Annotated in this window: 49 protein-coding genes (2 of these 49 running past the window's edge); 28 read left to right on the top strand and 21 right to left on the bottom strand. The window is 66.1% G+C overall.

Going from position 1 to position 57284, the window contains the following annotated elements; genetic code table 11:
- The 6 genes in view from LMJ30_RS13950 to LMJ30_RS13925 are tightly spaced (at most 42 nt apart) and all read left to right on the top strand, a layout consistent with a single transcriptional unit that may run on beyond the window.
- Positions 1-4361, top strand: the 3' portion of a protein-coding gene (locus tag LMJ30_RS13950) for a response regulator (protein WP_229432922.1). It extends 529 nt beyond the left edge of the window; only the last 4361 of its 4890 coding nucleotides appear in the window; the start codon falls outside the window, past its left edge; its stop codon occupies positions 4359-4361.
- Positions 4349-5200, top strand: a complete 852-nt coding sequence (locus tag LMJ30_RS13945) for a CheR family methyltransferase (protein WP_229432921.1) — start codon at positions 4349-4351, stop codon at positions 5198-5200. Before LMJ30_RS13950 ends, LMJ30_RS13945 begins: the two co-directional genes overlap by 13 nt.
- Before the next feature lie 18 nt (positions 5201-5218).
- A complete protein-coding gene (locus LMJ30_RS13940; protein WP_229432920.1) occupies positions 5219-5635 on the top strand; it encodes a secondary thiamine-phosphate synthase enzyme YjbQ in 417 nt (138 codons plus the stop codon).
- Between the two features lie 4 nt (positions 5636-5639).
- On the top strand, positions 5640-6314 hold the full coding sequence (locus LMJ30_RS13935) for an MOSC domain-containing protein (protein ID WP_229432919.1): 675 nt from the start codon (positions 5640-5642) through the stop codon (positions 6312-6314).
- Between the two features lie 42 nt (positions 6315-6356).
- A complete protein-coding gene (locus LMJ30_RS13930; protein WP_229432918.1) occupies positions 6357-6647 on the top strand; it encodes a YciI family protein in 291 nt (96 codons plus the stop codon).
- Between the two features lie 21 nt (positions 6648-6668).
- Positions 6669-7334 (top strand): YceI family protein, encoded by a 666-nt coding sequence (locus LMJ30_RS13925; protein WP_229432917.1) that lies wholly within the window; start codon positions 6669-6671, stop codon positions 7332-7334.
- Here the strand turns inward: LMJ30_RS13925 and glpD are convergent.
- Entirely contained in the window at positions 7313-8842 is a 1530-nt protein-coding gene (glpD, locus tag LMJ30_RS13920) for a glycerol-3-phosphate dehydrogenase (protein ID WP_229432916.1), read from the bottom strand. The genes LMJ30_RS13925 and glpD overlap by 22 nt on opposite strands.
- 96 nt (positions 8843-8938) lie before the next feature.
- Positions 8939-11032, bottom strand: a complete 2094-nt coding sequence (locus LMJ30_RS13915) for an NAD(P)-binding protein (RefSeq protein ID WP_229432915.1) — start codon at positions 11030-11032, stop codon at positions 8939-8941.
- A 133-nt stretch (positions 11033-11165) separates the two neighbouring features.
- Between LMJ30_RS13915 and LMJ30_RS13910 the strand changes: the two genes are divergently transcribed.
- Entirely contained in the window at positions 11166-11744 is a 579-nt protein-coding gene (locus tag LMJ30_RS13910; protein ID WP_229432914.1) for a phosphohydrolase, read from the top strand.
- 276 nt (positions 11745-12020) lie between these two features.
- Positions 12021-12899, top strand: coding sequence for a PAS domain-containing protein (locus LMJ30_RS13905; RefSeq protein WP_229432913.1), 879 nt, complete (start codon positions 12021-12023; stop codon positions 12897-12899).
- 46 nt (positions 12900-12945) lie between these two features.
- On the opposite strand, the gene LMJ30_RS13900 is transcribed toward LMJ30_RS13905, so the two are convergent.
- Together LMJ30_RS13900 and LMJ30_RS13895 are read right to left on the bottom strand one after the other, a co-directional pair.
- Positions 12946-15030, bottom strand: a complete 2085-nt coding sequence (locus tag LMJ30_RS13900; RefSeq protein ID WP_229432912.1) for an ATP-dependent helicase — start codon at positions 15028-15030, stop codon at positions 12946-12948.
- Positions 15031-15497: 467 nt separating this feature from the next.
- The gene (locus LMJ30_RS13895) at positions 15498-15710 is read right to left on the bottom strand and encodes a hypothetical protein (RefSeq protein WP_229432911.1); all 213 of its coding nucleotides are present in this window, start codon (positions 15708-15710) and stop codon (positions 15498-15500) included.
- Between the two features lie 234 nt (positions 15711-15944).
- On the opposite strand from LMJ30_RS13895, the gene LMJ30_RS13890 reads away from it, so the two are divergent.
- The 7 genes from LMJ30_RS13890 to lon all read left to right on the top strand — a co-directional run bounded on the left by LMJ30_RS13890 (position 15945) and on the right by lon (position 21800).
- Positions 15945-16121 (top strand): hypothetical protein, encoded by a 177-nt coding sequence (locus tag LMJ30_RS13890; protein WP_229432910.1) that lies wholly within the window; start codon positions 15945-15947, stop codon positions 16119-16121.
- Positions 16122-16161: 40 nt separating this feature from the next.
- Positions 16162-16737 (top strand): chromate transporter, encoded by a 576-nt coding sequence (locus LMJ30_RS13885; protein WP_229432909.1) that lies wholly within the window; start codon positions 16162-16164, stop codon positions 16735-16737.
- A complete protein-coding gene (locus LMJ30_RS13880) occupies positions 16734-17315 on the top strand; it encodes a chromate transporter (RefSeq protein ID WP_229432908.1) in 582 nt (193 codons plus the stop codon). The genes LMJ30_RS13885 and LMJ30_RS13880 overlap by 4 nt, the downstream gene beginning before the upstream one ends.
- Positions 17316-17390: 75 nt before the next feature.
- On the top strand, positions 17391-17948 hold the full coding sequence (locus LMJ30_RS13875; RefSeq protein ID WP_229432907.1) for a DUF1353 domain-containing protein: 558 nt from the start codon (positions 17391-17393) through the stop codon (positions 17946-17948).
- A gap of 67 nt (positions 17949-18015) precedes the next feature.
- Complete coding sequence (gene fghA, locus LMJ30_RS13870; protein ID WP_229432906.1) at positions 18016-18855, top strand: S-formylglutathione hydrolase; 840 nt, start codon at positions 18016-18018, stop codon at positions 18853-18855.
- 105 nt (positions 18856-18960) lie between these two features.
- Positions 18961-19377: an Hsp20/alpha crystallin family protein gene (locus tag LMJ30_RS13865; protein ID WP_229432905.1), complete on the top strand. Its 417-nt coding sequence runs from the start codon at positions 18961-18963 to the stop codon at positions 19375-19377.
- Positions 19374-21800, top strand: a complete 2427-nt coding sequence (gene lon / locus LMJ30_RS13860) for an endopeptidase La (RefSeq protein ID WP_267869633.1) — start codon at positions 19374-19376, stop codon at positions 21798-21800. The genes LMJ30_RS13865 and lon overlap by 4 nt, the downstream gene beginning before the upstream one ends.
- A gap of 759 nt (positions 21801-22559) precedes the next feature.
- On the opposite strand, the gene LMJ30_RS13855 is transcribed toward lon, so the two are convergent.
- The gene (locus LMJ30_RS13855) at positions 22560-23132 is read right to left on the bottom strand and encodes an HdeD family acid-resistance protein (RefSeq protein ID WP_229432904.1); all 573 of its coding nucleotides are present in this window, start codon (positions 23130-23132) and stop codon (positions 22560-22562) included.
- Between the two features lie 221 nt (positions 23133-23353).
- Between LMJ30_RS13855 and LMJ30_RS13850 the strand changes: the two genes are divergently transcribed.
- The 4 genes from LMJ30_RS13850 to LMJ30_RS13835 all read left to right on the top strand — a co-directional run bounded on the left by LMJ30_RS13850 (position 23354) and on the right by LMJ30_RS13835 (position 27026).
- On the top strand, positions 23354-23830 hold the full coding sequence (locus LMJ30_RS13850) for an Hsp20/alpha crystallin family protein (RefSeq protein WP_229432903.1): 477 nt from the start codon (positions 23354-23356) through the stop codon (positions 23828-23830).
- 97 nt (positions 23831-23927) lie between these two features.
- Positions 23928-24620, top strand: a complete 693-nt coding sequence (locus tag LMJ30_RS13845) for a phosphoribosyltransferase (protein ID WP_229432902.1) — start codon at positions 23928-23930, stop codon at positions 24618-24620.
- Between the two features lie 12 nt (positions 24621-24632).
- Complete coding sequence (locus LMJ30_RS13840; protein WP_229432901.1) at positions 24633-25673, top strand: SRPBCC family protein; 1041 nt, start codon at positions 24633-24635, stop codon at positions 25671-25673.
- A gap of 9 nt (positions 25674-25682) precedes the next feature.
- Positions 25683-27026 (top strand): erythromycin esterase family protein, encoded by a 1344-nt coding sequence (locus LMJ30_RS13835; RefSeq protein WP_229432900.1) that lies wholly within the window; start codon positions 25683-25685, stop codon positions 27024-27026.
- Between the two features lie 161 nt (positions 27027-27187).
- Here the strand turns inward: LMJ30_RS13835 and LMJ30_RS13830 are convergent, their stop codons facing one another.
- From LMJ30_RS13830 to LMJ30_RS13790, 9 genes are all read right to left on the bottom strand, one after another.
- Entirely contained in the window at positions 27188-30106 is a 2919-nt protein-coding gene (locus LMJ30_RS13830; RefSeq protein ID WP_229432899.1) for a putative bifunctional diguanylate cyclase/phosphodiesterase, read from the bottom strand.
- A gap of 102 nt (positions 30107-30208) precedes the next feature.
- On the bottom strand, positions 30209-30982 hold the full coding sequence (locus LMJ30_RS13825) for a hypothetical protein (protein WP_229432898.1): 774 nt from the start codon (positions 30980-30982) through the stop codon (positions 30209-30211).
- A 178-nt stretch (positions 30983-31160) separates the two neighbouring features.
- On the bottom strand, positions 31161-32261 hold the full coding sequence (locus LMJ30_RS13820) for a DUF3667 domain-containing protein (RefSeq protein WP_229432897.1): 1101 nt from the start codon (positions 32259-32261) through the stop codon (positions 31161-31163).
- A gap of 89 nt (positions 32262-32350) precedes the next feature.
- Positions 32351-35050 carry a nitrate reductase gene (locus LMJ30_RS13815; protein ID WP_229432896.1) on the bottom strand — a complete coding sequence of 900 codons (2700 nt, stop codon included), beginning with the start codon at positions 35048-35050 and terminating at the stop codon, positions 32351-32353.
- 12 nt (positions 35051-35062) lie between these two features.
- Positions 35063-36292: an NAD(P)/FAD-dependent oxidoreductase gene (locus LMJ30_RS13810; protein WP_229432895.1), complete on the bottom strand. Its 1230-nt coding sequence runs from the start codon at positions 36290-36292 to the stop codon at positions 35063-35065.
- A complete protein-coding gene (nirD, locus tag LMJ30_RS13805) occupies positions 36289-36636 on the bottom strand; it encodes a nitrite reductase small subunit NirD (RefSeq protein ID WP_229432894.1) in 348 nt (115 codons plus the stop codon). Before nirD ends, LMJ30_RS13810 begins: the two co-directional genes overlap by 4 nt.
- 13 nt (positions 36637-36649) lie before the next feature.
- A complete protein-coding gene (gene nirB, locus LMJ30_RS13800) occupies positions 36650-39184 on the bottom strand; it encodes a nitrite reductase large subunit NirB (protein ID WP_229432893.1) in 2535 nt (844 codons plus the stop codon).
- A gap of 13 nt (positions 39185-39197) precedes the next feature.
- A complete protein-coding gene (locus tag LMJ30_RS13795) occupies positions 39198-40502 on the bottom strand; it encodes an MFS transporter (RefSeq protein ID WP_229432892.1) in 1305 nt (434 codons plus the stop codon).
- A 245-nt stretch (positions 40503-40747) separates the two neighbouring features.
- Entirely contained in the window at positions 40748-41341 is a 594-nt protein-coding gene (locus LMJ30_RS13790; protein ID WP_229432891.1) for an ANTAR domain-containing response regulator, read from the bottom strand.
- A gap of 116 nt (positions 41342-41457) precedes the next feature.
- Here LMJ30_RS13790 and LMJ30_RS13785 point away from each other — a divergent pair, with 116 nt between their 5' ends.
- Complete coding sequence (locus LMJ30_RS13785; RefSeq protein ID WP_229432890.1) at positions 41458-41970, top strand: SixA phosphatase family protein; 513 nt, start codon at positions 41458-41460, stop codon at positions 41968-41970.
- Position 41971: 1 nt separating this feature from the next.
- On the opposite strand, the gene LMJ30_RS13780 is transcribed toward LMJ30_RS13785, so the two are convergent.
- Positions 41972-42811 carry a universal stress protein gene (locus tag LMJ30_RS13780; protein ID WP_229432889.1) on the bottom strand — a complete coding sequence of 280 codons (840 nt, stop codon included), beginning with the start codon at positions 42809-42811 and terminating at the stop codon, positions 41972-41974.
- Positions 42812-42983: 172 nt separating this feature from the next.
- Between LMJ30_RS13780 and LMJ30_RS13775 the strand changes: the two genes are divergently transcribed.
- The 5 genes from LMJ30_RS13775 (at position 42984) to LMJ30_RS13755 (ending at position 48780) form a co-directional block, all read left to right on the top strand.
- Entirely contained in the window at positions 42984-44051 is a 1068-nt protein-coding gene (locus LMJ30_RS13775; RefSeq protein ID WP_229432888.1) for a hypothetical protein, read from the top strand.
- A complete protein-coding gene (locus LMJ30_RS13770) occupies positions 44048-44749 on the top strand; it encodes an ABC transporter ATP-binding protein (RefSeq protein WP_229432887.1) in 702 nt (233 codons plus the stop codon). The genes LMJ30_RS13775 and LMJ30_RS13770 overlap by 4 nt, the downstream gene beginning before the upstream one ends.
- Positions 44750-44759: 10 nt before the next feature.
- A complete protein-coding gene (locus LMJ30_RS13765; RefSeq protein ID WP_267869632.1) occupies positions 44760-47126 on the top strand; it encodes an ABC transporter permease in 2367 nt (788 codons plus the stop codon).
- A 1-nt stretch (position 47127) separates the two neighbouring features.
- The gene (locus tag LMJ30_RS13760) at positions 47128-48351 is read left to right on the top strand and encodes an efflux RND transporter periplasmic adaptor subunit (RefSeq protein ID WP_229432885.1); all 1224 of its coding nucleotides are present in this window, start codon (positions 47128-47130) and stop codon (positions 48349-48351) included.
- Positions 48352-48420: 69 nt separating this feature from the next.
- Entirely contained in the window at positions 48421-48780 is a 360-nt protein-coding gene (locus LMJ30_RS13755) for a pyrimidine/purine nucleoside phosphorylase (RefSeq protein ID WP_307729302.1), read from the top strand.
- A 55-nt stretch (positions 48781-48835) separates the two neighbouring features.
- On the opposite strand, the gene LMJ30_RS13750 is transcribed toward LMJ30_RS13755, so the two are convergent.
- Together LMJ30_RS13750 and LMJ30_RS13745 are read right to left on the bottom strand one after the other, a co-directional pair.
- Positions 48836-49501, bottom strand: a complete 666-nt coding sequence (locus LMJ30_RS13750) for a dienelactone hydrolase family protein (protein WP_229432883.1) — start codon at positions 49499-49501, stop codon at positions 48836-48838.
- An 11-nt stretch (positions 49502-49512) separates the two neighbouring features.
- Positions 49513-50484, bottom strand: a complete 972-nt coding sequence (locus tag LMJ30_RS13745; protein WP_229432882.1) for a ribose-phosphate diphosphokinase — start codon at positions 50482-50484, stop codon at positions 49513-49515.
- Positions 50485-50602: 118 nt separating this feature from the next.
- On the opposite strand from LMJ30_RS13745, the gene LMJ30_RS13740 reads away from it, so the two are divergent.
- A complete protein-coding gene (locus LMJ30_RS13740) occupies positions 50603-51223 on the top strand; it encodes an isochorismatase family protein (RefSeq protein ID WP_229432881.1) in 621 nt (206 codons plus the stop codon).
- 35 nt (positions 51224-51258) lie between these two features.
- Here LMJ30_RS13740 and LMJ30_RS13735 read toward each other — a convergent pair whose 3' ends face one another.
- Complete coding sequence (locus LMJ30_RS13735; protein ID WP_229432880.1) at positions 51259-52335, bottom strand: porin; 1077 nt, start codon at positions 52333-52335, stop codon at positions 51259-51261.
- Between the two features lie 151 nt (positions 52336-52486).
- On the opposite strand from LMJ30_RS13735, the gene LMJ30_RS13730 reads away from it, so the two are divergent.
- On the top strand, positions 52487-53716 hold the full coding sequence (locus LMJ30_RS13730) for a metal-dependent hydrolase (protein WP_229432879.1): 1230 nt from the start codon (positions 52487-52489) through the stop codon (positions 53714-53716).
- A 111-nt stretch (positions 53717-53827) separates the two neighbouring features.
- Complete coding sequence (locus tag LMJ30_RS13725) at positions 53828-55009, top strand: acyltransferase family protein (RefSeq protein ID WP_229432878.1); 1182 nt, start codon at positions 53828-53830, stop codon at positions 55007-55009.
- Here LMJ30_RS13725 and LMJ30_RS13720 read toward each other — a convergent pair.
- The 3 genes in view from LMJ30_RS13720 to LMJ30_RS13710 are tightly spaced (each overlapping or abutting the next) and all read right to left on the bottom strand, a layout consistent with a single transcriptional unit that may run on beyond the window.
- Positions 54994-55365 (bottom strand): hypothetical protein, encoded by a 372-nt coding sequence (locus tag LMJ30_RS13720; protein WP_229432877.1) that lies wholly within the window; start codon positions 55363-55365, stop codon positions 54994-54996. The two genes, LMJ30_RS13725 and LMJ30_RS13720, sit on opposite strands and share 16 nt — an antisense overlap.
- The gene (locus tag LMJ30_RS13715) at positions 55352-57199 is read right to left on the bottom strand and encodes a carbamoyltransferase family protein (protein WP_229432876.1); all 1848 of its coding nucleotides are present in this window, start codon (positions 57197-57199) and stop codon (positions 55352-55354) included. Before LMJ30_RS13715 ends, LMJ30_RS13720 begins: the two co-directional genes overlap by 14 nt.
- On the bottom strand, positions 57187-57284 hold the final stretch of the coding sequence (locus tag LMJ30_RS13710) for an SGNH/GDSL hydrolase family protein (RefSeq protein WP_229432875.1). Its footprint extends 931 nt past the window's final position; only the last 98 of its 1029 coding nucleotides appear in the window; its start codon lies off the right edge, out of view; it ends in the stop codon at positions 57187-57189. Before LMJ30_RS13710 ends, LMJ30_RS13715 begins: the two co-directional genes overlap by 13 nt.

The following is a 57284-nucleotide window of genomic DNA, read 5'->3' as shown; positions in this document are numbered from 1 at the left end:
TGAAGGGCGTCGCGGGTACGTGGAAGGACTTGACCGACTCGGTGAACTCGATGGCGGGTAACCTGACATCGCAGGTGCGTAACATCGCGGAAGTGACGACGGCGGTGGCGAACGGCGACTTGTCGAAGAAGATTACGGTGGACGTGCGCGGCGAGATCCTGCAGCTGAAGGACACCATTAACGTCATGGTGGACCAGCTGCGCTCCTTCGCGTCGGAGGTAACCCGGGTGGCGCGCGAGGTGGGTACCGAAGGTAAGCTGGGCGGCCAGGCATACGTGCCGGGCGTGGGCGGCACCTGGAAGGACTTGACCGATAATGTGAACTTCATGGCGTCGAACCTGACGGGCCAGGTGCGTAACATCGCGGCGGTGACGACCGCGGTGGCGAACGGCGACTTGTCGAAAAAGATTACGGTGGACGTGAAGGGCGAGATTCTCGAACTGAAGAACACCATTAACGTCATGGTGGACCAGCTGTCCTCCTTTGCATCCGAGGTAACGCGCGTGGCGCGTGAGGTGGGTACCGAGGGTAAGCTGGGCGGCCAGGCGCAGGTGAAGGGCGTGGCGGGTACGTGGAAGGACTTGACCGACTCGGTGAACTCGATGGCGGGTAACCTGACCGGCCAGGTGCGAAACATCGCGGACGTGACGACCGCGGTGGCGAACGGCGACTTGTCGAAAAAGATTACGGTGGACGTGAAGGGCGAGATTCTCGAGCTGAAGAACACCATTAACGTCATGGTCGACCAGCTGAACTCCTTTGCATCGGAGGTGACGCGGGTTGCGCGTGAGGTGGGTACCGAAGGTAAGCTGGGCGGCCAGGCGAACGTGCCGGGTGTCGCGGGTACCTGGAAAGACTTGACCGACGGCGTGAACTCGATGGCGGGTAACCTGACCGGCCAGGTGCGTAACATTGCGGACGTGACGACCGCGGTGGCGAACGGCGACCTGTCGAAGAAGATTACCGTGGACGTGAAGGGCGAGATTCTCGAACTGAAGAACACCATTAATGTCATGGTGGACCAGTTGTCCTCGTTCGCGTCGGAGGTAACGCGCGTGGCGCGTGAGGTGGGTACCGAAGGTAAGCTGGGCGGCCAGGCATACGTGCCGGGAGTCGGCGGCACCTGGAAGGACTTGACCGACAACGTGAACTTCATGGCGTCGAACCTGACGGGCCAGGTGCGTAACATCGCGGCGGTGACGACCGCGGTGGCGCGAGGCGACTTGTCGAAAAAGATTACGGTGGACGTGAAGGGCGAGATTCTCGAACTGAAAGACACCATTAACGTCATGGTGGACCAGCTGTCCTCGTTCGCGTCCGAGGTGACGCGAGTCGCGCGTGAAGTGGGTACCGAAGGTAAGCTGGGCGGCCAGGCAAACGTGTCCGGTGTCGCGGGTACCTGGAAAGACCTGACCGAGAACGTGAACCAGCTGGCGGCAAACCTGACCAACCAGGTGCGCGCGATTGCAGAGGTGGCGACGGCGGTGACGCGAGGCGACTTGTCCCGTTCCATTCAGGTGGAGGCGCGCGGCGAGGTGTCCTACCTGAAGGACAACATCAACGAGATGATCCGAAACCTGAAAGAGACCACGCAGAAGAACGCGCAGCAGGACTGGCTGAAGACCAACCTTGCGCGATTCACGCGACTGCTGCAGGGCCAGCGCGACTTGCAGGCGGTGACCAAGCTGATCCTGTCGGAACTGGCGCCGCTGGTGTCCGCGCACCACGGCGTGTTCTACATGATGGACTCGCAGGAAATCGACGCGCGCCTGCGCATGATCGCCAGCTACGGCTACCGTTCCAGCCGCAAGCTGCCGACCTCCTTCCTGCCGGGCGAAGGCCTGGTAGGCCAGTGCGCGCTGGAGAAGAACCGCATCTGGCTGACCGACGTGCCGCGCGATTACATCGTGGTGTCGTCGGGCCTGGGCGCTGCGCCGCCGAACAACATCGTGGTGCTGCCGATCCTGTTCGAACAGCAGGTCAAGGCGGTGATTGAGATCGCATCGCTCGACCGCTTCACCGAAACCCACCTGTCCTTCCTCGACCAGCTGATGGAATCGATCGGCGTGGTGCTGAACACGATCGAGGCGAACAGCCGTACCGAATCGCTGCTGACCCAGTCGCAGTCGCTGGCGCAAGAGCTCCAGCAGACCAACCAGGAACTGGCGGAAAAGGCGCGCCTGCTGTCCGAGCAGAACATCGAGGTGGAACGGAAGAACCGCGAGGTGGAACAGGCAAAGCTGGCGCTGGAAGAAAAAGCCACCCAGCTGGCCCTGTCGTCCAAGTACAAGTCCGAGTTCCTTGCGAATATGTCGCACGAGCTGCGTACCCCGCTTAACTCGCTGCTGATCCTGGCGCAGCAGCTGTCCGACAACCCCGAGGGCAACCTGTCGGGCAAGCAGGTTGAATTCGCGAAGACCATCCACGGCTCCGGCTCCGACCTGCTGACCCTGATTAACGACATTCTTGACCTGTCGAAGATCGAATCGGGTACGGTTACCCTGGACGTGTCCGAGTACCGCTTCTCGACCCTGCGCAACTACGTCGACCGCACCTTCCGCCACATGGCCGAAGCCAAGCACCTGGGCTTCACGGTCGAACTGGCCGACGCCCTGCCTGCAGCGGTGATGACCGATACCACGCGCCTGCAGCAGGTTCTCAAGAACCTGCTGTCGAACGCGTTCAAGTTCACCCACCACGGCAAGGTTGCGCTGGAGATCTCGCTGGTCACCAGCGGCTGGACCAGCGACCACCCGAACCTGGTGCACGCCGACGCAGTGCTGGCGTTCTCGGTCAAGGATACCGGCGTCGGTATCGCGTCCGACAAGCTGCAGCTGATCTTCGAAGCGTTCCAGCAGGCCGACGGCTCCACCGCGCGCAAGTACGGCGGCACCGGCCTTGGCCTGTCGATTTCCCGCGAACTGGCGCGCCTGCTGGGCGGCGAGATCCGCGTCGAGTCGGTGGTCAACGCCGGTTCGACCTTCACGCTCTACCTGCCGTACAACCGGGCCGGCTTCATCAACTACGAGCAGACCCGCCAGCCACAGCCAGCGCGCCTCGCGCCGCCGCCGGCCAGCTACCAGGTCGCGCCGCGCTTCGAGAACGACATTGAAGTCATCGATGCGATCGACCATCCGCAACTGGTGGAATACAGCTCGGTGATGGATGACCGTTCGCTGATCGCCCCGGGCGACCCGTCGGTCCTGATCGTCGAGGACGACGAGCGCTTCGCCAACGTCGTCATCGAGTTCGCCCGCGAGAAGAACTTCAAGGTCATCGTCACCCAGCAGGGCGACTCCGCGCTGTCGCTGGCGCGCGATTACCTGCCGTCCGCGATCCTGCTCGACATCGACCTGCCTGACATCGACGGCTTCACGGTGCTGGACCGCTTGAAGCGCGACCCGAGCACCCGCCACATTCCTGTGCATGTGATGTCCAGCCTGCGCGAGCGCGAACGCGCGCTGCGCCAGGGCGCCATCTCGTACATGAACAAACCGGTCAGCCGCGAGACGCTGCAGGAGGAATTTACCCGCATCCAGAAATTCCTGTTGGGCGGCAAGCGCAGCCTGCTGGTGGTGGACGACGAAGAAGCACAGCGCGAATCGATCGTGGCGCTGATCGGCGATGGCGACATCCGCATCGTGACGGCCGACACGGGCGAAGCGGCGCTGGAAGCGCTGCGCGGCTCGCACTTCGACTGCATGGTGCTCGACCTGACCCTGCCGGACATCAGCGGCTTCGACCTGCTCGACCTGATCGGCAAGGACCCTTCCCTGCGCGACCTGCCGATCGTGATCTACACGGCCAAGGACCTGAACAAGAAGGAAGTCACCAAGCTCAAGCGCTATGCCAAGACCATCGTCATCAAGGATGCGCGTTCGCCTGAACGCCTGCTCGACGAGACGGCGCTGTTCCTGCACCGTTCGCACGCATCGCTGCCGGAACAGCAGCGCCGCATGCTCGACGAGATCCACGCGGCAGACGGCGGGCTGGCCGGACGCAAGGTACTGATCGTCGACGATGACCTGCGCAACATCTTCGCGCTGTCCTCGCTGCTGGAGCGCCAGCAGATGCAGGTCTCCTTTGCCGAGAACGGCCGTGACGGTATTGAAGTGCTGGAGAAGGACCCGACCATCGAGATCGTCCTGATGGACATCATGATGCCGGAGATGGACGGCTACGACACGATGCGCGCGATCCGCCGCATTCCGAAGTTTAAGTCGCTGCCGATCATCACCCTGACCGCGAAAGCGATGAAGGGCGACCGCGACAAGTGTATCGCCGCCGGTGCGTCGGACTACATCACCAAGCCTGTCGATGTGGCCCAGCTGCTGTCGCTGATGCGAGTGTGGCTGCATTGAGCGGCTTCCCTGCCGCCGAGACGGGACTGGCGACGGAAGAGCTGGAGATCGAGCTGCTGCTGGAAGCCTTGTTCCAGCGTTACGGCTTCGACTTCAGGGCTTACGACCGCCAGGCCATCCGTCGCCGCCTGTACGGCTTGATGCGCGAGCGCGGACTGCTGACCGTGTCGAGCCTGCAGGACCGCGTGCTGCATGAACCCGGCGCCAGCAGCGCCCTGCTGCGCGCGCTGTCGGTGCAGCCGGCGGCGCTGTTCGACGATCCCGGCCAGGCGAGCCAGCTGCGCATCGTGCTCGCTTCGTGCCTGCGCGCGTCGGCGGTGCCGAAGATCTGGCTGGCCGAATGCGGCGGCGCCGAGGAAGCCTGGTCGCTGGCGATCATGCTGGCCGAGGAGCAGCTGCACACCCGCACCGAGATCTACGCCACCGCGGCAAACGAGCAGGTGCTGGCCGAAGCCCTCCACGCCGGCATTCCGCTTGGCCGGATGGCGCAGTGCCGGGAAAACTACCGGGCCAGCGGCGGCACTGGCAACTTCGACGACTACTTCGAGGTCGATGGCGACGAGGCCGTGCTGGCGGCGCACCTGCGCAGCCGCATCAACTGGGCGCAGTACAACCTGGTGACCGATGCCTCATTCAATGAATTCCAGCTGATCGTCTGCCGGCGCGCCCTGCCCGACTTCGGGCCTGTGCTGCGCCGCCGCGTGCTCAGGCTGTTCCATGACAGCCTGTCGCGTTTTGGCGTGCTCGGGATCGACCGCGAGTTCGATGAGGGCGACCCGTTTGCAGCAAACTACCAGGCTGTGTTCTCGCACCAGGGATGGTATAAACGTGTCGCCTAGCGTTTGCGGTTTTCTCCAATGAGCCACCAATCCACACTCGGGTTTTCCACAAGCGGCCGCGGCACCGTCGACATCACGGATGCAATCGCCCGGATTGTCGCGCAATCCGGCGTTCAATGCGGCCTTGCCCATGTGTTTGTCCAGCACACCAGCTGTTCGCTGACGATCACCGAGAACGCCGACGCCGAGGTGCGGCGCGATCTCGAAACGGTCATGAAACGCCTGGCGCCCGACGGCGATCCGGCCTATCGCCATGACACCGAAGGCCCCGACGATATGGCCGCCCACGTGCGCAGCGTGCTGACCGAGTCAAGCCTGACCGTGCCGATTGGCGCCGGACGCCTGATGCTGGGCACATGGCAGGGGATCTACCTGTGGGAGCACCGCACCTCTGCCCACAGGCGCAGCGTGGTAGTGACGATCCTCGGTTCGTAAGGCCGTGGACACGCGCGACATCGGCGCCCTGAAGGCCCTCACGATCCGCAACGCGCATTCGCTCCTGGGCGTGGACAGTGTGCGCGCCGTCGCCGGGCACGGCCTCGATGGCGACGTCCACGCGGACGCCCTGTCGCCACGCCAGTTGCTGCTGGCCGGCGCCCCTGCCTACCAGGACTTCTCGCTCCCGCCCCATGCCTTGCGCGAAAACCTGCTGATCGATGTCGACACCGCGAGCCTGGTGTCAGGCACTGTCCTGCAGGTCGGCAGCGAGGTTCGGCTGCGCCTGATGTTCCAGTGCGAAGCGTGCGGGCAGCTGGACGCCGTGGCGCCCGGACTGTCGCAATCGATCGGCATTCGGCGCGGGATGCTCGCACGGGTTCTTACCGGCGGCGTCCTTCACCGTGGCGACACGGTCCGCGACCTGGGATTGCTGCACATGCCATGGTCCGACGACTGGCGAAAACGGATCGCCCGGGTCCTTGATGCGGTTCCGGCCGGCTCCGTTATCGAATACAAGCACCTGGCGCGCCTGGCCGGGGTGCAGTCAAGCTACTGCCGCGCCTTCCCGCGCTTGATCAGGACTTTGGAACCACGCTATGCAGGCAGGGCGGTCCCTGCGCAGTCGGCCTCAACGCAGCCGCGCTGGGAAGGACACGGCCTGTTCCAGCGTGCGTAAAGACAGGTTAAACTCTCTGCTCACCGTTTGGAAGAGGCCTTCATGTTCATCGTCATGCTCAACTACCTCCAGCCACTGGCCGAAGTCGACAAGCATCTCGGTGCGCACCGCGAGTACCTGCAAGAGCAATACGAGAACGGCGTCTTCCTGGCATCGGGCCCGAAAGAGCCGCGCACCGGCGGCGTGATTCTCGCCTCTGCCGGCAGCCGAGAGGCGCTGCAGGCGATCCTGGCGCGCGACCCGTTCCACGTTCACGGCGTCGCCTCATACGAGCTGGTCCAGTTCACCGCGCGCGCCGCTGCGCCCGGACTGGAACAGCTTATCGGGGCGTAAGCCCGCGCGTCCCTGCATGACATGAAACAGCGCCTCGCTTTCCTCCTGCTGCTGGCCGGATGCGCGGCGCAACGGGCGCCCACGCCGCCCCCGGCGGCCGACCCATATGCCTGGTACCGCGCTGCGGCACTGGCCGGAACGCCGGTCTACCGTATCGACCCGCAGGCATCCGTTATTCGCGCGGTCGTGCGCAGCGGCGGGCCGTTCGCCCGGATGGGACACGACCATGCGGTCGCTGCCAAAAATATCTCCGGCTTCGCCGCGCCAGGCGAGGGGCGCGCCGACTTCGGATTCCGGCTCGATGAGATGACGGTGGATGAGCCAGCCGTCCGTGCAAGCGCCGGCCTGCCCGGCACAGTGCCGGCGGACGCGGCGGCGGGCACACGTGCAAACATGCTGGGGCGGGTACTGGAGGCCGACCGCCACCCGACAGTCCACCTCAGCGCCCGCCAGGCGCGCGGCGCGGCGGGCACGATGCGCCTGGCGGTCACCCTGCACGGCGTCACCCGCAGCGTCGACGTCCCGGCTGCGCTCGACATCACCCCGGCGAGCGTCACCGCGGCAGGCAGTTTCAGCCTGCGCCAGACAGACTTCGGCATCAAGCCGATGTCGGTACTGGGCGGCGCCCTGGTAGTACGCGATGAGATGGAGCTGAGCTTCCGGATTCACGCGGCGCGCGTGCGCTGAGCGATCCATTCGTCGAGCAGCTGTTCGCTGCCTGCGCCGGCATGCAGGCCAAGCTTGGACCGGCGCCACAGGATGTCGGCGGCGCGCGTCGCCCATTCGTATTTAACCAGGTACTCAGCTTCTGCCGCGTACAGGCCGGGTACGATTTGCGGCCCCAGTTCATGCATGCCCTGGCGGCGCGCCAGCAGGACCTCGATGCGGCTGCCGTAGGCGCGCGCATAGCGTGTCGCCAGCGGCTGCGGCAGCCACGGATACCTGCGCCTGACTCCCTCCAGCCAGCTGCCAAATTCGACCACGCCCCGGTTCGAGGGGCTGCCGCCAAACAGGTCGCCGCCGGGCAGGCATGCGGCCGCGGTCCAGGCGCCGCTCCGGTTGCCGAGCATTGGAGCGATGCGGTCCACGGCTTCTTCGGCCAGCTTGCGGAAGGTGGTGATCTTGCCGCCCAGGACGGTGAGCATCGGCGCCCCGCTGGCATCCATTGCGAGGCGGAAGTCGCGCGTGGCCGCCGCCGCGCTGGCGGCGTCGTCTTCCACCAGCGGGCGCACGCCGGAGTACGTCCACACCACGTCGGCTGGCGCAATCGCGCGCTTGAAATAGCGGTTCGAGAGCTGGCACAGGTAGGCGATCTCGGGTTCGCTGATCGCCACCCGGTCAAGGTCGCCTTCGTAATCGAGGTCGGTTGTGCCGATCAGCGTGAATTCCTGCTCGTACGGCATGGCGAACACGATGCGGCCGTCCGGATGCTGGAAGATATACGCGTAGTCGTGCTCAAACAGGCGCGGGACCACGATGTGGCTTCCCTTGATCAAGCGAAGCGCGCGGCGCGGGCGGGCGCCGGACGCGCTTTGCAGCAGCTGCGCGGCCCACGGCCCCGCCGCGTTCACCAGGCAGCGCGCCCTCACCTGCGTGCTGCCGTGCGCGTGCGCCAGGGTCGCGGTCCAGTACCGGGCGTCGCGTTTCAGCGAGGTGCATGCGGTGCGCGTCAGGATGCTGGCGCCGCGCTCGCGCGCCGCGATGGCGTTCAGGACGACCAGCCGCGCATCGTCGACCCAGCCGTCCGAATAAACGAAGCCGCGCGTGAAGCTGTCCTTCAGCGCTTCGCCGGCTGCGTGCGAGCGCAGGGCGACGGCTTCGGAACCAGGCAAGAATTCGCGCCGCGCCAGCGTGTCGTACAGGTACAGGCCGGCGCGGATCAGCCACACCGGCCGCTGGCCGCTGTCGTGCGGCATGACGAAACGCAGGGGACGCATGATGTGCGGCGCGCTGCGCAGCAGCACCTCGCGTTCGGCCAGCGCTTTGCGCACCAGCCGGAATTCATAATGTTCGAGGTAGCGCAGGCCGCCGTGTATCAGCTTGCTCGACGCCGACGAGGTGTGCGCGGCCAGGTCGTCCTTCTCGCACAGGACGACGCGCAGGCCGCGGCCAGCGGCGTCGCGCGCGATGCCGGCGCCGTTGATGCCGCCGCCGACAACCAGCACGTCGGTTTCGATATGGTCAGGTCCTTCCATCCTCCGCTCCCGTATGCGCCATCAGCGGACACATGCCCCGATTGTGTACCGAAAACGCCGCCGTTACAAATGTTAGCTCCATCGCCGCCGCCCAGGTCAGGCATCGTGCTCGCCCTCGATAAATTCTGGCGAGCCGCTGATGGCGCGCGAGGCCTGCATGCCGCCCATGACCGCCGCTTCGATGCAGCCGGCGTCGAGCCCTGTTTTAAGCCAGTCGCCGGCGAGGTAGAGGTTGGCGAACCCGGCGCCGTCGGAGGCGAGCCGGTATTGGGCACTGCCGGCCACCGACAGGACGTAACGCTCCGACGGGTCGACGTTGGCGCGCCAGTACTGGGCGTCGAAACGGGCCACGCCGTCGCGCTGCTGCGGGTCGGACAGCCAGTGCCATGCGAAACTCCCGGGACGCCCGGCGGCCGGCCATAACTGGCCGATGCGCTGGCCCAGCAGCTCGATGGCGCCCTCCTTCGCCAGCGCGCGGGCACGCGCGGGAAAGCCATGATCCGATTGCGGCGGGCAGGACGGCATCGGCAGCGCGCCGCAAAAGTACGACACGTTTTCCGGCTCCTGCGCGGGCAGCCAGTCTTCGCGCGCGAGCAGGTGGTCCATCGGCGCCCAGATGTCATACGGCTCCGAAAAACCGGTCAGCACCGGCTGCTGCCCGCCCGGCTGGTGGGTCCACCCCATCTGCGCCAGGTTCCGTTCGAGCCAGACCTGGCAGGCCTGGGTGGCGACCGTGCGCAGCTGCTCCGACGCCGCCTTCAGCGGCGCGCTGCTGGCCAGCAGGCGCGGACAAAGCAGCGCCAGCGATCCAACCGGAATGCCGAACACCACTTTGTCGAAGTCGCGCCCGCGTTCGAGCAGCACTTCCGGCAAGGGCTGGCCGAACTGGCGCCGGTAAAGCTCGGGCCAGTTGCTCCACCACGATTCGAGGTCGACTTCGCGTTCCTGCAGCAGCACGGCCTGCGCCGGATCGATCTGCGCGTAGTCCGGCGCGGACGGCCAGCAATCGAGGCCGCGTACCTGGACCAGCGGGTTGTAGCGGCCCTGGCGCAGCGTCACCTGGCGCGTCATCCGGATGGCGCCGACGTCGTCGCCGTCAGGGACCAGCTCTTCGACCCGGTGGAAGAACCTGAACTGCACGCCGCGGCCAAGCAGCACCTGGTACAGCGGTGCAAAGATGGTGTCGCCCATCCCCGCCTGCATCTTGAAGATGATGCTGCCTTTGTAGCCAAGCATCAGCCGCAGCATCCCGCGCAGCATGGTGCCCGCTTCCGCCGTCGGCCTGTCGAAGTCGCCGTCCTCGTACGCGAACACGAGGTCGTACGCCGCCCTTACCGGGGTCGAGTTGATGCACAGCTCGGGGTCGCCGCCGTGCCTGGCCAGCCAGGCGCGCAGGTCGATGCCGTTGACGGTGTCGAAGCCTTTGATGAAGACCCCGTCCGCGAACAGTCCCTTGAGCACCGTGCTGACGGTTTCAAGGCTGATGCGCAGGCGCCGCAGGTCGTCGCCGCCCGGCGCCATGTCGCGGTAGCTGGCGCGAACGCGCGCGCGCATGCCTTCGAGCGCCTGCGCCACCAGCGTGTGCTGGTGCTGCTGGTGCTTGCTTGAGTCGTCCGGCATGGTGCGCGCAAGCGCCGACAGCAGCCGGTACGAGCGCGCCGCATCAACGCCCTGCGCCGCTACGCCCTGCAGGCTGGCCAGTTCATCGAGCCAGCGGCCGATCCATCCGAGCAGCGTCATGGCCATCTGCCACATCGTGACCGGCTCGCCCGATCCGGGTTCGCCTGGCAGGGTGGGAAACACCAGGTGCCACGGCCGCCAGGCGCCATCGACCGGGTCGGCCAGCGCCAGGTAGTCATGCGGGCGGAAGGCGTCGCGCCAGGTGGCCAGCGGCGCGCCTGGCGCGCGCCCCAGCCGGTCGTAGGCGGCGCGCATCATGGCGAAGGTGTTGCTGTAGAAGCCGAACAGCGTATGCAGCCCGTGTTCTTCAATGCGCTGGGCGTGCAAGGCATTGCGCCCGCTGGCGCCTTTGCCGCCCAGCCGCCATCCCTGCTGGTAGACGGTGACCTGGTAGCGCTCTTGCCATCCGGGCGCCGAGGAGAGGTGCCAGGCCGCCGCCAGCGATCCGATGCCCCCGCCGAGGATGGCGATTTTTTCGCGCTGGGTGCTTGCTGCTGGCCTGGTCGTCATCGCACTCTCCCGTCAACGTCAGCGCCCAGTGTATTTTCATCGGCGGCGTTTCATGTTCGCAAATATCAATCATGCGAGGTTGCCGCGGCCGCAGTGTGTAAGATGAGGGACCGGCTGATGATCGATGCAACAAATGATGACCACACCTTACGTTTCCACTTTTTCGGGCAACCGCTTTTATCCGCTCGAGCCGCGCATCGACCGCGTTGCGATCGAGGACATCGCGCACGGGCTGGCCTATCAGTGCCGCTTCAACGGCCAGACCTGCGAGTTCTACTCGGTGGCGCAGCACAGCCTCGTGGTGGCCTCGCTGGTGCCGCCGGCGTTGCGGATGGCGGCCCTGCTGCACGACGCCGCCGAGGCCTATCTCGGCGACATGGTCAAGCCGCTCAAGGTGCTGCTGCCGGAGTTCGCAGCCATCGAAGACAAGGTGACCATGATTATCAGCGACACCTTCGGCGTCGATTTCTCCGACTATGGACCGATCAAGCAGGCCGACCTGATCGCGCTCGCCACCGAAAAGCGCGACCTGATGCCGCACTCGGTCGAGCGCTGGGCCTACCTCGACACGGTGCGCGCGCTGCCCGAACCGATCGTCCCGATGAGCCCGCGCGATGCCAAACTGGCATTCCTCGACGAGTTCGACCGCTTGTCCACCCACTCCGCGGCAAGCGCCGCCGCAAGCGGGCTCGGCGCTAAGTGGCGGATTTGACAGGGTTTTTCCCGATATCCACAAGAACTGTGGATAACGTTGTGGATAAGGACTGCTTGACAAGCCAGAACGCCCGTATCCATGCGGTTTTCAACAAACTGCCCGTTCTGAAGGCAAAAATCTATGTCAATAAAATCAATAACTTAGCTTTCCGTGCTGCGACGCACCAAAGGCTTGATGAGGCAAATTCCTACAAAAATCGCAGACAGGGGATAACTTGCAACGGGCCCGGCAAATTGTTTTGACAATCTCCCCCTGCTGACTTACTGTTGAATCATGTTATCGAACGACCCCGACCTGATCCTCGAAGACGACGATCCCTCCGACACCCCTCCTTCAGCCCCTGAACCGGCGCCCTGGCGCATTCTGATCGTGGATGACGACGTTGACGTTCACGTGGTCACCAAGTTCGCACTCAGTTCCGCCAATTTCCAGGGCCGCCGCCTCAGCTTCCTGCATGCGTACAGCGGCAAGGAAGCGCTGGCGATCCTGCGCGATACGCCCGACGTCGCGATGATGCTGCTCGACGTGATCATGGAAACCGACGACGCCGGCCTGCGGGTGGCGCGCCAGGTGCGCGAGGAGCTGCACAATGACCTGGTGCGGATCGTGCTGCGCACCGGCCAGCCGGGACAGGCGTTCGAACACGGCGTGATTGTCGATTACGACATCAATGACTACTGGTGCAAGGCCGACCTCACGACGCGCAAGCTGTTTACGACGGTGATTTCGTCGCTGCGCGCCTATGCGGCGCTGGCGGCGGCCAAGGCGACGCGCGATCGCCTGAACGAGGAACTGGCGCGGGCACGCAATGTGCAGGCGGCCCTGAACCCGCTGGCGCTGATTTTGACCCTGGACCGCGATGGCGTGGTCACCGATGCGAACGAGCGCCTGTGCGCGGTGTTTGGCGTGACGCGCGACGCTGTCGTTGGCCGCACCGCGGCAGCGCTCCGGCCTGAAGCCGTCACTGCCGAAAGGGGGCACGAGATTGTCAGCTCGCTGGTCAGGAGCGGAGGCTGGGCCGGGGACATCGAGCTGGCCGGCGCCGGCGGCGCGCCGGTGTCGCTGCGCTGCGCCGCGCTGGCGTTCAAGGACAGCGATGGACTGCCTTACCAGTATGTCGCCGTGGCTACCGAGCGCATCGCGGCGCAATAAAACTCGCCACCGGCGAAGCGCATTTCGCCACTCATTCGCGCCCCACTCACTTCCACGCGCTGCGCGCGCGCTCGCGCACCAGCATCCGCACGCTGTCGGGCAACGGCTTCCTGCTGTGGGCCTGGTCGGCCGTCAGCCACACGCATTCCTCGAAATGCTTCAGCATCGCAGGGCTGATAAAGCGCGTGCGCGCCGCGTAGACATGGCGGTCGCCCATCTGCGCCTGCTGCTTGATGAAGAAGCGGTTCGGCACCACCAGGTGCAGGTGCTCCTTGGCGCGTGTCATCGCCACGTACAGCAGCCGCCGCTCTTCCTCGATATCGTCAGCGCTGCCGGTGCTCATGTCCGACGGGATGCAGCCGTCGACCACGTTCAGCACATGGACCGAGTTCCACTCCTGCCCCTTGGACGAGTGAATGGTCGACAGGATCACGTAGTCCTCGTCGAGGTTGGGCGGCCCGGCGCGGTCGCTGGTCGCTTCCGGCGGGTCGAGCGTGATCTCGGCCAGGAAGGTCTCGCGCGAGCCGTAGCCGCCGGCCAGCTGCGCCAGCTGCTCGACGTCAGCGGCGCGCACCTGGGCGTCGTCATGCATGCGTTCGAGCTGCGGGAGATACCAGTTCCTGACCAGGCCGATATCGGCCGGCCAGCGCAGCCCAGGCGTGCGCAGCGCGCGGTACAGCGCGACGAAGGCCTGCCATTCGCCCGCGGCCTTGGCGGGCGGCGCGAATGCTTCCAGCGCCAGCACCGGCTCGGCCGCTTCGCCGAGTGCGTCGAGCAGGCGGCTGGCGGTGGCCGGCCCGATCCCGGGGATCAGTTGCGCTACGCGGAAGCCGGCCATGCGGCCGCTCGGGTTCTGGGCGAACCGCAGCACCGCCAGCACGTCCTTGATGTGCGAGGCTTCGAGGAATTTCAGCCCGCCGAATTTGACGAAGGGGACATTGCGGCGCATGAGCTCCAGTTCCAGCGCCGCGCTGTGGCTGGCGGCGCGGAACAGCACTGCCTGCGACGTCAACGCAACGCCGGCTTCGCGCTGTTCAAGGATGCGGTTACACACCCAGCGCGCCTGTTCCGCTTCATCCGGGATCAGTACCAGCTGCGGCCGCGCGGTCGATACCTTGTCGGTCCACAGCGTTTTTGCGTGGCGCTCCAGCGCCGCCGCGATCACCGCGTTGGATGCGTCCAGGATCGGCTGGGTCGAGCGGTAATTGCGTTCGAGCGTGACCGTGCAGGCGCTCTGGCTGAACTGCTGCGGGAAGTCGAGGATGTTGCGCACGGTGGCGCCGCGGAACGAGTAGATCGACTGGGCGTCGTCGCCGACCACCATCACGCCCTTCCCGTCCGGCTTCATGCCGGTGATGATCGCCGCCTGCAGGCGGTTGGTGTCCTGGTATTCGTCGACCAGCACGTAATCGAACAGCGCGCCGATTTCCGGGCCCAGTTCGGGGTCGGACGCCATCTCGGACCAGAACAGCAGCAGGTCATCGTAATCGAGCACGTTCTGTTCCTGCTTGGCGTCGACGTAGGCGCCGAACAGGGTCTTGAGTTCCTGCTCCCACTCGCTGCACCACGGGAAGGTGGTTTGCAGGACATCGGCCAGGGGCTCGCGGCTGTTGACCACGCGCGAATAGATCGACAGGCAGGTGCCCTTGAGGGGAAAGCGCTTTTCGGTCTGGGTCAGGCCGATCTCATGGCGCACCAGGCCCATCAGGTCTTCGGAATCGCCCCGGTCATGGATGGTGAAGGAGTCGTCCAGCCCGATCCGGCCGGCGTACTCGCGCAACAGTCGCGCGCCGATACTGTGGAAGGTACCGGCCCACGGCAGTGTGCCAGGCGCCTGCGCGCTGCGCAGTCCCATCACCCGGTGCAGCACATTGCCGGCACGGTTGGTCATCTCGACCGCCGCGCGCCGCGAGAAGGTCAGCAGCAGGATGCGCTGGGGATCGGCGCCGCTCTGGATCAGCCGCGCGACCCGGTGCGCCAGGGTGCTGGTTTTGCCCGAACCGGCCCCGGCGATCACCAGCAGCGGGCGCGGATTATCCAGCCCGATATCGTGTTCGACGGCGGCCCGCTGCTCCGGATTCAGGCTGGCATAGGGATCTTCGGGGACTGTTTTTTCAGCGACGGCTTGCATCTGGACATTTCAACTTGGGAATGCTACAACTGTACATTTATCCAGTAATGCTGCGCAAGAAAAATCCCACGGTGTTGCACGAAAATTTTTGAAAATCCTTCGCGCGAGTTTGCGATATCTCAGCAATGCGTCTGGATTCCTGCGCTAAGTAGCCGTAACTAAAGCACTTTTTCAGATATCCACATTCGCTGTGTATAACTTTGTGGAAAAGCCCCTCTTGACACCCCGGAAGCCAATGCTGACGCGGGTTTCAACAAAATGCCCATTCCACAGGCAGAAGTATTTACCCTTAAAAATCAACAGCTTAAAAAGTCAACCGCATCAGTGGGAAAAAGAATTTGAAAAATTCTTTTGGGAATTTTTTGTGCATAACCCGGGCGCAGGAAGCGGCGGAATCCGCGCGCGATCGATGACTTTTTGATATGAAGTACACCCTGCTGGCAAGGTGCGGAAACACTGGGGGACAGTTAATGCCTGCGCCGGGCTGGTTCGAGCAGCACGCGCTCGATGACCTTCGGCGAGATGCCATGGGATTTGAGGTACTCAAGCGCAGCAACTGTATTGCTGGCTTCCTGGACGGAAATTGCGTGGTTCACAATATCGCGCCGCCGGGCATCTGTGCGTTCGTAGGGTGGTTCGACAAGCGCCACGTTTGCACCGGCGTATTGGTATTGATTCATCGCAACTCCCTCGCATTGTCTGACACGGATCAATTTTGCTGCTATCGGAGTATCCCCCAATAAACCTCAAAGTCAATGTCAGGTTTCCATCAAAATGGGTAATTATTAAGTTGTGCAGCAAGCATTGATGAGCGTTTGCAGCCATGCGGAAACGGAACGTGCCGCGCCCGGGCGCCGGGCTAGAATCGACGCACGAATGCAGTGCGTTTTTCCATCCGATGAAAAGGATTTGACATGGCAACCCACTTCGACCCCAAACTCAATCCTGGCGACGACGCCGAGCCCGGCACCCCCGGTAGCGGCGAGGATATCTGCGACGAATGCAGCGGCAGCGGCAAGCTGGGCGACGGCCGGCCCTGTCCCAACTGCGGAGGAACCGGCAAGGTTATCCACGGCATCGGCGGCGGCTAGCCGGCGTGGACAAGCAGCAATGCAGGCGCGATAATGGGGAATGAGCCTTCCGCAAGATGCAACGCACGCCCGTCCGCATTCCCTCACTGACCTGTTCGTTTCATTCACCCTGCTGGCCCTGCAAGGCTTCGGCGGCGTGCTCGCGGTTGTCCAGCGCGAACTGGTCGAGCGCAAACGCTGGCTGACCCAGGAAGAGTTCATCGAGGACTGGGCCGTTGCGCAGGTAATGCCGGGGCCGAATGTCGTCAACCTGTCGATGATGATCGGCGGACGCTATTTCGGCCTGCCGGGGGCGCTGTCGGCGCTGGCCGGCATGCTGGCGGTCCCGCTGGTCGTCGTCATCCTGCTGGCGATGCTGCACAGTCATTATGCCGGCCATCCCGGCGTCGACGGCGCCTTGCGCGGCATGGCGGCCGTGGCCGCCGGCATGATCGGCGCCGCCGGCCTGCGGCTGTCCACCGCGCTGGCGCGGCATCCGCTGCCACTGGCCTGGGGCGTGGCGCTGGCCGCGCTGGCCTTCGTGCTGGTGGCGCTGGTGCGCGTGCCGCTGCTGTACGTGCTGTTCGGCGTCGGCGGCCTTGGCTGCATCCTCACCTACCGCAGGCTGAAACAATGAGCGCGCCCGCCATCGTGCTTGGATGGAGCGACTGGGCCAGCCTGTTCGGCCATTACCTGATGCTGTCGCTGATGTCGTTCGGCGGCGCGATCTCGACCACGCCGGAGATGCACCGCTACCTGGTGGAACAGCACCACTGGCTCACCCAGCAGCAATTCAACCATTCGATCGCCATCGCCCAGGCCGCGCCGGGGCCGAACGTGCTGTTCGTTGCGCTGATGGGCTGGAACGTGGGCATGAATGCGGGCAGCACGACAGCGGCCGTGCTCGGCGTCGCGGTGACCATGCTGGGCATCCTGCTGCCGTCCACGGTGCTGACCTATGTCGCGGCGCGCTGGGGCCACCAGAACCGCGAACTGCGCGCGGTACGGGCGTTCAAGATGGGCATGGCGCCGGTAGTGGTGGCGCTGCTGCTGTCGACCAGCTGGATCCTTGGCAGCGCGCCCCAGGCCGCGCGCGACAACTGGCCGCTGTGGCTGCTCGCCATTGCCAGCGGCCTGCTGATCTGGCGCACCCGGCTGCACCTGCTGTGGTTCCTGGCCGCCGGCGCCGTGCTTGGCTGGCTACAACTCGTCTGATTGACCTGCTTCGGCATGCCTGCGCCGCAATGCGGCTAGCCTAGCATCTGGCATCACTACTTCTGGGAGGCAATCATGAGCACGGGCCAATTCTCGGGCAATCCGCGCACTGAATGGCTGTCGGGCGAAGGTCCGGACCGCGCGATGCGCCTGGTCGACACCTTCTCGTTCACCGATGCCAAAGGGCGCCGCTGGGACGTGCCGGCGGGCATGGAGGTGGACGGCGCCACCATCCCGCGCACCCTGTGGTCCTCGGTCGGCAGCCCTTATACGGGCAACTACCGGCGCGCCGCGATCCTGCACGACGCCGCCATCCTCGACCCGCGCAACCGGCGCATCGACGCCGATGCCATGTTTTATGAAGCCTGCCTTGCCGGCGGCTGCACGGCTAACCAGGCCAAGCTGTTGTACGCGGGCGTTTGCATCGGCAGCTGGGTGAGCCAGGCCAGGCCGGTCGAGCATGCCCTCGCCGGGCAGATCCCGGACGTAGCGCGGCTTCCCGGCGAGCACTCGCCACTCGACTTGGAGATCCGCGCCATCTACACGCTGCTGGCGGGCGAGCTTGCCCGCACGCCCGACGACTTCGATTCGGTCCGCGCCACGGTGGACCAGCGCCTCGCCGGCATACAATGAACTTAGTGCGTTGGCAACTTACGGCCGGTGCAGGCATACTGGCGCCAGTCCATCACCAGGTAATTCCATGCTCGAACTCATCAGTGAACACGCCTGCTTCGGCGGCTCGCAACGCTTTTACCGCCACCAATCGCAGTCCACCGGCTTGCCAATGCGCTTTTCGGTCTTCCTTCCAGCGGGGGCGGCGGACGGCAAATGTCCCGCCTTGTTCTACCTGGCTGGCCTGACCTGTAACGAAGAAACCTTCATGACCAAGGGCGGCGCCCAGCGTGTTGCTGCGCGCGAAGGGATGATCCTGGTCGCGCCTGACACGAGTCCGCGCGGCGCCGGCATTGCCGGCGAATCGGACGCCTGGGACTTCGGCGCCGGCGCGGGGTTTTATGTCGATGCCACCCAGGAGCCATGGCGCGGCAACTACCGCATGTACAGTTACATTCTCGAACTGCGCGCTCTGCTGGTGGCCGAGCTGCCGCTGGACGCGGCGCGGATCGGCATTTTCGGGCACTCGATGGGTGGCCACGGGGCACTGGTGCTGGCCCTGCGCAATCCGGAACTGTTCCGTTCGGTGTCGGCATTCGCGCCGATCGCCGCCCCCTCGCGCTGCCCGTGGGGCCAGAAAGCGTTCAGCGGCTACCTCGGTGCGGACGAGTCCACCTGGCGCGCCTACGACGCCAGCGAACTGATGGCGCAAGCGAGCGCGCCCTTCCCCAACGGCATCCTGGTCGACCAGGGGCTGGCCGACAAGTTCCTTGGCGACCAGCTCTACCCGGAAGCCTTTGAAGCGGCTTGCCGCCATGCCGGCCAGGCGCTGGAGCTGCGCCGCCATGCCGGCTACGACCACGGCTACTACTTCATCTCCACCTTCATGGAAGACCACATGAACTTCCATAGCGCAAACCTCGGATAGGCGGGCGGCGCCTCAACCGGCGGACCCGCAGTTCAAGCAGCCGCAAAACTGAACAAACCCCCGGCCGGTTGGTCCAACCAGTCAGCACAGCGACTGGACCCGGCTATGAAGCTACGCGACCCTACCGTGTGGATGTGGAGCGAAGCGCTCGACGTGCTCGAGCGCGCCGACCGCATGCAGCGCCAGTTCTTCCAGCTGGGCGCGCAGTGCCCGGGCGGGCCCGTGTGGGAGCCGCCGGTCGACATTTTCGAAACCGCGCAGCAATTCGTCGTTTTTGCCGCGCTGCCTGGCGTGGGCGCCGCGCAGCTGTCGATTGTGCTCGACGGCGCCGTGCTGACCGTGCGCGGCCAGCGCGCCATGCCCGATATCGGCCAGGGCGCGCACATCCGCAGCGTGGAAATACCTTACGGACGGTTCGAGCGCCGCATTGAACTGCCTGCGCCCGGTCTGCGCGTGCACGCGCGTTCGCTTGCCGACGGCTGCCTGACCCTGGTGCTGGACAAAACCGGGGAACCCGCATGAGCACCGGCCTCGAACAAGTGCTGCCATCCGGCGAGGCCGCAGGCGAGCCTGCGCCGGGCGCGGCGCCAGGCGAAGCGGCTGGCCGCATCCAGCTGCCACCCGATGGCCTGATCCTTATTCCGGTGCGTAACATGGTGCTGTTTCCCGGCCTGGTTGCCCCCATCAGCATCGGGCGCCAGCGGTCGATTGCGGCGGCGCAGGAAGCCGCGCGCAGCGAGCGCCCGGTCGGCGTGCTGCTGCAGCGCGAGGCCGCCAGCGATGCGCCGCGCCCGGACCAGCTGTATGGAATCGGCACGGTCGCCAGCATCGTGCGCTATGTCACCGCGCAGGAAAACAGCCACCACATCGTATGCCAGGGCCAGCAGCGCTTCCGGGTCATCGAATTTCTCGACGGCTACCCCTTCTATGCCGCGCGCGTGCAGCTGCTGCCCGAGGCCGATGAGTCCCGGCCGGAAATCCAGGCCATGCTGGTCCAGCTGAAGCAGCGCGCCGACGAAATCCTGGGCCTGCTGCCGCAGGTGCCGGCCGAACTCGCGCGCTCGGTCCAGGGCATGAGCTCGGCGACCGCCTTCGCCGACTTTATCGCCGGGCTGATGGATATCCCGCCGGAAGAAAAGCAGCAGGTGCTGGAAACCATCGACCTGGCGCGCCGGCTTGAAAAGGTGCTCGGCATGCTGGTGCACCGGATTGAAATCCTGCGCCTGTCGCAGCAGATCGACCAGCAAACCAAGGAAAGGATGGACGAGCGCCAGCGCGAATTCCTGCTGCGCGAACAGCTCAAGACCATCCAGGACGCGCTGGGCGACAGCACCGAAGGCCGGGGCGACCTCGACGAACTGAAGGAAGCGCTTGCAAAGGCCAGGCTGCCGCCCGACATCGACACCCATGTGCGCAAGGAGCTGCGCCGGCTTGAAAAAATGGCGGACGCGTCGATGGAATATTCGATGCTGCGCACCTATCTCGAATGGCTGGCCGAACTGCCGTGGACCGTGCAGGACACCGGGGACATCCAGATCGGCGAAGCGCGCCGCATCCTGGACGAGGACCATTTCGGCCTCGACAAAGTCAAGCGGCGCATCCTCGAATACCTTGCCGTGCGCAAGCTCAACCCGCACGGCAAAAGCCCGATCCTGTGCTTCGTCGGCCCGCCCGGCGTGGGCAAGACCTCGCTCGGCCAGAGCATCGCCCGCGCCACCGGACGCAAGTTCGTGCGGGTCAGCCTGGGCGGCACCCACGACGAAGCGGAAATCCGCGGCCACCGCCGCACCTACGTCGGCGCCCTGCCCGGCAATATCATCCAGGGCATCCGCAAGGCCGGCGCGCGCAATTGCGTGATGATGCTCGACGAAGTGGACAAGCTGGGCACAGGCTTCCATGGCGACCCGGCGGCGGCGATGCTGGAAGTGCTCGACCCCGAACAGAACAGTACCTTCCGCGACAACTATCTTGCGGTCCCGTTCGACCTGTCGACCGTGCTGTTCATCTGCACCGCGAACATGCCCGACGCCATTCCCGGCCCCTTGCGCGACCGCATGGAAGTCATCTCGCTGCCCGGCTATACCAACGAAGAAAAAGCCCAGATTGCCCAGCGCTACCTGGTGCCGCGCCAGCTCGAAGCAAACGGGCTGCGCGGCGAACAAGTGGGCATCAGCGCTGACGCCATCGGCGCCATCATCGACGGCTATACCCGCGAAGCCGGCGTGCGCAACCTCGAACGCGAAATCGGCAGCACCTTCCGCCATGCCGCGATGCGCATCGCCGAAGGCGACACGGCGCGCATCGAGATCGGCGCCGCCGACCTTGCGGCGATCCTCGGCCCGCGCAAGTTCGAAAGCGAACTGGCCATGCGCACCAGCCTTCCTGGCGTCGCGACCGGCCTGGCGTGGACAGCGGTTGGGGGCGACATCCTGTTTGTCGAAGCGAGCCGGGTGCCCGGCACAGGCAGGCTGATCCTGACCGGGCAGCTGGGCGAGGTCATGAAAGAAAGCGCGCAGGCGGCGCTCACGCTGATCAAGGCGCACAGCGCCGCGCTGGGCATTGCCAGCGACCTGTTCCGCCGCAGCGACGTGCACGTGCACGTGCCTGCCGGCGCCATACCCAAGGACGGCCCCAGCGCGGGCGTGGCCATGTACGTCGCGCTGGCCTCGCTGGCGCGCGGCACGCCGGTGCGCAGCGACCGCGCCATGACGGGCGAAATCAGCCTGCGCGGGCTGGTCCTGCCAGTGGGCGGCATCAAGGAAAAGGTGCTGGCCGCGGTCCGGGCAGGCATCAGCACGGTCATGCTACCGGCGCGCAACCAGAAGGAGCTGGACGAGATCCCGGAAGACGCGCGGGCACGGCTGCGCTTCGTCTGGCTTGAAACGGTGGACGACGCGGTTGCGGAAGCGATCGGCATACCGATTGCGGCCGCGGCAGCGGAATAAAAAAGGCGATGTCCCGTTAAAGTGCGCCTTGTCGTTCCCGCGAAAGCGGGAATCTATTCCCCGTCAGCTTAGCGGCCCCAGCCGCTGCCCGGTTGGTCGTCGCACGCATGGGTGCCCGCCTTCGCGGGCACGACGGTGATGATCTTAAGCGATCGGCATACCGATTGCAGCCGCGGCAGTGGAATAAAAAAGGCGATGTCCCGTTAAAGTGCGCCTTGTCGTTCCCGCGAAAGCGGGAATCTATTCCCCGTCAGCTTAGCGGCCCCAGCCGCTGCCCGGTTGGTCGTCGCACGCATGGGTGCCCGCCTTCGCGGGCACGACGGTGGTGATCTTAAGCGATCGGCATACCGATTGCAGCCGCGGCAGTGGAATAAAAAAGGCGATGTCCCGTTAAAGTGCGCCTTGTCGTTCCCGCGAAAGCGGGAATCTATTCCCCGTCAGCTTAGCGGCCCCAGCCGCTGCCCGGTCGGTCGTCGCACGCATGGGTGCCCGCCTTCGCGGGCACGACGGTGATGATCTTAAGCGATCGGCATACCGATTGCGGCCGCGGCAGTGGAATAAAAAAGGCGATGTCCCGTTAAAGTGCGCCTTGTCGTTCCCGCGAAAGCGGGAATCTATTCCCCGTCAGCTTAGCGGCCCCAGCCGCTGCCCGGTTGGTCGTCGCACGCATGGGTGCCCGCCTTCGCGGGCTCGACGGTGGTGGTGATGACGTCTTCACGGTGGCATCGCCCCCAGCGCACAGCTACCAGCGGCAGCAAGCTACACCGCCGCAGGCCTGCCGCCCCCTTCCCCGAGCCGCGCCCACGCGCGCACGCGCCACGCCAGCGCAAGCATCAGCGTGCCGGTGACAAGCGCATACAGGCTGATCATCCACACGATGGCCAACCCGCCGATGCCGACCGGGAACAGGAACACGATCACCCCGAACACAATCGACGCTACGCCGCTGGCAATCAGCAGCCACTCGCCCTCGATCTGCTTGCGCATGCGCACCGCGACGACAATATCGAGCACGCCAGTCACCAAAGCATTCGCGCCGATCAGCAGGATCAGCACCAGCAGCGTCAGCGCCGGATGCAGGGCCGCGACTGTACCGGCCCCGACGCTGACGAGGCCAAGCAGGAGCAGCACCCACCACTGCTCATCCGTTTTCCGGTTGCGCGCCGCGCCAAAGATCCAGATCGCGCCCGACAGCAGCGCGAAGGCGGTAAACAGGGCGACCAGCCAGCCCAGCGTCACCACCGGAAACAGGATCGCGAGCACGCCGAAGGCAATCGCGATCACGCCGCGCAGGGCCAGCATCCACCACGAGCGCATCAGGGTCTCGTTCATTGGGTCCTCCTTCAAATGATGGGTTTTGACCGCGCCAGCCCGCGCTTGACCCGGTCAATCCGGCCTTCCCTGCTCCCGGTCAAAGGCCCTGCCGATGCTGGCGATTTAAAGCGGCCCGGTTCGCTTGAATTTTGCCGCGCGCGGCCTATAAATTGAGTAGGAGCGTGGACTTCCTTGCCCACGCATTTTCATCAACTGACTAGTTACCCGGGAGTTGAACAATGAACCTCATCCGTCGTCCATCATCATTGGCAACCTATCGCCCGCGCGCGCTCGACGACCCGTTTGGCCGCATGGTCGAGAGCATGGTAGAAGACATGTTCGCGCCGTTCACAACGGGGCAGCAACTGTCCCAGTGGGCGGGCGAAGGCGTTGCCACCCCGCGCATCAACGTGCGCGAAACCGAAAAGTCCTTCGAGATCGAAGCTGAAATGCCCGGCGTGAAAAAAGAGGACGTCAAGGTATCCGTTGAAAACCAGCGCGTCACCATCGAAGCGGAAAGCAAGCGCGACACCGAACAACGCGAGGGCGAGAACGTCGTCTATTCCGAGCATAGCGCGCGCAGGTACATGCGTTCCTTCAGCCTGCCCACCGACGTCGACGAGGCAGCCGCCCAGGCCCACCTGGAAAACGGCATGCTCACCCTGTCCCTGCCGAAGAAGCAGGCCGGGGCCGCTACCCGGCTGACGGTGCAGTAAACGGCGACCGCGGCGCATGCGCAGGCAGGACCTCCTGCTTGCGCAGTGCCGTGGCGTCTTTGCGGGCGGCAGCTGCGCCGCCCGCAGGGGGAATGCGATGCACAGCACCTACGAATTCAAGGATCGTACCCATGCGGGAAAGATGCTGGCCAAGGCCCTGTCGGTGTACGCGCATGATCCGCGCGCGATCGTGCTGGCCCTGCCGCGCGGCGGGGTGCCGGTCGGCTTTGCGGTGGCCCGCCAGCTCGGCCTGGCGCTCGACATCCTGATCGTCCGCAAGCTGGGCATGCCGGGGCACGAGGAATTCGCCATCGGCGCAATCGGCGCGGGCGGCGTGCGCGTCCTGCAGGAAGACGTGGTCGATGAGTATGGCGTGCCGGCTCCCGCGATAGCAGCCATCAGCGCGCGCGAACTGAAGGAGATCGAGCGGCGCGAGCGCCAGTACCGGGGCGCGCGCGCACCATTGCAACTGCGCGGCCGCATTGCCCTGCTGGTCGACGACGGCCTGGCCACGGGTTCAACCATGCGCGCTGCAATCGAGATCGCGCATAAACTTGGTGCAGCACGCGTAGTCGTCGCCGTACCCGTCGGTGCGCCGGACACTTGCAACGCCCTGGAACGCGAAGTGGATGAGCTGGTCTGCCTGAGCAGGCCGCCTTTCTTCTCAGCAGTCAGCCAGTGGTACCGCGACTTCGGCCAGACCAGCGACGAGGAGGTCCAGGACCTGTTGGCTCTTGCCTGGCGAGAACACCCGGACACGGCTGCGCCGGCATCCATGAATAACCCATAACAGGAGAACAGCATGAGGCAACTGACTGACCAGAACATCGAGTGGGGCAAGTGGCTGGGCAGCGCCGCCGTGGGCGCATTGGTGATGTACATGCTCGACCCGGACCGCGGCGCACCGCGCCGTGCACAATCCGGCGAGAAACTTCGCGAACTGGGCAAGCAGACCGGCGACGCTTTCGAGCGCGTGGTGCGCAGCATCGGGGAAGGCCCGAGCTACGACAGCAGCCGCAGCTATGCATCGGACCTGGCCCAGCGTACCGCCGAGACCGGCCACCAGATGGCCGACCGCGCCGCCGACGCCCTGCACTCCGCCGAATCGGCGCTACGCGATTCGATGTACCGCGCCAGCGACGCGGCCAGCCACGCGATCGAACCGCTGCTGGAGGCCACCCGTGGCCCCTGGTCGACCAGCACCCGCAGCGCCGCGGTCCTGGGCGGCGGCGCGCTGGGCCTGTATGCGCTGGCCTCGCGCTCTCCCATGGCGATCCTGGCCGGCTTGGCCGGCCTCACGCTGCTGACCCGGGGCGCCAGCAACCGCCCGCTGGCCCAGCTTGTCGGCGGACGCCACCGGATGGTCGACGTCACGCGCACGATCCACATCGACGCCTCGCCCGACAAGGTGTACGAGCTGTGGAGCAACTACGAGAACTTCCCGCACTTCATGTCCAACGTCGTGGAAGTGCGCGACCTCGGCAACCGCCGCTCGCACTGGGTGGTGCGGGGCCCGGCCGGCACCGAATTCCGCTTCAACTCGGTGCTGACCGAACAGTCGCGCCCGCGCCGGCTGGCCTGGCGCAGCGAACCGGGCGCGGAAATCGAGCAATCCGGCTCGGTCGAGTTCCAGCCCTCGCGCGGCGGTACCCGCGTGACGGTGCGCATGTCCTACGTGCCGCCTGCCGGCGCCATCGGCCATGGCCTTGCGGCCATGATCGGCAGCGATCCCGAGCGCCGCATGGAAGAAGACCTGGCGCGCATGAAAGCCGTGATCGAGCGCGGCGCCATCCCGTCCGGTGCGGCGCGCGAAGGCAGCTCGCACGGCAGGTTCCTGCACTAGGAACCAGCCATGTTGCACCGGGCATCTTCCCTGGCTGCAGCGATCGCAAAAGCCGCCCACCCGCTCACCGGCGGGGCGGGCGACTACACGCCGCTGCTCGACATGGTGGGCGACGCCAACTACGTGCTGATCGGCGAAGCGACCCACGGCACCCATGAGTTCTACGAGGAACGGGCGCGCATCACCCAGCGCCTGATCCTCGAACAAGGCTTCAACGCCGTTGCCGTCGAGGCCGACTGGCCCGACGCCTACCGGGTCAACCGCTTTGTCCGCGACCAGGGCGACGACACCGACGCGGTGCAGGCGCTGCTGGGGTTCCAGCGCTTTCCCAGCTGGATGTGGCGCAATACCGACGTCGTCAATTTCGTGACCTGGCTGCGTTCATATAATGACGGGCTCGAACCGGACGACAAGGTGGGATTCTACGGCCTGGACCTGTACAGCCTGTTCACCTCCATGGATGAGGTGCTGCGCTACCTTGAACAGGTCGACCCTGCAGGCGCGGCGGCGGCCAAGGCGCGCTATGCCTGCTTCGACCACTACCAGGATGACAGCGAACGCTATGCTTACGCCGCGGGCATCGGCGTGTCCGAATCGTGCGAGAGCGCCGTGATCGCCCAGCTCCAGGCGCTGCAGCAGCGCGCGCTCGAATACATGCAGCGCGACACGGCCAATGCGCACGACGCATACTTCTACGCGCAACAGAACGCCCGGCTGGTGATCAACGCCGAGGCTTACTACCGCACCATGTTCCGCGGGCGCGTGTCCTCATGGAACCTGCGCGACCAGCACATGGCCGACACGCTCGATGCGCTGGTCCAGCATGTCGGGGCGCGGACCGGAACCCAGGCAAAGGTCGTGGTGTGGGAACACAACTCGCATATCGGCGACGCCCGCGCTACCGAAGTTGGGCGGCTTGGCGAATGGAATGTGGGCCAGCTGGCGCGTGAACGCTACGGCGACCAGACGCGGCTGGTCGGATTCTCGACCTACGACGGCACGGTGACCGCGGCATCCGAATGGGGCGGGCGCGCCGAGCGCAAGCAGGTCAGGCCGGCGCTTGCGGAGAGTTATGAGTCCCTGTTCCACGAGGTGGGCATGGAGCGCTTTTTGCTGGACCTTCGCAAGGAGGGCGAGGTGCGCAATGCTCTGATGGACCGCAGGCTGCAAAGGGCCATCGGCGTGCTTTACCTGCCGCAAACCGAGCGGCAGAGCCATTATTTCCATGCGCAACTGCCCCAGCAGTTCGATGCGATGATTCATGTCGACCGGACCTCGGCCGTGGTGCCGCTTGAGGAGGTCAGCAAGCCGACCGGCGGCGAGGCGCCTGAGACCTTCCCGGCCGGGGTTTGAGCGGGGGCGGGAGCGTTGCGCGGCGGCCGCGCTCCAGTGGCGGAGCACGGCGGATGCGGCCTTCGGCCTTATCCGCCCTACCGATGGTGGCGGGCCAGTTTCACGCATTCGGTGGATGTCGCCCTTCGGGTTCTTCCACCCTGCCGGGCCGGTTTTCGGTTTTACGCGACCATCGAGCGGGGCTTGCCGAGCGAGGCGACCAGGGTGGCGACGTCCTCGTCGACAATGAAGGCTGCCGACGAGTGGCCGGCCAGCAGCTTTTCGGGCGCCATCGAGCGCGCGATCGCGTAGCCTTGCACGTAGTCGACGCCGATGTCGGCCAGCGTCTGCACCGTGGCGCTGTCTTCCGCCCATTCCGCGATCGTCTTCATGCCAAGATTGACCGCCAGGTTGACGATCGCTTCGACGATCGCCACATTGGCCGGGTGCTCGTTGATGTTGACGATGAAGTTGCCGTCGATTTTCAGCACGTCGGCCGGCAGTTCCTTCAGGTACGAGAACGAGGTGTAGCCCGCGCCGAAGTCGTCCAGCGCCACCTTGACGCCGAAATTGCGGACCTGGTCGATGAAGCGGCGGGTGTTGTCGAGATCATGCAGGGCGACGCTTTCCGTGATCTCCATGCACAGCTTGTTGGCCACGTGGACATAGCGCGCCAGGATTTCGAACGTGTCCTGCACAAAGCTTTCGTCGTTCAGCGACGCGCCGCTCAGGTTCATGCAGACGAACTGGGTGTTCGTCAGCGATTGCGCGTTCTGCGCAATCCAGGCCAGCGTCGTGGCCAGCACCCAGCGGTCGATCACCCCGGCGCGGCCGCTTTTCTCGGCCGCCGAAATGACCGGGCCGGCCGGCATGACCTTGCCGCTGGCGTCGCGCATGCGCAGCAGCACTTCGAAGTTCAGCGAGGCAGTCGGCGTCTTCAGCGACATGATCGGCTGCATTTCGAGGAACATCCCGTCGGTCGCGTTCGGCGCAGCCAGGCGCGCCACCAGGTTCAGCTCGGCCTCGCGCTCATGGAAGGCCGAGGCATTGCGTTCATACACCACCAGGCCATCGGAATGGCCGCCCTTCGCTTCGCGGCAGGCGCGGTCGGCGGTCGAGATGGCGTCCTTCATCGGCATGCCGCGGCTCACTTCGATCAGGCCGATCGAGCCGCGCACGTGGAAGGCCTTGTCGCCGACCCGGTACGGTGTGGCGCTGATGCGGTCGACAATGCCGCGGCAGATCAGCGACGCCAGCGGGATCGTGGTGTCCGGCATGACGATCACAAACTCGTCGCCGCCCACCCGGCCGACCTGCTGGCCGCCCGCCAGCATCATCGAAATGCGTTGGCACACTTGCTTGAGCACTTCGTCGCCGGCGCTGTGGCCGAACAGGTCATTGATCAGCTTGAAGCGGTCGAGGTCGAGGTAGGCCAGGGCCAGCGGCTTGCCGCCGGCCAGCTGCACGGCGGCCGTGTCGAACATGCGCTCGATGCCGCGGCGGTTGAACACTTTGGTCAGCGGGTCGTTATTGGCCATGAACTGCAGCTGCTCGGTCGCCTTGGCCTGCTCGGTAATATCTTGCAGCACGCCTTCGATGCGGCTGCGCGCCAGGGTCGCGCGCACCAGGAAGCGGCGTGTCCCGTCGCGGTTCTGGATCTCCAGCTCGGCGTCGGCGGCGCTGTGCACCTGGTCGTGCAACTGGCGCCATACCTCTTCGGCAAAGAATTGTTTCCAGCGGGTGCGGCCCGGGACCACGTCCATCTCCAGCATCTTGTTGACTGCCGGATTGGCGCTGAGGAACTGGCCATACACGTCGAGCGTGAACAGACCGACCGGCATCGCTTCGTACGCGTGCTGCAATTCGGCCTGGGCGGCAATGCGTTTTTCCGTCTCCAGGCGCATTTGTTCGGCCACGGCCAGCGCCGCCAGCAGGCTGGACGCCAGCGCGGCGGTGACGCTGTTGACCACGCCCAGCACTTCGCGCATGCCCAGCGCAGCCGAGATCAGCTCGGCGAAGCCGGACAGGAAGGTCACCGCGAACGAGGCGGCGAACCAGAACGCCACCCGGGTGTGCGACTGGAGAATGATGCTGACCAGCCCCATCGTCATCCACAGCAGGCCAAAGCCGGTCACTGCCCACATCAGCGGCAGGAACATGCTGTACGGCATAACGAATGCGGCGATCAGCAGCGGCACGCTCATCCATTCCATTACCTGCAGCGGGCCGACAAACCGCGAGCGCGCAAGATCCTTGCGGAACAAAGTCTGGTACAAGGTCAGCGTGGCGACGGCATACAGCGCAATCGATACCGACCGGCTCAGCAACAGCCATTCAGCCGGCACGACCTGTCCCAGCCATTGAGTATCCCAGCCGGCCGACAGCGCGCCGACGCGCAGGTTCATGATCAGCCAGCCGGCGAACAGCACATACAGGCCCTGGCGGTTGATCAGCGCGGTGGTGAGCACGAACAAGGTCAGCACGATCATGCCGCCGTCGAGCAGGCCCGACTTGCGGTGATACTGCTCGACAGAACGGCTTAACTGGTCCGCGGGCCATTGCAGCACGGTCAGGCGGGCCGGGCCGACAAAGCTGCCGCGGCACAGGATCTGGGAAGGTGTATTGTCGAGCGCGAGGGCGAATCCGGATTTCACCGGCGACATCGCGCCGTCGGAACGGCTGCGGGTCGACTGGCCGAGCGGGCTCAGCGAAACCGCGTCCCAGCAAGCGAGGTCGATCGAATGGCGCGAGGGGAATTCTACGACCGGCACGTCGCCGTCGGCCGCCAGCGTGTCAAAACTGAACCAGCGCGGCTTTTCCGACAGCTTGGTGTCGCTGAAGGTGACCAGGGGTTTGTCCTTGAGCGCGGCGACGGCCTGGGCCGGGGTCAGCGGCGCGGCCGTCTCGGGCAGCACGCGCATGTGGAGTACCTTGTCGTCGCGCACGGTGTAGTGGCTGTCCCACGAAAACAGGGCAACCAGCGACAACAGCACTATCCCCAACGGCACCACATATAAGGACATGGCGCGCAGCGCCCATTCGAGCGACCGCTGGGCGCGCCTCGGAATGATGCTGCGTAGAGAGAATGACGGCATTGACATGTACTTTTATCCAACTGCAGGTTAACCGCCGCCATTCTAAACGGGGCACGGGTAATATTCCTACAAGGATACATGTTCAATCATGTACCGTCATGCAAATCTTTACGCAAAGATACTATCGGTTACCGCATGAGCTGAAGGCGCCGTAACTAACGGTCCCGACATGCGTTGGTACTGCGGGGCGGCAGGCGCGCCGATGTCGATGTCGGCATGGCGGGTGTGGCGGAAAAAGCCCAGCAGCGGGTGCTTGGCCGCGGTCCAGCGTTCTTCGCCGGTTTCGATTTCAAACGCCATCACGCGGTGCGGCATATTGCCCACATGGCGCAGCGGGATCAGTTCACGGTTCGGAAACACGTCCGAAAACAACAGCTGTTCGTACTGGCGGTCGATCGGCGTACGGCCGGTCACCACCGCCCACTCCACCTTGTTCTGTTCGCAATATTCGAAGCAGGCCTTGATCAGCGCCACTTTCACCAGGCGGCCGATGCGGCCTTCGTCGATGCCCAGGCGGGTGACTTCCGCCAGCCGGCGGGTCATCAGCCACAAGGGCAGCTCGACCGACTCTTCGACATGCAGTGGCTGGTGGAAGTTGGTCTGGATGCGCGCGCTGCCGATTGGCGAGCCGTCGAGCTTCGATTCGGCCAGCAGCACCACCGAGTCGCTGTCGAAGTCGCACTCTTCCGGCTCGGCCAGGCTGAGGGCAAACTCGGGAAGATGGCGGGCGTAGGCCGCGTGACGGATCTTGACCGCCTTCATCAGGTCTTCCTCGGTCTGTACACGCTTGATGGTGAACGGCAGGCGCTCGCTTTTCATCGCCACCGGAGCTTCGACAGCAAAGCCCAATGGGCGGGAAGAAACGGTTGGGGTGTGCTCCATGGCGATGCTCCTAATAATTCATAAATGGGAAAGGCGTTTATGAATTATCAAGCCTTGCGATGATTTCTAAACTACAAGAAGACAGGCTTTTCCCCTTCTGTTTATCGAACGTCTACTCATTTTGCAATGTTGCATTAAGGAATCAATAAAATCTGCAAGGAAATGCACTGCAAGTTGCCTACATGCTAAGGAAAATAATCAGCGCGAGGTACAACAGGAACACGGTCGCCGCCACGGTTTGCAGCACCACGGTACGCCACAGCGTGCTGCCCCATGTCAGGCCATAGGCGGCGCGCAACTGCAAGAACATGTGGACCGGCGGCACCGTGAACAGCATAAACGCCACCACGCCCGGCAAGCCCGCGAACTTGAGCACGAACAGCACCGCGAACAATAGCGACATGAATGACAGCGAGTACAGTGAAAACACGGCGTGGTCATACATCGTGAGGCCCGGCTTCCAGAAAAACATCAGCCACAGGAAAGGCAGCGAGATCGGCACCAGCAGGAAAGAGAACTTGTAGGCTGTATTCTTCAGCTTGTAGATGGTCAGTTCCGGGTTTTTGGTCGCGTGCTCGACGGCGGTATCGATAAAATCGATGTCGCTCTTGAAATCGATCGACGGGCCGGTGGCGCCAGCGCGTGTGTGCGCGCTGAGCTCCTGCGTGTCTTTGGCCAGCCCTACCGCGTTCGCAGCCATCGCCAGGGCGGCGAGGTCGTCGCGCGCCTCCTCGATGTCCGCTTCCGGGCCGCTCGTGTCGGAGCCGGCGCGCTTTGCCGCAGCCAGCGCCGCTTCCGCCTTCGCCAACGCGGCCCGCGCCTTGGCCGTATCTGCCGTCACTTCAGCACGTGCCTGCTCCACATTCTCATTGTTGCCGATGTTGACATTGCCTTTGCCGAAGTAGGAGCCAATGAAGAACAGGAAGAAGATCATGAAGAGGAACAGGGCGAGCGGCGATACGAAGCGGGTGCGCTGGCCGTCGATGTAACGCCGGGTCAGTTCGCCCGGTTTGGCCACCAGCAGCGGCAAGGTGCGCCACGCCTTGGCGTCGAAATGAAGGACGCCGTGCAGGACTTCTTCCCCCAGGTGCGCGAGTGAACGGTGCAGGTGGCTGCGCTGGCCGCAGGCATGGCAGAAACTGCCTACCAGCGGCGCCGCGCAATTGGCGCATGCGGCCCCGTGGTTTGCCGGCGCGGCCGCTGCGGCGCCGTGGTCGATCTCGTGTGCTGCCAGCCCGGCCGTTACCATGGCGCCGGCCGTTTCGATGTCTGCATTCATACTGGTCCCAGGTGGAAGGGCTCTAGCCCGTTTTTTTTAGGCTGAGATAGTAGCATTTCCACCCTGCCGGATAAACGGCTTTCAGGCCCCTACCCCGCCTGCATGAACTCGGCCACCCTGGCCTCGGCCAGCAGTGTCTTAATTTCTGGCACGCAGGAGCCGCAGTTGCCGCCCGCCTTCAGGCAGGCCGTCACCTCGCTCACTTCCGTCAGCTTGCGTGCGCGGATCGCCGCGCACAAGGTGTTGAGGCCGACACCGAAGCAGGCGCACACCGTGGGCCCCGCATCGGCCGATTTACCCAGCCAGCCGCCGGCCAGCAGGCCGGCGCGCTCATCGGATGCGATCGTGTCGAGGTCGAACAGGCCCGACAGCCATGCGCGCGATGGCAGGTCCGGCCGCTTTGACACGAACACGCACTGTTCGATCCGGTCGTCCACCAGGTGGACCGCGCGGTACACGCCGCCGGCATTGTCCTCGTACTCCAGCCAGTCCTCGCCCTCGCCGACGCCGAGCAACGCGCGCGCCCAGTCGCCGCGCGCGGCCGCCGCGTTGCGGCCCGCCAGTTCGTAGCGCGCAAACCCGCTGCCCTGCACCCGCGTCCAGTGCGCGATGCCATCGAGCGCAAGCGCGCGGCGCGTCAGCACAAAGCCGTGCCATGAGACCCCGAAGTGCTCTACCCGCACCGGCGTGTGCTTGAACTCCGGCTCGCCCGATACCGGATCGACCGCCGGGCTGACCAGGGCTCCGACCCGCGCGTCCGACGCGGTCTGCCCGTTCCAGTGGATCGGCACGAACACCGATCCGCGCGTGATGCCCCCACCATGCTGCACGCGCGCGACCAGCGAGCCCCAGGCGCTTGTCACGCGCGCCAGTTCGCCTTCGCGCACCCCATACAGCAGCGCGTCGTGCGGATGCAGGTCGACGAAGGCTTCGGCTACGTGGCCGGCCAGCCGCGGCGCCTTGCCGGTGCGCGTCATCGTATGCCACTGGTCGCGTACGCGCCCGGTATTCAAGGCCAGCGGATACTCGGCGCTGGCTGCGTGCACGGGCGCGCGCGGCGCCGTCGGCACAAACCTGCCGCCGCATTCGATGCGCCTGGTTCCCTCGGCCGCGCCAGTGGGGCCGCGCCGCACCGGCCACTGCACGGGTTCAAGCGTGTCGTACCCGTGCGCACCGAGGCCGGCAAGGCCATCGAGGTCGAACATGCGCCTGACGCAGCCCTCCCCCGTTCCGTTGCGCCAGCTGGACAGGCGCGCATGCTCGTCGAATATCTCGTGCGCCGCGCCAAAGCCGAAGCCATCGAAGCCCATGCGCTGTGCGACCTGGCAGATGATCTTCCAGTCCGCCCTCGCCTCGCCGGGCGCCGGCAAGAATGCGCGCTGGCGCGAGATGCAGCGCTCCGAATTGGTCACGGTGCCGTCCTTCTCGCCCCAGCCGAGCGCCGGCAGCAGTACATCGGCGAACGCGGTCGTGTCGGTGCTGGCCATGATGTCCGAGACCACCACCAGCGCGCACTTTTCCAGCGCACGCTGGACCTGGTTCGCGTCCGGCAGGCTGACCATCGGATTGGTCCCGATAATCCACACCGCCTTGACCTTGCCCTGTTCGACCGCGTGGAACAGGTCGACCGCTTTCAGGCCCGGCTTGTCGGCGATGCGCGGCGAATTCCAGAAGCGTTGCACCAGCTCGCGGTGCTCCTGGTTGTCGAGCTCCATGTGCGCCGCCAGCATATTGGCCAGTCCGCCCACTTCGCGCCCGCCCATCGCATTGGGCTGGCCAGTCAGCGAAAACGGTCCCATGCCAGGCTTGCCGATGCGGCCCGTGGCGAGGTGGCAGTTGATGATGCTGTTCACCTTGTCGGTGCCGGCCGACGACTGGTTGACGCCCTGCGAATAGGCGGTGACAACTTTGCCGGTGGCCGCGAACGCGCGGTAAAAGGCCAGCAGCTTGGCCGGCTCGACGCGGCAAACGCGCGCCACCTCCATCGGGTCGGCGCAATCGATGTTGGCGACCGCGAGCGCGGCGGCCATGCCGGTGGTACGGCTCCCGACATAGGCCGCGTCCATCGCGCCTTCGCGGGCGAGGTAGCTGAGCAGTCCGTTGAACAGCCACACGTCGGTGCCAGGCCTGACCGGCAGGTGCAGGTCAGCCAGCTCGCAGGTGGCGGTGCGGCGCGGGTCGACCACCACCACCATCACTTCCGGCCGGCGTTCCTTCAGCCTGGCGATACGCTGGAACAGCACCGGATGGCACCATGCCGCGTTCGAACCGGCCAGCACCACCATGTCGGCCATGTCGAAGTCCTCATAGCAGCCCGGCACCACGTCGGCGCCGAAGGCGCGCTTGTGGCCGGCCACCGACGACGACATGCACAGGCGCGAATTGGTGTCGATGTTGGCGGTCCCGATATACCCCTTCACCAGCTTGTTGGCCACGTAGTAGTCTTCGGTCAGCAGCTGGCCGGACACGTACAGCGCCACCGCGCCCGGCCCGTGCTCGGCGATGATCTCGCCAAAGCCCCGCGCGACCCGTTCCAGCGCCTCGTCCCACGATGCCTGGCGCATGCCGCCGTCGCCGCGCAGTTGCGGATGCAGCAATCGCCCCCGGAGGTCCAGCGTGTCGCCAAGCGCCGAGCCCTTGACGCACAGCTTGCCTTTATTGGCGGGATGCGAAGGATCGCCGTCGATGAGGATGCCGCCGTCGGCCTGCGGTGTCGCCTGCACGCCGCAGCCGACGCCGCAGTAGGCGCAGGTGGTGCGCACCGCAAGGGGAATGGGAGAAATCTTCATCGCTTTTCCTGGTTATGCGGTTTGCGCGCACATCGCCTCGCCAAACAGCAGGCGGCTGCGGATAGGGCCGATATCGGCGTTTGCGCGGATCAGGTCGAAATACCAAGGCCCGTCCTGCACGTCGCCGTACAGCACCGCGCCGCTCAGGCGGTTGCCGGCCAGGACCAGGCGCTTGTAGACGCCGCGGCGCGGGTCGCGCAGCACCAGGTCCTCGCTGCCCTCGCCGCCGACAAAGTCGCCCGCCGAATACAATTCGACCCCGGTCACCTTCAGGCGCGTCGCGGTAGCCTCCTGCACGTAGCGGCGGTGCCCGGCCCCGGCCAGGTGGGCGGCGCATACTTTGGCCTGTTCCCAGATCGGCGCCACCAGCCCGAAGGTAGCGCTGCGGTGCTGGACGCACTCGCCGACGGCGTACACGCGCGGGTCGTACGTCTGCAAGGTATCGTCCACCACGATGGCGCGGTCGCAATGCAGCCCGCTGTCGCGCGCCAGCGCGATATTCGGGCGCACGCCGGCCGCCATTACCACCAGGTCCGCGGGGATCTCGCTGCCGTCCCGGAAGCGCACGCCGGCGACCCGGCCGTTGCCGGTGATTTCAGCGGTATGCGCGTCGAGCATGAAGCACAGGCCCTTGTCTTCCAGCGCGCCCTTGAGCAGCAGCGAGGCGTGCTTGTCTAGCTGCTGGTTCATCAGGCTGTCGGTGACGTGCACTACCGTGACGTCCATCCCGCGCCGTTTCAGTCCGTTGGCCGCTTCCAGCCCGAGCAAGCCGCCGCCGATGACCACCGCATGGCGCCCGATGGCGGCTGCCTGCAGCATGGTGTCGACGTCTTCCAGGTCGCGGAAGCCCACCACGCCTGGCAGCTCGTGCCCCGGCACAGGCACGATGAACGGGCGCGAGCCGGTCGCCAGCAGCAGGCGGTCGTAACGCACTTCGCGGCCGGACTGCGAGTGCACGGTGCGGCGGATGCGGTCGATCCGCACCACCGGGTCGCCGGCGTGCAGCGTGATCCCGTTCGCGTCGTACCACTCGCGCGGATGCAGCACGATGTCCTCTGCGTTCTTTTCGCCGGCCAGCACAGGCGACAGCAGGATGCGGTTGTAGTTCACATGCGGCTCGGCGCCGAGCACGGTGATGTCGTACAGGTCCGGGGCGAGCTTCTGCAGTTCTTCGACCGTCCGCATGCCGGCCATGCCATTGCCGATAACGACCAGCGATGGCTTTGCCGCGCGCGCGTTCATGCGCCTACCCACACCGTTCCCGATTCGATGCGCGCCTGGTAGCGCGGCACCGAATGCTCCGGCGCTTCAAGGCACTCGCCCGTCTCCAGGTCGAAGTGGTGCTTGTAGATGGGCGAAGCGACAACGACCCGTTCGCCCACGCTGCCGACCAGCCCGCGCGCCAGCACGGCCGCGCCGCTGTTCGGGTCGAAGTTACCGATTGCGAACACCCGCTGCTCGCCGGACGCGACGCGGAACACGGCGACCTGCTCGCCGTTGACCAGCGCGCACACGCCGGTGTCCGGCACGATGTCGTCGACGGGGCAGATGGCGGTCCAGTTCTGTAGTTGGATATCACGGTGCATGGCATTCTCCTGGTCAGGCTGATTGTTTGACGGCGATTGGAATGACGCGCTTGCGTTCTTCCACGGTGGCCGGGCGGATCTGGCCGCGTTCAGGCATGAACACGACGTTCTGGTCGGGCTGGTCGCTGTTGACGAAGTGGCGGAAGCGCTTGCGGGTCTCCGGGTCGTTGACGGCGTTCTTCCATTCGCAGGCATAGGTATCGACCACGTGCTGCATGTCCGCTTCCAGTTCCGCGGCGATATGGAGCTTGTCGTTCACCACCACGTCCTGCAGGTATTCGAGCCCGCCCTCGAGGTTGTCGCGCCAGACACTGGTGCGCTGCAGGCGGTCGGCGGTGCGCACGTAGAACATCAGGAAGCGGTCGACATAGCGCACCACGGTTGCTTCATCGAGGCCGGTGGCGATCAGTTCGGCGTGGCGCGGCTTCATGCCGCCGTTGCCGCACACGTACAGGTTCCAGCCTGCTTCGGTGGCGATCAGGCCGACGTCCTTGCCCTGCGCCTCGGCGCACTCGCGGGTGCAGCCGGACACCCCGAACTTGATCTTGTGCGGCGTGCGCAAGCCCTTGTAGCGGTTCTCCAGGCGGATCGCGAAGCCCAGGCTGTCGTCCACCCCGTAGCGGCACCAGGTCGAGCCGACGCAGGACTTCACCGTGCGCAGCGACTTGCCGTACGCGTGGCCGGACTCGAACCCGGCGGCGATCAGCTCTTCCCAGATCAGCGGCAGCTGGTCGACCCGCGCGCCGAACAGGTCGACCCGCTGGCCGCCCGTGATCTTCGTGTACAGCCCGTACTTCTTGGCCACCTGCCCGACCGCGATCAGGCCGTCGGCCGTGACCTCGCCGCCTGGCATGCGCGGCACCACCGAGTAGGTGCCGTCCTTCTGGATATTGCCGAGGAAGTAGTCGTTCGAATCCTGCAGGCTGGCGTGGACCGGCGCCAGCACGAAGTCGTTCCATGTCGAGGCGAGGATGTTGGCCGCGACCGGCTTGCAGATGTCGCAGCCGAGCCCTGTCCCGTGCTGTGCGAGCAGTGCCGCGAACGTGCGAATCTTGCCTGCCTTGACGATGTGGTACAGCTCCTGGCGCGTGTGGGCGAAGTGTTCGCACACGTGGTTGTTGACGGCCAGCCCCTGCTTTTTCATCTCGGCCTTCATCACCTGCGTCACCAGCGGCACGCAGCCGCCGCAGGCGGTGCCCGCGCCGGTGCAGCTTTTCAGCGCGCCGATGGTGGTGGCGCCGCCGCACACGGCTTCGCACAGCGCCCCTTTCGATACATCGTTGCAGGAACAGATCTGCGCGCCGGCCGGCAGCGCATCGACGCCGAGCATCGGGCGCGCCTTGCCATCCGATTGCGGAAGGATCAGGAACTCGGGCGCTTCCGGCAGCGCGATTTTATTCAACATCATCTGCAGCAAGGCGCCGTATTCCGCCGCGTCGCCCACCATCACCGCGCCCAGCAGGTACTTGCCGCATTCGGACACGACGATCTTCTTGTACACCAGCTTGCGTTCATCGGTGAACTGGTAAGAGCGGCTGCCTGCCGTGGCGCCCTGCGCGTCCCCGATGCTGGCCACGTCCACGCCCATCAGCTTGAGCTTGGTGCTCATGTCGGCGCCATTGAAGTCGCCCGCCTCGCCCAGCAGGTGGCGCGCGGCGACCCGCGCCATATCGTAGCCCGGTGCGACCAGGCCGAACGCGGTGCCGTTCCAGGCGGCGCATTCGCCGACGGCGTAGATGTCCGGGTCGGAAGTCAGGCAGCTGTTATCGATGGCGATGCCGCCACGGCCTCCAAGGGCCAGGCCGCAGCCGCGCGCCAGTTCGTCGCGCGGGCGGATACCGGCCGAGAACACGATCATGTCCGCGTCGAGCGCGCTGCCGTCGGCAAACCGCATCCGGTGCGTGCCATCCTCGCCGTCGATGATCTCCAGCGTGTTCTTCTGCGTGTGCACGGTGACGCCCAGCCCTTCGATGCGGGTGCGCAGGATGCGCGCGCCGCCGTCGTCGACCTGAACCGCCATCAGGCGCGGCGCGAATTCGACTACGTGGGTGGCCAGGCCCATGTCGCGCAGCGCCTTGGCGCATTCGAGCCCCAGCAGGCCGCCGCCGATCACCACCCCCGTCTTCGAACGGGCGCCGCATGCGCGCATCGCCTCGAGGTCCTCAATGGTGCGGTAGACGAAGCAGTCCTTGCGGTCCTTGCCCGGCAGCGGCGGCACGAACGGATACGAGCCGGTGGCAAACACCAGCTTGTCGTAGCCCAGCACCTCGCCGTCCGCCAGGGTGACCGTGCGCGCCTTGCGGTCGACGCCCGCCGCACGGGCATTGAGCCTGAGCGTCACGTCGCTGCGATCGAAAAAGCCGGGCCTGACCAGCGACAGGTCGTCCGCCGTTTTACCCGAGAAGAATTCGGACAGGTGCACCCTGTCGTAGGCCGGGCGCGGCTCCTCGCACAGCACGGTGACGTGCAGTCCGGGCGCGCCGCCGTCCAGCAGGCTCTCGATGAATTTGTGGCCAACCATGCCGTGGCCGATGACGATGATGTTCATGTCCTGCCTTTCCTTATGATGCAACCGCGCCCGTGGCAAGCGAAGGCTCGTCGGCGCTGGCGGTAAAGCGCACTGCGATCGCGCACAGCGCCGAGAAGACCACCAGGCCGCTGAGGATGGCCAGGGTGTGGCGGATGTCGCCCGTCCCTTTCATCAGGAAACCGGCCATCACCGCACCGACATTGCCGCCCGCGCCGATGATGCCGGCCACGCCGCCCAGCGCCTTGCGGTCGATGAAGGGCACCAGCGCGTAAGTGGCGCCGCAAGCCATGTGGGTGAACAGGCCAAACACCAGCATCGCGATGACCGCAAACGCGACGGTGTCGGCGCGCGCGAACCAGAGCAGGCCCAGGCCTTCGCCGATCATCAGGATGAACAGCAGGGTGACCCGGCTGTTGAGGGTGCCGCGCACGGCCATCTTGTCGGAGATCCAGCCGCCCAGCGCCCGCGCGAACAGCGCCAGCAAGCCGAAGCTGCCGGCCGCCATGCCGGCCTGGCCGATGGTCAGGTCGAAATGGTCGACGTAATACACCGCGGCGATGTTATGGATGAAGATCTCGATGCCGAAGCAGGCGCCGTAGGTGACGAACAGCAGCCACACGCGGTAGTTCGACGCCGCCGCGCAAAAGCTCGCCCAGCCGCCCTTCTTGCCGCCCTCGATGGCCATGCCGGCCGCGCGCATGTCGTCGTAATTACCTTCCGGGCAATCCTGGGTGTAGCGCCAGTAGACCACCGCCATCACCAGCATCAGCACGCCGGGCACCACCAGCGCCACCCTCCAGCCGAGGCTTTCGGACACGCCCAGCATCAGCAGCGCCCCGAGCAGCAGCGGCATCAGCGCCTGCGCCGCGCCGCCGCCTGCGTTGCCCCAGCCGGCAGCGGCCGCATTCGCGGTGCCCACCACGTTCGGCCCGAACATGACCGAGGTGTGGTACTGGGTGATGACGAAGCTCGCGCCGACCGCGCCGATCAGCAGGCGGAAGAACAAAAAGCTTTCGTAGCTCTGCGAAGCGGCCACGCCCAGCACCGGTATCGCGCCCAGCGCGAGCAGCCAGGTGTAGGTCTTGCGCGGGCCGAAGCGGTCGCACATCGGGCCGACCACCAGCCGTACCAGGATGGTGATCGCGACGGCCGCGATGTTGATGTTGGCCACCTGCCCCATCGTCAGGCCAAACTCGCCTTTGATGACAGGCATCAGCGGCGCGCAGGCGAACCAGGCGAAGAAGCAGGTGAAAAACGCCATCCATGTCAGGTGAAAGGCACGCATCTGGGGAGTACGGATGGTGAAGAGGTCGATCCTGTTTGCTTTCGATGCCATGGTTTGTCCCGTATAAAAAAGGCGTCCGCTCCCGCCTGCTTGCTGCAGGTGGCGCGACACGCCGTTGTCCTGCCGGCCCGTCTTTGGGCCAGCGCATTTATTCAGGGATCGCCATTGATCCGACAACTACTCTTTAGCAAGCGCCGTGCCATGTACTGACAGGGGGAGGAAGCGGGATTTTGGGTGGTGAGCGCCACATGGCAGTGCATCGCGCGCCCGAAAATGATGCGATGCACCAGAAGATGCTAGCTGTCCAGTAACTCCTCGACGTCGAGCAGGCGCTGCGCGAGGTCGGCCAGCTTGAGCTTTTTGTTCATCGCCATGCTGCGCATTTTTTGGTAGGCCTCGTCTTCGCCCAGCTTGTAGCGCGCCATCAGGATGCCCTTGGCGCGGTCGATGACCTTGCGCTCGGCCAGCTTGGTGCGGGCGCGATAAAGTTCGTCGAGCAATTTCTGTTGCTGGCGGAAGCGCGCCAGCGCCACGCCGAGCACGGCGCGGACCCGGGCCGGCTCGATGCCGTCGATGACATACGCGGCGACCCCTGCCGTGATGGCCGCGTCTATGCTCGATTCGGAGGCGTCACTGGTAAACACCAGCAGCGGCCGGCGCTCGGCGCCGCATGCAAGCGCCACCGTGGAGGCCAGCTGGCCGGCCGCGCGTGCCGTGCTGAGCACGATGAGCCGCGGCAGGTGGTGCGCGAGCTGCGCCGCCAGCGTCGCGTCGGGCCCGACCTCGGCCACGATGGTACAACCAGCCTCAAGCAGGCAGGCACGCAAGTTGTCCGGGCTGGGGCCGGCCGACACGATAAGGGTGGGGAGCGAAGCAATAGCTGAAGTCATGGACAGGGTGGGCTGATGGTCGACTCCCCTTATCTAGCAAGATGCGCGCCATCTTCCACTTGCATGTTCACAATTCTGTTGCTATACATGCGGCTTGACCCATCCAGGATAGACAGATGATGACCCTTAGCACCCGCACTGCCGCCGGCCTGGCGCTTGCCCTGGCCATGCTCGCCCCCCTCGCCCAGGCCGCCGAGCCGGCCGTGATTTACGTGGTGCGCCACGGCGAGAAGACCGGTAACGACGGCGACCCGGACCTGACCGCGCAGGGGCGCCTCCGCGCCAGCAACATCGCGGCCATCCTGAGGAAGACCGGAATCCGCCACGTCTTCACCAGCAAAACCGCGCGCACGCGCCAGACCGCGGCCCCGACTGCCGCCGCGCTCGGCGTCCCGCTCAGGGAGTACGACGCGCGCCAGCCGGACAAGATGGTCGAGGAACTGAAGGCCGCCGGCGGCAACGCGCTGGTGGTGGGCCACTCGAACACGGTGGGCAAGCTGGTCACCCTGCTTGGCGGCGAGCCGGGCACGGCCATCGGCGACGACGAATATGACCGCCTGTACCAGCTGATCGTCGGCCGCGACGGCAGCGTAACCACCATCTTGCTGGGTTCGCCTCCGGCACACTGAGCTAGCGCGCCATCCACAACGGCAGGCGGGCCGAGGCCAGCAGGGTGCGCGTCGCTCCCCCAAGCAGGATCTCACCGATGCGGGAATGGCCGTAGGCGCCGGCCACCAGCAGGTCGGCGCCGGCGTCGGCCGCCATCGATAGCAAGGCGCCGCCCACATCCGCCACCCCCGACCGCGCCTGCACATTGACCGTCACGCCGTGCCGCGCAAGGAACAGCGCAATGTCCGCGCCCGCCAGCGGGCCGTGCACGTCGCCTTCCGACTCCGGGTTGAGCACCGCCACGTCGACCTGGCGGGCTTGCTTTAGCAGCGGAATCGCGCTGCTGAGGGCGCGCGTTGCCTCACGGCTGCCGTTCCAGCCGACCAGCACATGCCGGCCGATGGGCGCCGGCGCCTGGGCGCCAGGCACCACCAGCACCGGCCGCGCGCAGTTGAGCAAGACGAATTCGGGAAAATCCGCGCGCAGCCGCGGCGCCAGCGCACCGCGGTCCGACTGGCTGACCACCAGCAGGTCGGCATAGCGCGCCTGCATGCTCATGCCAGGCCCGGCCTGGTCTTGCACCTCGCGCTTTTCGTAGGACCCGACGCCCAGCGCGCTCACCTGCCGTTCGAAGGCGTCGAGCGCCTGGGTGGTTTCCTGGCGCAGCGCGTCGAACGGCAGCAGCAAGGGCGGACTGGCCGGATCGAGCCCGGCGGCGGCAAACACGGACGGCGCCATGCCGGTCATTGCCGCCCCGACCAGGTGCGCCCCGTTCGCCAGCGCGAGCTGCGCGGCAACGGCGATGCGCGCGGCCGCGTCGCGGCCCTGGTCGACGTGCACCAGCACGGTCTTGTACCACATGGCGGCCTCCATGTTCCTGTGCCGATCATAGGCGTACAATCACCCTGCCGCCTGCGGTACGTCAAGTCCGGCACGCCCCCGCGGCGGCCGGAACGCGAAGCCCGCTGCCCATATGCACTCTGTATTGACGCGTTACCGGTGGCGTGACAGGATGCCGGTGAGGAGCCGCGACATGCCAAACCCGATTGAATCGCCGCGCGCCCAAGCCGCAGCGGCGCACTCCGGCGGACCAGTACCGCTGGAAGCCAAGCTGACTTTCCTGCGCCAGCCGGCAAGCTATCCGGAGTCGCCCTACCGGGTCGAGGCGCTCGAAACCCATATGGCCTGGGTGTTCCTGACCACCCATCACGCCTGGAAGCTGAAAAAACCGGTGTGCTACGACGCCATTGATTTTCGCACCCTGGCCGCGCGCCACCATTTCTGCGAAGAAGAAGTCCGCCTGAACCGCCGTCTCGCGCCCGACGTCTACCTCGGCGTGGTGCCGCTGTGCCTGAACGCACAGGGCCATCTCGAACTCGGCGGCGCCGGCGAAGTCGTCGACTGGCTGGTGCGCATGCGCCGGCTGCCCAACCGCTTCATGCTCGACTACGTGCTGCGCCACGGCCACGCCAGCACGCGCGACATGCAGCGGGTGGCGGCCCGGCTGGTGGCGTTTTTCCAGTCGCTGCCGCAAGTGGACATCGACGGCTCGGCCTACCGCGAACGCTATGCGCGCCAGATCGCCGCCTGCGCCCATGAACTGCTGCAGCCGTCCCACCACCTGCCCGCCGCCCACGTGCGGCTGGTCTGCCACCGCCAGCACAGCGCGCTCGACCGGCTGGCCTCGCGCATCGACTGGCGCGCCGCCGATGGCTTCGTGGTCGAAGGCCATGGCGACCTGCGGCCCGAACACATCTGCCTGTACCCGGAGCCCACCGTGATCGACTGCCTGGAGTTCTCGCGTACCTTGCGCATCGTCGACCGCGCCGACGAGGTCGCCTTCCTCGCGCTCGAGATCGAACGGCTGGGCGCGCCCGCGCTGGCGGCCTCCTTCGTCCAGCAATACCGTTCGCTGTCGCACGACAGGCCGCCGCCCGCGCTGCTGCATTTCTACCAGAGCTACCGCGCCATCGTGCGCGCCACCCTGGCGGTCGCCCACCTGAAGGAGGCGCAGTTCCGCTACTCACCGAAATGGGTCGCCAGTGCGATGAACTACCTGCAACTGGCCGAGCGCCACCAGAATTGGCGGGCCCGGGCATGAAGGTATTCACCATCCGCAACCTGTGCAAGACCTACCACACCGGCGAGGTGGACGTGCATGCGCTGCGCGACGTCAGCCTCGACGTCGACAGCGGCGAGTTCATCGTCCTGCTGGGGCCGTCCGGCAGCGGCAAATCCACCTTGCTGAACATCATTGGCGGGCTCGACGTGCCCAGCTCCGGCCAGGTGCTGTTCGGCGACCAGGACCTCAGCGCCGCCTCCGAGTCGGCGCTGACCGCCTACCGGCGCCGCCATGTCGGCTTCGTATTCCAGTTCTATAACCTGATCCCCAGCCTGACCGTGCGCGAAAACGTTGCGCTGGTCACCGACATCGTGTCCGACCCGATGCCGGTCGACGAGGCGGTCGACCGGGTCGGGCTGACCCCGCGGCGCGACCATTTTCCGGCCCAGCTGTCGGGCGGCGAGCAGCAGCGCGTGGCGATTGCACGGGCCATCGTCAAGCGCCCCGCCGTGCTGCTGTGCGACGAGCCGACCGGCGCGCTGGACTACGAGACCGGCAAGCTGGTGCTCGACGTGATCGAGCGCATCAATGTCGAGCTGGCCACGACTGCCATCGTGATCACCCACAACGCCGCGATCGCGGGCATGGCCGACCGCGTGGTGCGCCTGGGCGACGGCCGCATCCTCGGGATCGAGAACAACGCCCACAAGCTGCGGCCGGCGGAACTGTCGTGGTGACCCGGTGAACATGCTCGACCGCAAACTGCTGCGCGACCTGCGCCGCATGTGGAGCCAGGCGCTGACGATCGCGCTGGTGGTGGCGTGCGGGATCGGCGGCTTCCTGACCAGCCTGTCGGCGGTCGACTCGCTCGACCTGGCGCGGGCGCGCTTCTACGCCGACGGCCGCTTCGCCGACGTGTTTGCGGGGGTGCGGCGCGCGCCCAACACGCTGGCCGAACGGCTGCGCGAGATCCCCGGCGTGGCCGACGTCCAGGCCACGCACGAAGAAATTGTGCGTGTGTCCCTGCCCGGCCTGGCCGACCCCATCATCGGCCAGCTGATCGGCCTGGACCGCCAGCGGCCGCACCGGATGAACCTGGTGTCGCTGTCGTCCGGGCGCATGATCACGCGCCAAGACGGCGTGCGCGGCGACGCGCCGATCGAGGCGCTGGTGTCGAAAGGTTTCGCCGAGGCGCACCGGCTCAAGCCGGGCGCGCGCCTGAACGTGCTGATGAACGGCAAGTACCGCACCCTGGAGGTGACCGGCATCGCACTGTCGCCGGAATTCATCTTCGCCGGACTGTGGGGCATGCCCGACGCGCGCGGCTTTGGCGTGTTCTGGGTCGACCGCGACGTGCTGGCGGCCGCCTACAACATGGACGGCGCCTTCACCCGCGCCGCCTTCAAGCTGGCGCCCGGCGCCGCCGGCGATGGCGTGGTCGCCGAGGTGACGCGCCTGCTTGCGCCCTACGGCGGGCGCGAGGTGCACGACCGCGACGACCAGGCCTCGCACGCCATGCTCGACAACGAGATCCGCGAGCAGCGCGTGCTGGGCACGGTGCTGCCGGCGATCTTCCTCGGCGTCGCCGCCTTCCTGCTCAATGTGGTGGTGGCAAGGCTGGTTTCGACCCAGCGCGAACAGATCGCCACCCTGAAGGCGCTGGGCTATCCGAATGCCGCCATCGGCCTGCATTACCTCAAGCTGGTGCTGCTGATTGTGCTGCTGGGGCTGGTGCTGGGCGTCGTGCTCGGCAAGCAGCTGGGCACGATGCTGACCGGGCTGTACGCCGAGTTCTTCCACTTCCCGTCGTTCGAGCACCGCATCCTTCCGCCGCTGCTGCTGACCGGCATCGGCGTCAGCGTCGTCACGGCTTGCCTGGGGACTGCCCACGCCATCATTGCCACCGTTCGCCTCGCCCCGGCCGAAGCGATGCGTCCGCCAGTCCCCGCGCATTTCCGCCGCACCCTGCTCGAACGGCTGGGCATCGAGCGCATGGGCCCGGCGCTGCGCATGATTGTGCGCAACATGGAACGGCGGCCAGCGCGCACCGCGCTGTCGATCGCCGGCGTGGCCGCCGCGCTGGCCATCGTCATCATGGGAAATTTCTTCCGCGATGCCATCGACGTCGTCCTCGACACCCAGTTCACCCTCGGCCTGCGCGGCGACATTACCGTGTGGACCGCCGAGCCGGTCGATGACAGCGTGCGGCTGGAACTGGCGCGCCTGCCTGGCGTGCGCCAGGTCGAATCGACCCGCTTCGTCCAGGTGACCGTGGTCAATGGCCAGCGCCGCGAACGCACCATCCTGCGCGGCTATGCGCCGCGGCCCGAACTGTACCGGATCATCGATGTCCACCAGAAGGAGCAGCTGCTCGAAGGCCAGGGGCTGGTGCTGACCGACCGCATGGCCGACAAGCTCGGCCTGCGCCTGGGCGACACCGTGCGCATCGAGGTTCAGGAGGGCCGCAGGCGCACCTTGCTGCTGCCCCTGCGCGCCACGGTGCGCGAAATGTTCGGCATGAACGCCTACCTCGCCCGCGACGAACTCAACCGATTGCTGGGCGACACCGACGTCACCACTGGCTTCGTGCTGGGGCTCGAACCGGGCGCCGAGGCCACGGTGCTCGAAGCGAGCAAGGCGCTGCCGCGCGCCGCCGGCGCCTGGAGCAAGGGAACCATGCTGCGCAACATGGAAGAGATCACGGCGCGCAATATACGCATCATGAGCACCATCCTGACCGCGTTTGCCAGCGTGATCGCGGTGGGCGTGGTCTACAACAACGCCCGCATTGCGCTGTCGGAACGGACCTGGGAACTGGCCAGCCTGCGCGTGCTTGGCTTTACCCGCGCCGAAGTGTCGGCCCTGCTGCTGGGGGAGATGGCGATTGTGATTGCGATCGCCCTGCCGCTCGGCATGCTGCTTGGCTACGGCCTCGTCCAGCTCATCAGCGAACTGCTGAAGTCGGACCAGTTCTACTTTCCGGTGATCGTGCGCCCCCGCACCTACGCCGGCGCGGCGCTGTGCGTGCTGGTGGCCGGCCTGGCCAGTGCGCTGGTGGTCCGGCGCAATATCGACCACCTGGACATGGTCGCCGCACTCAAAACTAGGGAATGACATGACGCGAAAACACTGGATATACGCATTCATCGGCATCGCCGTGCTGCTGGCCATCTTCGCCTGGGCCTTCGCGCCGCGCCCGGTGGAGGTGGAAACCGGCACCGCCCAGCTCGGGCGTTTCGAGGCGGGCGTCGAGGAAGACGGCAAGACCCGTTTGCGCGACAACTACGTGGTGTCGGCGCCGCTGGCCGGGCTGTTGACGCGCATTACGCTGAAGGAAGGCGACCGGGTCGAAGCCGGCGCCAACGTGGCCATGATCAGGCCGGCCTACGCCCCGCTGCAGGACGAGCGCACCCTGCGCGAACAGCAGGCCCGGCTGGCGATGACCCGCGCCCAGGTCGACCGGGTCAACGCCAGGGTCGAAGCGGCCCAGGTGGCCCTGCGGCGCGCCCGCAACGACCTGGCCCGCAGCGAGACGCTGGCCGGCCAGGGCTTCGTGGCCGCCAGCCGGCTCGAGAGCGAACGGCTGGCCGCGCTGGCCGCACAAAAGGAGCTGGACGCCGCCATTGCCGAGCGCGCCATCGCCGGCCATGAGGTGGAGCAGGCGCGCGCCGCGCTGATGGCGGTGCGCAACCCCACCTCGGTGAGCGAGCGCGGCCTGGCAGTGCGCGCGCCGGTGGCTGGCCGGGTGCTGCGCGTGGTGCAGGCCAGCGAGGCCGTGGTCCCGTTCGGCACGCCCTTGCTGGAGCTGGGCGACCTGTCCACGCTGGAGGTGGTGGCCGAACTGCTGACCGCCGACGCCCTGCAGGCGCAGCCCGGCAGCCCGGTGGTCATCACGCGCTGGGGCGGCGCGCCGCTGGCCGGGCGCGTGCGCAGGGTCGAGCCGGCGGCCTTTACCAAGATTTCGGCGCTGGGGGTCGAGGAGCAGCGGGTTCGCGTGCTGATCGACATCGCCAGCCCGCCCGATGCCTGGCGCGCACTCGGGGTGGGCTACCGGGTCAACGTGCGCATCGTCACCCTGGCCCGGGACCGGGTGCTGACGATCCCGGTCAGCGCCGTGTTCCCTATCCCGCAAGGAAACCAGCAGGGACGCGGCATGGCGGTGTACGTGGTGGACGGCGACCGGGCGCGCCTCACGCCGGTCGAGCTGGGCGCGCGCAACGACGCACAGGCGTGGGTGCGGTCCGGGCTCGCCGAGGGGGCCAGGGTCATCATCTATCCGGACGCGCAAGTGGCCGACGGGGTCAGGGTCAAGGTGCGCAGCACCGCGCCCGCGCGCTGAGCGGCAGGTGGCGGCCGGCATGTGCGCAGAACAAAAGCGCTTGCCGCCGGTCTGACATCTGTACACCGCATGCAGCCACCATCCGGGAGAACCGCCATGGGTACGCAGTTCGATCATGTTGCAATCAACAAAAGGGCGAATGTCTACGCGGAGGGAAAATGCGTCTCATACACGCTAACCTTTCCCGACCGCAGCGTGAAAACCGTGGGCGTGGTGATGCCCGGCGGCGTCACGTTTGCCGCCGACACGGACGAGACGGTGGAAATCGTCGATGGACGGGGCCGCGTTCGGGTTGGGCATGAAGGGGGATGGACGCCGTGCCAGGCCGGCTATCGCTTCCATGTGGCGGCGCAAACCCGCTTCGAGATCGACGCCGAGCAGCCTGTGCATTACGTGACCCACATGGGCAGGAACCAGGCGCCTGCCTAGGCGGCGCCGTGCGCGGCCGGCACGGCCAGCGCTGCCATGCTGCCCGCGGCTAAGGCTAAGGCTGGGGCCGGGCAGCCGGCAGGCAGCGTACAAACCAGTCGGTCGCCAGATGCGCCACTTGCTCCAGCGCGCCGGGCTCCTCGAACAAGTGGGTTGCGCCCGGCACGATCGTGAGCTCCTTGCGGCAGTTGAGCATCGCGTAAGCCTCCTCGTTCAGCTCGATGACCTGGGTGTCGAGTCCGCCGACGATCAGCAGGGTCGGCGCCTCCACCAGGTCGAGCTCGGTCGATCCCGCCAGGTCGGGCCGGCCGCCGCGCGACACCACGGCATACACCGGATAACGGCCGCCCGCGGCCAGCTGGAGCGCCGCCGCCGCCCCCGTGCTCGCGCCGAACAGGCCAAGCGGCAGGTCGCGCGTGTCGCGGTCGGCAGCCAGCCAGTTGGCCGCCAGTTCCAGCCGCCGCGCCAGCAAGCCAATATCGAAGCGCGCCCGCGTGCTTGGCTCTTCGCCAGGCGTCAGCAGGTCCATCAGCAAGGTGGCCAGCCCAACCTTGCGCAGCTCGGCAGCCACGTAGTTATTGCGGGGGCTGAGGCGGCCGCTGCCGCTGCCATGGGCAAACAGCACCACGGCGCGCGCGCCTTCGGGAACCGCCAGCATGCCTTCGACAAACTGGCCATTGATCGCGATGTCGACCAGTTCCTTGCGTACACGGTCAATCATGATGGGTCCTTTCACATGCCATTATGCAGCTGCATGATGGCGTCGCCGAACAGGGCGGCGCTGCTGACGACGGCGAGCTTGGTCTGCAGGGCATCGGCGCCGCCGCGGCCGGGGGCGACGCTGTCGCTGACCACCAGTTGCTGCAACAGCGGACCGCCCAGCACCTCGCCCGCCTTGTCGGTAAACAGGCCGTGGCTGGCCAGCGCCATCACACTGGCGGCGCCGCCATCGCGGCAGGCCGCTGCCGCGCGCGCCACCGTTGTGCCCGTGCTGATCAGGTCGTCGACGATGATGGCGGTCCGGCCGTCCACGTCGCCGACCAGCAGGTTGCCGCTGACGACGCCCGCGCTGCGGTATTTCTCGGCCACCGCCATGCCGACCGGCCTGCCGAGCGCCTCGGCCAGCCCCTGGCGAAACGCTTCGGCGCGCTTGATGCCGCCGGCGTCCGGCGACACCACCACCGGGTCGAGGCCGGCCAGCTGCGGCAGCAGAAACTTGGTGAACAGGCTGCCGGCCTCCAGGTGCACGGTGCGGCAGCGAAAGGCGTTCTGGTAGGCGGCGAGGTTGTGCACGTCGAGGGTCATGAGCGCATCGGTGCCGACCGCCTCGAACAGGCAGGCGACATAGCGCGTGGTGACCGGGTCGCGCTCCTTGGTCTGGCGGTCCTTGCGCGCATAGGCCAGGTAGGGGACCACGGCGGTGACGCGGGCGGCGCCGGCGTCCTTCAGCGCGCCGATGAAAAACAGCAGCCGGCACAGTTTGTCGTTGCCGCTTTCATTGGGCTCGCCGTACAGCGAGTGGACGACGAACACATCCCTGCCGGCCACGTCCTCGAGCGGCCGCGACTTGTGCTCGCCATCTTCGAAATTGCGTTCTTCGTGCGCGCCAAGGGAGACGCCCAGGTGCAGCGCAAGCCGTTCGCCGAACGCGCGGCTGCTGTGCAGCGCAAACAGGCAGAGCCGGTCTTCGATCAGGGTGTGCATGTGCTCCTCGCAAAAGCTCAGGATAGGCGTGGACATTGTCACAGGTTTGACGCGAATCAAGCGCGCGATCGGACACCGGCGCTGCGAACGAAATGCCCGCGGGGCGGTCGAAGGCGCTATGGATATTCCCTCTCCGCGACCGGGCGACGCCCTCCTCCTGGTCGATGTTCAGCTTGATTTCATGCCCGGCGGAAGCCTCCCGATCCCCTCCGGCGACCAGGTCATCGGGCCGCTGAACGCGGCCATCGCGCTCTTCCGTTCGCAAGGCCTGGCGGTGTTCGCCACGCGCGACTGGCATCCCCGTGACCACTGTTCGTTCAAGGCCCATGGCGGCGTGCTGCCGGCGCACTGCATCGCCGGCAGCCGCGGCGCGGCTTTCCCTGCCGAACTGGCGCTGCCGCCCGATGCGGTCATCGTGTCAAAGGGGATCCAGGCCGATGCCGACGCCTATTCGGGTTTCGAGGGAACCGGGCTGGCCGGCATGCTGCGCGCGGCAGGCGTGACCCGGCTGTTCGTGGGCGGGCTGGCGACGGATTACTGCGTGCTCAATACCGTGACCGATGCACTTCAGGAAGGGTTTGCGGTGGTGCTGCTGCCGGGCGCGATGCGGGGACTGAACCTGCAGGCCGGCGATGACGAGGCGGCCATCGCAACGATGATCGAACGCGGCGCGGCGCCGGGTTCCTTGCCGCCTCCTGCGAAAGCGCGCCAGCGCCATGCCCAGCCGCGTTACCGCTAGCCTGGGCCCGGCTGGCGCGCCTCGCGCGCGAAAGATCAGAAGGTGTGGCGGATGCCTGCGTTGTACGCGGTGTCGCCGGAACCGACATCGCTGTTGTTGCCAACAGTGTAGCCAGCGCCATTCTTGTTCTTGATCTTGCCGTACGAGGTGTACAGGCTGGTGCGCTTCGACAGCGAACGGGTCAGGCCAAGCGCCCACTGGTCGGCGTCCTGGTTGAACGCGGTGCGGTCGTCCTTGCGGATGAACGACGCCATCAGCGCGTTGGCGCCGAACGGCACCTGCACGCCGATCAGCATGTCGCGGCTATCGAGCGAGGCGACTGGCGCCACGCCGCCGAACGGGTTGCTGTTGTTGGCCAGCGGCGAGCTGTTCAGGCCTTCGTTGACGCCGTAGGCAGCATAGGCCTTGGCGACGCCGAAGTTGTAGTTAGCAGCGAGCAAGGTGTTGCGGCCGATCTGGCGGTCCTGCACGCCGGCCAGGCCAGCCACGTCGTTGTTGCGGTGGTTGTGCGCCAGGCGTGCGTTCAGCTTGCCTGCGCCGAAGGACAGCGCGGCGCCGATCTGGCGGCCGGCGATGCTGTTGCCGCCCTGCTCAGCCAGGCTGTACGACAGCTCGCCCGAGAAACCATTGACCACTGGCGAGGCGTACACGACCGCGTTGCTGGTGCGGGTGTTGACGCCGGCAGTCGGCATCAGGTTCTTGGCGCTGCCTGCGTAGCCGGCGCCGAATGGATCGGCAACCTGGCTCACGGCGTTGTAGTAAGGGGTGTACTGGCGGCCCAGGGTCAGGGTGCCGAGCTCGCTCTTCAGGCCGACGTAGGCCTGGCGGTTGAAGATCGAACCGGAAACGTCGCTGGCGCCGGTGTCGAGGCGGTAGCCCGCTTCCAGCAGGAACAGCGCGGAAACGCCGTTGCCCAGGTCTTCGGTGCCGCGGAAGCCCAGGCGCGAAGCCGAACCGATGCCGCTGCTGATGTTGGTGGCCGATCCGTTGACGCCACCCTGCTCGCGCACGATACCGGCGTCGACGATACCGTAAACGGCAACCGACGACTGTGCCTGTGCGAGGCTTGAAAACGCGCCGAAAATGGCGATGGCGGTGAGAGTCTTTTTCATGTTTCTTCAATTCTATGTTTGAGGAGCCAACATGATAGGGGCTGCTTGCTAGTCCGGCAATGCGTAATCATACTTAGTAACAATTCGCGTTGGTCTCGCGCCACGGGCGCTGGTATCGGCAAGCTCTGGCTAAAGGCGATAAGATTGACGAATGGATAACCTCACACATTCCGTCAGCGGCCTTGCCGTCGGCAAATTCATCTCCCGCAGCCTGGCGCCCGAACGGGATGAAGCGCGCCAGCGCACGCGCCGCAAGCTGATGCTGGTGTCGTGCTGGGCGGCAAGCAATTTTCCGGACCTCGACCTGGTATTGACGCCGCTGCTTCCCGCCCCGCTCGGCTACCTGCTGCATCACCGCGGCCACACGCACACCTTGCTGTACGCACTGCCGCAGGCCTTGCTGCTGGCCGCCCTGCTGTGGTTGCTGTGGCCCGCCGCGCGCGCGCTGCTGGCGCACAGCGCGCCGGCGCGGCGCGGGCTGGCCATATCCATCGGCGCCGGTTTCTTGCTGCACATATCACTCGACTACCTCAACTCGTACGGCGTGCATCCTTTCTATCCTGCCGATCCGCGCTGGTTCTACGGCGACATGGTGTTCATCATCGAACCGGTGTTCTGGATCGCGTTTGGGGTACCGCTGGCACTGATGGCCACGCGCAGGATTTCCAGGCTGGTCCTGCTCGGCATGCTAGTCGGCGTGCCGGCGGTGTTTACCGCCAGCGGCCATTTACATCCCGCCTCGACGGCCGCGCTGGTGCTGCTGGCAGTGGTGGCCGGGGTCATGCAGCGGCGCGCCGGCACCTCAGGCAGGCAGGGACTGGCGACGGCCTTCGCGGCGGCCGCCATCTTCGTCGGCGTCCAGTGGCTCTCGTCAAGCGCCGCCAGGAGCGCGGTCGCGGCGCAACTGCAGATGCGCGATCCGGGCACCCGCGTCGACGACGTCGCGATGTCTTCGTTCCCGTCCAATCCCCTGTGCTGGGCCTTCGTGTCGGTGGAACACAAAGGCGAAAACTTCCGCGTATCGCGCGGCGTTGCCAGCATCGCGCCGGGACTGGCCGGGGCGCGTTCCTGTCCGTCGGCGTTCGCCGAGCGCGATGCCCAGCGGGCTTTGTCCCCTGGCGTCGCCATCGTGTGGGAGCAACAAACCCCGCTGGCCGAGCTACGCGGCAGGCAACAGCAGGACTGCTACTTCGACGCCTGGCTGCGTTTCGCGCGCACGCCCGCGCTGGGCCCGGGCCACGCCACCGACGTGCGTTACGGCGTCGATCCGGACAGCAATTTCTCGACGATCCGCTACGCCAGTTTTGCCGGCAAGCCCTGCCCCGCCGGCGTGCCCCAGTGGGGTCATCCCCGCGCTGACTTGCTCGGAGTGAGGCCTTAAGGCGAAAGGCGCGGCCTGCGTTGTGCCCTCTCAACGCCGGCTGGATGCGGCCACCCTAAAATTGAACCGCCCCGCCCAAGCGTAGGCCGGGAATTCAAGATAGGAGGCGGCATGCTGTCAATCAAGATCGCACGGGTTCGCTTCCTGCAACAGACCAACCTGCGCACCGACTACCAGCACTCGGTTGCCATCTCGCTGCTGCGCGGCCTGGCAGCCCTGCAGGTGGCCGCAGCCCATGTGCGCGCCCAGTTCTATCCCGGCCTGTCGACCATCGCGGACCCCAGCGCCGGCTACCAGGCACTGGCTTTCTTTACCGGTTTCGCCCACCAGGCCGTGGTGATATTTTTCCTGCTGTCGGGCTGGCTGGTCGGCGGCAGCCTGATGAACAAGCTGAACGAGCCGCACGCGATGCTGTCGTACGCCATCGACCGGATTACCCGCCTGTGGATCGTGCTGGCGCCTGCGTTCGTGGCCTCGCTGCTGATCGGCGTCGCCATCGGCGCGCTCTCGCCCCCGGGCGGCGGCGATGGGATTCCGGAGGAATACACGCTGGCTACCTTCGTCGGCAACCTGTTTGGGCTGCAGGACCTGGCCGTGCCCCGCTACGGCGGCAACTTCGCGCTGTGGAGCCTGACCTACGAAACCTGGTACTACGTGCTGTTCCCGCTTGCGGTGCTGATGTTCGCGCGCCAGGGTGGGTGGGCAAAAGCATCGGCCGCGGTGGCAGTGACCGTCATCGCCTGGCACCTGAATGCGGCCATCCTGCTGTACTTCACCTTGTGGCTGCTGGGCGCCGGCTGCTCGCGCATCCAGGTCGATGCATCGCCCATGGCCAAATGGACGCTGGCGGGCGTGTTCGTGCTGGTAGCCACCTGGTTCCGTCTTAAGGGAAGCAATGACATCCTGGTCGAGGAGTCGTATCTGCAGGACCTGCTCTACAGCCTGCTGTTCCTGGCACTGCTGTGCAGCCTGCAGTCCAAGGTGGGACCGGCCGACAGGCTGGTGCTCAGGCTCGGGCGCATCGGCAGCTTCTTCGCCGAGTTTTCATTCAGCCTGTACGTCATCCACGTGCCGCTGATCTTCCTGGTGCGCCACATCAACAAGAGCCAGCTCGGCATCGAGCGGCTCGATCCGGCCAGCCTGTCCGATTTTGGCCTGTATACCTCGATCGTGGTCCTCATCGTGCTGCTGGCCTGGCTGTTCCACCTGCCCTTCGAGGCGCAGACCTACCGCGTGCGGCGGCGCCTGAAGGAGTGGATGCTGCCGCGGGCACAGCCTCAGAACATCGCGTAGACGTAGGGCGACGGCTCCCCGGCCGCCTCGCCGGCGGCCAGCAGCGGTCGCGCCGCCTGGGCGGCGGCGGCAAAACGCGCGGCATGGCCGGCCAGCTCGTGGCGGCCCAGCGAACGCCAGTGCGCCCCGAGGCGCTGTTCCAGCTGCGCCGTGTCGGCGCAGGCTGCGCTGGTGAAATCGTCGTGGCTCATCGCGCTGCGGCGGCGCCGCACGTAGTAGCTCAGCCAGGTAACGTCCGGCGCCAGCGGAAACGCCTGGACGCCAGCGGCCTGCATGCGTTCGGCGATCGGCAGCAGCACCTCGTCGAACAGCGCTCCCATCAGCTGCGCCAGCTGTTCTTCCTTAGTCGAGCTCATAGGTCGTCCTCCAGTCTTCCTTGTCTTGCGTTTCGGGCTGGTCCTTGCGCCACAGCAGCACGTCTTCCATCACCAGCAGGTCCATTTCAGTGCGCATGAAGCAGCGGTAGGCGTCCTGCGGACTGCACACGATCGGCTCGCCGCGTACGTTGAACGAGGTGTTGACCAGCATCGGGCAGCCGGTCTGGCGCTCGAACTCGCGGATCAGCGCATGGAACTCCGGGCTGGTGCTGGCGTCCACCGTTTGCACCCGCGCCGAATAGTCGACATGGGTGATGGCCGGCACATCGCTGCGCGGCTGGTTGATCACGCCCATCATGTCGTCGTCGCCGCCGTCGAAGCGCGCCCTGTCCATCGGCAGCCGGCGTTCCTTGCGCACGGGGGCGACCAGCAGCATGTAGGGACTGCTTGTGTCCAGTTCGAAATAGTCGGCGCAGCGCTCGCGCAGCACGCTCGGCGCAAACGGCCGGAACGATTCGCGGTACTTGATCTTCAGGTTCATCAAGGCCTGGGTGGCAGGATTGCGCGGGTCGCCAAGGATGGAGCGCGCGCCCAGCGACCGCGGGCCGAATTCCATGCGCCCGCTGAACCAGCCGACAATCTTGCCATCCGCCAGGGCTGCCGCGACCGTGGCCAGCCGGACGTCGCGTTCGCGCACCTGCTGGTACGGCAGCGCGTTGCGCTCCACGAAGGCCAGCACCTCGGAACTGGAATATGCCGGCCCCAGCAAGCCGCCCTGCTGGGCATCGCGCCCGCGAATTGGCGCCGTGCGCGGCTGGTCGAAGTACATGTGGTTGGCCAGCAGCGCCGCGCCCAGCGCGCCGCCGGCGTCGCCCGCGGCAGGCTGGATCCACACCTCGTCGAAGATGCCTTCGGCCACCAGCTTGCCGTTGGCAACGCAGTTCAGCGCCACCCCGCCGGCCATTACCAGCTTGCTCTCGCCGGTGATCTCGCGCAGGTGGCGCGCCGTCTTGAGCATGATTTCTTCGGTCAGCTTCTGGACGCTGGCGGCCAGGTCCATCTCGCGCCGGGTGATCGGCGTTTCCGGCTGGCGCGCCGCGCCGCCGAACAGCGCGGCGAACTTCTCGCCGGTCATCTGCATGGAATCGAGGTAGGCGAAGAACGCCGTATCGAGGCGGTAGGAGCCATCGTCGCGCACATCGATCAGCGCGCGCCGGATGGTGTCGTAGTAGCGCGGCTCGCCATAAGGCGCCAGCCCCATCAGCTTGTACTCGCCGGAATTGACCTTGAAGCCGCAGAAGTAGGTAAACGCGCTGTACAGCAGGCCCAGCGAGTGCGGATAATTGATTTCGGAGAACAGCCGGACGGTGCTGCCGTCGCCGCTGCCCAGGCTGGTGGTGGCCCACTCGCCCACCCCGTCGATGGTCAGGATGGCGGCGCGCTCGAACGGCGACGGATAGAAGGCGCTGGCCGCGTGCGCCATGTGGTGCTCGGAAAACAGCACCCGCCCTTCGCGCCCGAGCGAGCCGATGGCGCCGCGCACATGCTCGTCCAGCCACAGCTTGTCGCCCAAAATTTGCCCGGCCGCCTGCACGAACTGCGCACGCCCGCTGGCGCCCGCCGCCAGCGCATTCTCGACCACCCGGTCGAAGGTCGCCACCGGGTTGTCATAGAAGATCACCGCATCGAGCTCGCTGGCGTCGACGAAGCCTTCCTCCAGACAGTAGTTAATCGCGTTGACGGGAAAGCGCGGGTCGTGCTTCTTGCGCGAGAAGCGTTCCTCCTGCGCGGCGGCGACGATCTGGCCGTCGCGCACCAGCGCGGCCGCCGAGTCGTGGTAAAACGCGGAAATGCCGAGTATCAGCCGGGACATACGATGCCCTTTCTTTGCGGCGCCTGCAACAGCAGGCGGTACAACTCGGGCGCCAGCGATTCGGCCAGCGCGCGGTGTCCCTCGG

Origin of the sequence: Massilia agrisoli (genome assembly GCF_020831365.1) — a bacterium.
GTDB classification, from domain to species: domain Bacteria; phylum Pseudomonadota; class Gammaproteobacteria; order Burkholderiales; family Burkholderiaceae_D; genus Telluria_A; species Telluria_A agrisoli.
The sequence above is the reverse complement of the archived record's forward strand: the minus strand, read 5'-3'. Positions and strand labels throughout refer to the sequence as shown.

Excerpts from the sequence above, each read along its gene's own strand:
- LMJ30_RS13795 (WP_229432892.1), bottom strand. The coding sequence starts at position 40,502 with ATGGCATCGAAAGCAAACAGGATCGACCTCTTCACCATCCGTACTCCC.
- LMJ30_RS13905 (WP_229432913.1), top strand. The coding sequence starts at position 12,021 with ATGTTATCGAACGACCCCGACCTGATCCTCGAAGACGACGATCCCTCC.
- LMJ30_RS13820 (WP_229432897.1), bottom strand. The coding sequence starts at position 32,261 with ATGAATGCAGACATCGAAACGGCCGGCGCCATGGTAACGGCCGGGCTG.
- LMJ30_RS13740 (WP_229432881.1), top strand. The coding sequence starts at position 50,603 with ATGGATATTCCCTCTCCGCGACCGGGCGACGCCCTCCTCCTGGTCGAT.
- LMJ30_RS13785 (WP_229432890.1), top strand. The coding sequence starts at position 41,458 with ATGATGACCCTTAGCACCCGCACTGCCGCCGGCCTGGCGCTTGCCCTG.
- nirB (WP_229432893.1), bottom strand. The coding sequence starts at position 39,184 with ATGAACATCATCGTCATCGGCCACGGCATGGTTGGCCACAAATTCATC.
- LMJ30_RS13850 (WP_229432903.1), top strand. The coding sequence starts at position 23,354 with ATGAACCTCATCCGTCGTCCATCATCATTGGCAACCTATCGCCCGCGC.
- LMJ30_RS13840 (WP_229432901.1), top strand. The coding sequence starts at position 24,633 with ATGAGGCAACTGACTGACCAGAACATCGAGTGGGGCAAGTGGCTGGGC.
- LMJ30_RS13925 (WP_229432917.1), top strand. The coding sequence starts at position 6,669 with ATGAAACAGCGCCTCGCTTTCCTCCTGCTGCTGGCCGGATGCGCGGCG.
- LMJ30_RS13895 (WP_229432911.1), bottom strand. The coding sequence starts at position 15,710 with ATGAATCAATACCAATACGCCGGTGCAAACGTGGCGCTTGTCGAACCA.
- LMJ30_RS13825 (WP_229432898.1), bottom strand. The coding sequence starts at position 30,982 with ATGGAGCACACCCCAACCGTTTCTTCCCGCCCATTGGGCTTTGCTGTC.
- LMJ30_RS13890 (WP_229432910.1), top strand. The coding sequence starts at position 15,945 with ATGGCAACCCACTTCGACCCCAAACTCAATCCTGGCGACGACGCCGAG.
- LMJ30_RS13930 (WP_229432918.1), top strand. The coding sequence starts at position 6,357 with ATGTTCATCGTCATGCTCAACTACCTCCAGCCACTGGCCGAAGTCGAC.
- LMJ30_RS13780 (WP_229432889.1), bottom strand. The coding sequence starts at position 42,811 with ATGTGGTACAAGACCGTGCTGGTGCACGTCGACCAGGGCCGCGACGCG.
- LMJ30_RS13835 (WP_229432900.1), top strand. The coding sequence starts at position 25,683 with ATGTTGCACCGGGCATCTTCCCTGGCTGCAGCGATCGCAAAAGCCGCC.
- LMJ30_RS13830 (WP_229432899.1), bottom strand. The coding sequence starts at position 30,106 with ATGTCAATGCCGTCATTCTCTCTACGCAGCATCATTCCGAGGCGCGCC.
- LMJ30_RS13730 (WP_229432879.1), top strand. The coding sequence starts at position 52,487 with ATGGATAACCTCACACATTCCGTCAGCGGCCTTGCCGTCGGCAAATTC.
- LMJ30_RS13765 (WP_267869632.1), top strand. The coding sequence starts at position 44,760 with ATGCTCGACCGCAAACTGCTGCGCGACCTGCGCCGCATGTGGAGCCAG.
- LMJ30_RS13900 (WP_229432912.1), bottom strand. The coding sequence starts at position 15,030 with ATGCAAGCCGTCGCTGAAAAAACAGTCCCCGAAGATCCCTATGCCAGC.
- LMJ30_RS13885 (WP_229432909.1), top strand. The coding sequence starts at position 16,162 with ATGAGCCTTCCGCAAGATGCAACGCACGCCCGTCCGCATTCCCTCACT.
- LMJ30_RS13755 (WP_307729302.1), top strand. The coding sequence starts at position 48,421 with ATGCAGCCACCATCCGGGAGAACCGCCATGGGTACGCAGTTCGATCAT.
- LMJ30_RS13720 (WP_229432877.1), bottom strand. The coding sequence starts at position 55,365 with ATGAGCTCGACTAAGGAAGAACAGCTGGCGCAGCTGATGGGAGCGCTG.
- LMJ30_RS13915 (WP_229432915.1), bottom strand. The coding sequence starts at position 11,032 with ATGACGACCAGGCCAGCAGCAAGCACCCAGCGCGAAAAAATCGCCATC.
- glpD (WP_229432916.1), bottom strand. The coding sequence starts at position 8,842 with ATGGAAGGACCTGACCATATCGAAACCGACGTGCTGGTTGTCGGCGGC.
- nirD (WP_229432894.1), bottom strand. The coding sequence starts at position 36,636 with ATGCACCGTGATATCCAACTACAGAACTGGACCGCCATCTGCCCCGTC.
- LMJ30_RS13855 (WP_229432904.1), bottom strand. The coding sequence starts at position 23,132 with ATGAACGAGACCCTGATGCGCTCGTGGTGGATGCTGGCCCTGCGCGGC.
- LMJ30_RS13725 (WP_229432878.1), top strand. The coding sequence starts at position 53,828 with ATGCTGTCAATCAAGATCGCACGGGTTCGCTTCCTGCAACAGACCAAC.
- LMJ30_RS13715 (WP_229432876.1), bottom strand. The coding sequence starts at position 57,199 with ATGTCCCGGCTGATACTCGGCATTTCCGCGTTTTACCACGACTCGGCG.
- LMJ30_RS13940 (WP_229432920.1), top strand. The coding sequence starts at position 5,219 with ATGAGCCACCAATCCACACTCGGGTTTTCCACAAGCGGCCGCGGCACC.
- lon (WP_267869633.1), top strand. The coding sequence starts at position 19,374 with ATGAGCACCGGCCTCGAACAAGTGCTGCCATCCGGCGAGGCCGCAGGC.
- LMJ30_RS13760 (WP_229432885.1), top strand. The coding sequence starts at position 47,128 with ATGACGCGAAAACACTGGATATACGCATTCATCGGCATCGCCGTGCTG.
- LMJ30_RS13910 (WP_229432914.1), top strand. The coding sequence starts at position 11,166 with ATGATGACCACACCTTACGTTTCCACTTTTTCGGGCAACCGCTTTTAT.
- LMJ30_RS13770 (WP_229432887.1), top strand. The coding sequence starts at position 44,048 with ATGAAGGTATTCACCATCCGCAACCTGTGCAAGACCTACCACACCGGC.
- fghA (WP_229432906.1), top strand. The coding sequence starts at position 18,016 with ATGCTCGAACTCATCAGTGAACACGCCTGCTTCGGCGGCTCGCAACGC.
- LMJ30_RS13865 (WP_229432905.1), top strand. The coding sequence starts at position 18,961 with ATGAAGCTACGCGACCCTACCGTGTGGATGTGGAGCGAAGCGCTCGAC.
- LMJ30_RS13790 (WP_229432891.1), bottom strand. The coding sequence starts at position 41,341 with ATGACTTCAGCTATTGCTTCGCTCCCCACCCTTATCGTGTCGGCCGGC.
- LMJ30_RS13875 (WP_229432907.1), top strand. The coding sequence starts at position 17,391 with ATGAGCACGGGCCAATTCTCGGGCAATCCGCGCACTGAATGGCTGTCG.
- LMJ30_RS13750 (WP_229432883.1), bottom strand. The coding sequence starts at position 49,501 with ATGATTGACCGTGTACGCAAGGAACTGGTCGACATCGCGATCAATGGC.
- LMJ30_RS13845 (WP_229432902.1), top strand. The coding sequence starts at position 23,928 with ATGCACAGCACCTACGAATTCAAGGATCGTACCCATGCGGGAAAGATG.
- LMJ30_RS13810 (WP_229432895.1), bottom strand. The coding sequence starts at position 36,292 with ATGAACGCGCGCGCGGCAAAGCCATCGCTGGTCGTTATCGGCAATGGC.
- LMJ30_RS13775 (WP_229432888.1), top strand. The coding sequence starts at position 42,984 with ATGCCAAACCCGATTGAATCGCCGCGCGCCCAAGCCGCAGCGGCGCAC.
- LMJ30_RS13815 (WP_229432896.1), bottom strand. The coding sequence starts at position 35,050 with ATGAAGATTTCTCCCATTCCCCTTGCGGTGCGCACCACCTGCGCCTAC.
- LMJ30_RS13745 (WP_229432882.1), bottom strand. The coding sequence starts at position 50,484 with ATGCACACCCTGATCGAAGACCGGCTCTGCCTGTTTGCGCTGCACAGC.
- LMJ30_RS13735 (WP_229432880.1), bottom strand. The coding sequence starts at position 52,335 with ATGAAAAAGACTCTCACCGCCATCGCCATTTTCGGCGCGTTTTCAAGC.
- LMJ30_RS13880 (WP_229432908.1), top strand. The coding sequence starts at position 16,734 with ATGAGCGCGCCCGCCATCGTGCTTGGATGGAGCGACTGGGCCAGCCTG.